This window comes from Veillonella sp. R32 (genome assembly GCF_010093125.1).
Lineage (GTDB): Bacteria > Bacillota > Negativicutes > Veillonellales > Veillonellaceae > Veillonella_A.
The window spans coordinates 1-40,920 of the sequence record NZ_NMZQ01000020.1; the positions used below are offsets into that span (position 1 = coordinate 1).

General features: G+C 39.0%; 38 protein-coding genes, 1 pseudogene and 3 other annotated features. Of the genes and pseudogenes, 3 read left to right on the top strand and 36 right to left on the bottom strand.

The window, feature by feature from the left end:
- Window positions 1-307: 307 nt before the first annotated feature.
- The 29 genes and pseudogenes from VER_RS04660 to VER_RS04805 all read right to left on the bottom strand — a co-directional run bounded on the left by VER_RS04660 (window position 308) and on the right by VER_RS04805 (window position 31,862).
- Window positions 308-4,150 carry a YadA-like family protein gene (locus VER_RS04660; RefSeq protein ID WP_162099715.1) on the bottom strand — a complete coding sequence of 1,281 codons (3,843 nt, stop codon included), beginning with the start codon at window positions 4,148-4,150 and terminating at the stop codon, window positions 308-310.
- Between the two features lie 514 nt (window positions 4,151-4,664).
- Window positions 4,665-6,752, bottom strand: coding sequence for a YadA-like family protein (locus tag VER_RS04665; protein ID WP_162099716.1), 2,088 nt, complete (start codon window positions 6,750-6,752; stop codon window positions 4,665-4,667).
- Between the two features lie 1,127 nt (window positions 6,753-7,879).
- Window positions 7,880-8,515 carry a serine O-acetyltransferase EpsC gene (gene epsC / locus VER_RS04670; RefSeq protein WP_162099717.1) on the bottom strand — a complete coding sequence of 212 codons (636 nt, stop codon included), beginning with the start codon at window positions 8,513-8,515 and terminating at the stop codon, window positions 7,880-7,882.
- A gap of 87 nt (window positions 8,516-8,602) precedes the next feature.
- Complete coding sequence (locus VER_RS04675; protein WP_162099718.1) at window positions 8,603-9,523, bottom strand: PLP-dependent cysteine synthase family protein; 921 nt, start codon at window positions 9,521-9,523, stop codon at window positions 8,603-8,605.
- A 69-nt stretch (window positions 9,524-9,592) separates the two neighbouring features.
- Window positions 9,593-9,877, bottom strand: a binding site (T-box leader).
- A 1,201-nt stretch (window positions 9,878-11,078) separates the two neighbouring features.
- Window positions 11,079-11,600, bottom strand: coding sequence for a hypothetical protein (locus VER_RS04680; protein ID WP_162099719.1), 522 nt, complete (start codon window positions 11,598-11,600; stop codon window positions 11,079-11,081).
- Between the two features lie 722 nt (window positions 11,601-12,322).
- Window positions 12,323-12,883, bottom strand: coding sequence for a GDSL-type esterase/lipase family protein (locus tag VER_RS04685; protein ID WP_162099720.1), 561 nt, complete (start codon window positions 12,881-12,883; stop codon window positions 12,323-12,325).
- Between the two features lie 110 nt (window positions 12,884-12,993).
- Complete coding sequence (queC, locus tag VER_RS04690) at window positions 12,994-13,695, bottom strand: 7-cyano-7-deazaguanine synthase QueC (RefSeq protein ID WP_202922128.1); 702 nt, start codon at window positions 13,693-13,695, stop codon at window positions 12,994-12,996.
- A 272-nt stretch (window positions 13,696-13,967) separates the two neighbouring features.
- On the bottom strand, window positions 13,968-15,065 hold the full coding sequence (hisC, locus tag VER_RS04695; protein WP_162099721.1) for a histidinol-phosphate transaminase: 1,098 nt from the start codon (window positions 15,063-15,065) through the stop codon (window positions 13,968-13,970).
- A gap of 43 nt (window positions 15,066-15,108) precedes the next feature.
- The gene (hisE, locus tag VER_RS04700) at window positions 15,109-15,432 is read right to left on the bottom strand and encodes a phosphoribosyl-ATP diphosphatase (protein WP_162099722.1); all 324 of its coding nucleotides are present in this window, start codon (window positions 15,430-15,432) and stop codon (window positions 15,109-15,111) included.
- A 2-nt stretch (window positions 15,433-15,434) separates the two neighbouring features.
- Window positions 15,435-15,761: a phosphoribosyl-AMP cyclohydrolase gene (gene hisI, locus VER_RS04705; RefSeq protein WP_162099723.1), complete on the bottom strand. Its 327-nt coding sequence runs from the start codon at window positions 15,759-15,761 to the stop codon at window positions 15,435-15,437.
- 112 nt (window positions 15,762-15,873) lie between these two features.
- Window positions 15,874-16,632: an imidazole glycerol phosphate synthase subunit HisF gene (hisF, locus tag VER_RS04710; RefSeq protein WP_162099724.1), complete on the bottom strand. Its 759-nt coding sequence runs from the start codon at window positions 16,630-16,632 to the stop codon at window positions 15,874-15,876.
- On the bottom strand, window positions 16,626-17,351 hold the full coding sequence (gene hisA / locus VER_RS04715; RefSeq protein ID WP_162099725.1) for a 1-(5-phosphoribosyl)-5-[(5-phosphoribosylamino)methylideneamino]imidazole-4-carboxamide isomerase: 726 nt from the start codon (window positions 17,349-17,351) through the stop codon (window positions 16,626-16,628). Before hisA ends, hisF begins: the two co-directional genes overlap by 7 nt.
- Window positions 17,352-17,379: 28 nt before the next feature.
- Window positions 17,380-17,991, bottom strand: coding sequence for an imidazole glycerol phosphate synthase subunit HisH (gene hisH / locus VER_RS04720; protein WP_162099726.1), 612 nt, complete (start codon window positions 17,989-17,991; stop codon window positions 17,380-17,382).
- A gap of 14 nt (window positions 17,992-18,005) precedes the next feature.
- Complete coding sequence (gene hisB, locus VER_RS04725) at window positions 18,006-18,746, bottom strand: imidazoleglycerol-phosphate dehydratase HisB (protein WP_162099727.1); 741 nt, start codon at window positions 18,744-18,746, stop codon at window positions 18,006-18,008.
- Window positions 18,736-20,067: a histidinol dehydrogenase gene (gene hisD / locus VER_RS04730; RefSeq protein ID WP_162099728.1), complete on the bottom strand. Its 1,332-nt coding sequence runs from the start codon at window positions 20,065-20,067 to the stop codon at window positions 18,736-18,738. The genes hisB and hisD overlap by 11 nt, the downstream gene beginning before the upstream one ends.
- A gap of 32 nt (window positions 20,068-20,099) precedes the next feature.
- Window positions 20,100-21,867: pseudogene (gene hisG / locus VER_RS04740) on the bottom strand (ATP phosphoribosyltransferase).
- Window positions 21,868-22,327: 460 nt separating this feature from the next.
- Window positions 22,328-23,185: a histidinol-phosphatase HisJ gene (hisJ, locus tag VER_RS04745; protein ID WP_162099731.1), complete on the bottom strand. Its 858-nt coding sequence runs from the start codon at window positions 23,183-23,185 to the stop codon at window positions 22,328-22,330.
- Window positions 23,186-23,284: 99 nt separating this feature from the next.
- Window positions 23,285-23,965 (bottom strand): energy-coupling factor transporter transmembrane protein EcfT, encoded by a 681-nt coding sequence (locus tag VER_RS04750; RefSeq protein ID WP_162099732.1) that lies wholly within the window; start codon window positions 23,963-23,965, stop codon window positions 23,285-23,287.
- Between the two features lie 10 nt (window positions 23,966-23,975).
- Window positions 23,976-24,785 carry an energy-coupling factor ABC transporter ATP-binding protein gene (locus VER_RS04755; RefSeq protein ID WP_162099733.1) on the bottom strand — a complete coding sequence of 270 codons (810 nt, stop codon included), beginning with the start codon at window positions 24,783-24,785 and terminating at the stop codon, window positions 23,976-23,978.
- A 10-nt stretch (window positions 24,786-24,795) separates the two neighbouring features.
- A complete protein-coding gene (locus tag VER_RS04760) occupies window positions 24,796-26,259 on the bottom strand; it encodes an energy-coupling factor ABC transporter ATP-binding protein (RefSeq protein WP_162099734.1) in 1,464 nt (487 codons plus the stop codon).
- 52 nt (window positions 26,260-26,311) lie between these two features.
- Window positions 26,312-26,557: a binding site (T-box leader), on the bottom strand.
- An 86-nt stretch (window positions 26,558-26,643) separates the two neighbouring features.
- Complete coding sequence (locus VER_RS04765; RefSeq protein WP_162099735.1) at window positions 26,644-27,108, bottom strand: hypothetical protein; 465 nt, start codon at window positions 27,106-27,108, stop codon at window positions 26,644-26,646.
- Between the two features lie 131 nt (window positions 27,109-27,239).
- Window positions 27,240-27,557, bottom strand: a complete 318-nt coding sequence (locus VER_RS04770; RefSeq protein ID WP_162099736.1) for a hypothetical protein — start codon at window positions 27,555-27,557, stop codon at window positions 27,240-27,242.
- 211 nt (window positions 27,558-27,768) lie between these two features.
- Window positions 27,769-28,362: a hypothetical protein gene (locus VER_RS04775; protein WP_162099737.1), complete on the bottom strand. Its 594-nt coding sequence runs from the start codon at window positions 28,360-28,362 to the stop codon at window positions 27,769-27,771.
- A 225-nt stretch (window positions 28,363-28,587) separates the two neighbouring features.
- Window positions 28,588-29,031 carry a hypothetical protein gene (locus tag VER_RS04780; RefSeq protein WP_162099738.1) on the bottom strand — a complete coding sequence of 148 codons (444 nt, stop codon included), beginning with the start codon at window positions 29,029-29,031 and terminating at the stop codon, window positions 28,588-28,590.
- Window positions 29,032-29,040: 9 nt separating this feature from the next.
- Window positions 29,041-29,511: a hypothetical protein gene (locus VER_RS04785; RefSeq protein WP_162099739.1), complete on the bottom strand. Its 471-nt coding sequence runs from the start codon at window positions 29,509-29,511 to the stop codon at window positions 29,041-29,043.
- A 132-nt stretch (window positions 29,512-29,643) separates the two neighbouring features.
- The gene (locus VER_RS04790) at window positions 29,644-30,105 is read right to left on the bottom strand and encodes a hypothetical protein (RefSeq protein ID WP_162099740.1); all 462 of its coding nucleotides are present in this window, start codon (window positions 30,103-30,105) and stop codon (window positions 29,644-29,646) included.
- Window positions 30,106-30,153: 48 nt separating this feature from the next.
- Window positions 30,154-30,672: a hypothetical protein gene (locus VER_RS04795; protein ID WP_162099741.1), complete on the bottom strand. Its 519-nt coding sequence runs from the start codon at window positions 30,670-30,672 to the stop codon at window positions 30,154-30,156.
- 307 nt (window positions 30,673-30,979) lie between these two features.
- Window positions 30,980-31,360, bottom strand: a complete 381-nt coding sequence (locus tag VER_RS04800; protein ID WP_162099742.1) for a hypothetical protein — start codon at window positions 31,358-31,360, stop codon at window positions 30,980-30,982.
- Between the two features lie 364 nt (window positions 31,361-31,724).
- Entirely contained in the window at window positions 31,725-31,862 is a 138-nt protein-coding gene (locus tag VER_RS04805; protein WP_162099743.1) for a hypothetical protein, read from the bottom strand.
- Window positions 31,863-32,121: 259 nt separating this feature from the next.
- On the opposite strand from VER_RS04805, the gene VER_RS04810 reads away from it, so the two are divergent.
- From VER_RS04810 to panB, 3 genes are all read left to right on the top strand, one after another.
- Window positions 32,122-32,271, top strand: coding sequence for a hypothetical protein (locus VER_RS04810; RefSeq protein ID WP_162099744.1), 150 nt, complete (start codon window positions 32,122-32,124; stop codon window positions 32,269-32,271).
- 97 nt (window positions 32,272-32,368) lie between these two features.
- A complete protein-coding gene (locus VER_RS04815; RefSeq protein WP_162099745.1) occupies window positions 32,369-33,223 on the top strand; it encodes a Rossmann-like and DUF2520 domain-containing protein in 855 nt (284 codons plus the stop codon).
- A 30-nt stretch (window positions 33,224-33,253) separates the two neighbouring features.
- Window positions 33,254-34,114, top strand: a complete 861-nt coding sequence (gene panB / locus VER_RS04820; protein WP_162099746.1) for a 3-methyl-2-oxobutanoate hydroxymethyltransferase — start codon at window positions 33,254-33,256, stop codon at window positions 34,112-34,114.
- Between the two features lie 75 nt (window positions 34,115-34,189).
- Here panB and leuB read toward each other — a convergent pair whose 3' ends face one another.
- The 7 genes from leuB to VER_RS04855 form a co-directional block, all read right to left on the bottom strand.
- Window positions 34,190-35,260: a 3-isopropylmalate dehydrogenase gene (gene leuB, locus VER_RS04825; RefSeq protein WP_202922130.1), complete on the bottom strand. Its 1,071-nt coding sequence runs from the start codon at window positions 35,258-35,260 to the stop codon at window positions 34,190-34,192.
- Between the two features lie 62 nt (window positions 35,261-35,322).
- Window positions 35,323-35,811, bottom strand: coding sequence for a 3-isopropylmalate dehydratase small subunit (locus VER_RS04830; protein ID WP_162099748.1), 489 nt, complete (start codon window positions 35,809-35,811; stop codon window positions 35,323-35,325).
- 1 nt (window position 35,812) lies between these two features.
- Window positions 35,813-37,072 carry a 3-isopropylmalate dehydratase large subunit gene (gene leuC / locus VER_RS04835; RefSeq protein ID WP_162099749.1) on the bottom strand — a complete coding sequence of 420 codons (1,260 nt, stop codon included), beginning with the start codon at window positions 37,070-37,072 and terminating at the stop codon, window positions 35,813-35,815.
- A 42-nt stretch (window positions 37,073-37,114) separates the two neighbouring features.
- On the bottom strand, window positions 37,115-38,686 hold the full coding sequence (locus VER_RS04840) for a 2-isopropylmalate synthase (protein ID WP_162099750.1): 1,572 nt from the start codon (window positions 38,684-38,686) through the stop codon (window positions 37,115-37,117).
- 358 nt (window positions 38,687-39,044) lie between these two features.
- Window positions 39,045-39,246 (bottom strand) — a binding site (T-box leader).
- Between the two features lie 173 nt (window positions 39,247-39,419).
- Window positions 39,420-39,950, bottom strand: coding sequence for a DUF805 domain-containing protein (locus VER_RS04845; protein ID WP_162099754.1), 531 nt, complete (start codon window positions 39,948-39,950; stop codon window positions 39,420-39,422).
- Window positions 39,951-39,958: 8 nt separating this feature from the next.
- Window positions 39,959-40,597, bottom strand: a complete 639-nt coding sequence (locus VER_RS04850; protein WP_162099751.1) for a DUF805 domain-containing protein — start codon at window positions 40,595-40,597, stop codon at window positions 39,959-39,961.
- 30 nt (window positions 40,598-40,627) lie between these two features.
- On the bottom strand, window positions 40,628-40,819 hold the full coding sequence (locus VER_RS04855) for a hypothetical protein (protein WP_162099752.1): 192 nt from the start codon (window positions 40,817-40,819) through the stop codon (window positions 40,628-40,630).
- Window positions 40,820-40,920 lie beyond the last annotated feature (101 nt).

Below are 40,920 nucleotides of genomic sequence, written 5' to 3' on the forward strand. Positions count from 1 at the left end.
ATCTACCAACGATTTAACGAAAGGGAGAAAGTAGATTATTCTATTCCTCAATGGGGAGATGGGCTTGCATGGAATGAACTTCATCGGAGCACAGAGTTTCCTACTTATTGGGATTAAAAACCAACACGTTTTGTCCTATAACCCTAAATATAGCAATAATGCGGCTTGAAGATGCTTATATATCTTCAAGCCGCATTAATAGTTTTAGGAGTTGTATTTCGTTACAGCCCCTTTTCTTATTCGTTGCAAACAGTAAATTGTAACCTTACCTTACATTTAATGTTCTTAACCGAATACCTATTTAATTTTATTTTTGAACTACTAATGCTTCTAACTTAGCCAAACGATCTTTTAAGGTTTCAATTTCTTCATTTTGTTTTTCTAAGGTATTCGCCATTTCAGATTTGCTCATGTTAGTATATGGCGAAGAATCACCAAAGCGGAAGGATACACCAGCATTATATTGATCATTGGAGTTACCAATTGTTGCCCCTAAACTGAACATTAAATCGTCATTTGCACGGTAAAACGCACCAAGAGCTGCTGCATGTTCGCCTTTGTAACCGCCAAAACCTACCGCAAAGTTCAGTTTATCATCAGAATCGAAATCCAATGGATGTAAAGCAGCAAGAGCAGCAGAGCCAGCAGCTACTTTATCTACACGGTTACTCAAACGATTCACAGCAGAACCTACGGAGTTAACTTTCTGGTCCACTGCATATAATTGACTACCATTAACAGCATCCATACTATCTGGCGCCATACGACCAGGTGCTACATTAGTAATCGTCTGATTATTAGCATTAATACCATCTTTGGTAATATATGTGTTACCACCCACTACAAGATTTTCAGTATTTACTGTATTAGTAGTGATGGAATCCCCCGTAATGGTGGTAGTATTACCAGTTTTTGGATTATTAATAGTAATGCCACCTTTATTGATAGTGGTGTTGCCACCAATAGTTGCTTCATCGGTGTTTAGATTTTTACCATTATTTTCAATAGCTTTATTAAGCTCTTCTAGGTCGCCCGCAATGCTTTCCGTAAGTTTACTTAATTGACCTTCGGTAGCCGCACGATCGTCTTTGATATCATAATTAGGATTATTAGTAATCCAATCGGTATTAGTAAGCCCTGAAATTTCACCTAATTTAGTACCATCATTAGCGGTGGTGCCATCAATTGTAATATTACCAACTTTTGCGTTTTCACCTAAACTTACTTTAGTAGAGCCATCAGCTTGAGCCTCTACTTTTACACCAGTTTTTTCATCGCCAACAATATTTAAACGAGCATTGCTACCATTTTCATCAGTAGTGATAAATTTATTGACATTTTCAATTGCTTTAGTCGCTGTAGCGTCTAAGCCGATGGTAACATTAGTTTCAGTTTCATTTCCTTGAACTGTTACCTCAGTAAAAGAGCCACCAATAAAGTTAACTTTTGACTGTGGTTTTACAGTGTTACTACCTATAATTTTTTTATCAGCATCCACACTTTGCAAAGTCCAAGATCCGGATGTAGCTAATAATTTATCAAATGCTGTTTTATCCAAGGACAACTTAATTCCATTATTACTAGCTTCAGTTACAATTGTGCCATCACCATTAATAGCTAATGTTCCATCAGATAGTTTAATGCTTCCTTTTGAATTTTCAGTTTTATCTTTTGGAATATCCCCAGAAATATTTAATGTAATATTATCAGCCGCATTACTAGCATTTTCTGCAAGAGATCTAACTGCCCTTAATTGTGCTACGTTAACTGCATCAGTCATTTCTGTACCAGCCGCTACATGAGTAATTTGACGAGTTACTTCACTATTAATTTTTTTACCGTCTTGTGATGCATCACGACCTACCGAAACCGCTCCATCAGTAGATACAAAGGCTGATACAATATGATTAATCGTTGCATCTATATTATTTAATTGAACCATAGACGCATCTAACTTATCACCTGCAGCATTTTTAGCATTTCTCGCCGCCTTATTAGAAGGATCTTGCTCATAAATGGCATTCAATCGATCATATTCAGCTTGTTGAGTAGCTACTGTTGTGGCCATCGTATCACGTTGCACCTTTAATCCATTGTATTGATCGCTCAAACCTACAACTTTTGCCACTTCATCAAGAGAAGTAAATTGAGAGCCAGTTAATGGATTATACCCTAACACCTTTCCTTCTGTAACCGCTTCAGACTTAGCCCCTAAAGCAACACCATTAGCAACAGTAACAGAGGTTGACGCGCCTAAACCAACACCATAATCCGCTTCTACACTCGCATCACTACCCATTGTAATGCCATAATTGCCTTTATCAACCTTAGCTCGATACCCCATAGCGATAGAGTTATTGGCAGCCTCTATACTAGATTTAAAACCTAGTGCTAAGCCATATTCCGAATTATTAACCTTTATGTCATAACCAAAAGCAGCACTCTCTTTAGAGTTTATTACTTTCGTCTGTCTACCAACTATTATCCCTGTATTAGAATTATTCATCTCATTTTCAGAACCTATAGCTACACCAGATACAGAGCCTATTACCTTAGAATTATAACCAATAGCTATGCCATGTTGTGAACTAGGTCCATTTTCTTTACCTGGCAACGGTTCACCTGGAACAACCGCCGCCTTAGGACCAATAGCTATAGCACGGTCTGACTGAGCACCAGAATTATCCTTATTTTCTGCTTCAGTGGAATTTACTGAAAAATATTTTACCGCCCCTAATTTATCTGTTACAGCTTTAGATAATGTAAGGTTTACAGACTGACCATCTTTAGCTACAGTAGTTGTAATATTACTATCACCGTTGATAGCCAATTGTTGAGTTACTAAATTTATCTTGCCAATAGCTGTCGCATCAGTTTTTAAATTGTCACCAACGAAGTTTAATGTAACCCCTTTTAATTGAGCTACGTTAACTGCATCTGTATCCTGTGTACCAGCGGCAACATCAGTAATTTGACGGGTAATACGAGCTTCTGTAATTTTACCATTTTTAACAACTGCATCGCGACCTACACTGACTGCGCCAGAAGTAGCTTTAAAGGCGGCTAGGGCATTGTCACGTTCTAAAATGGCATCGGTTAAACCTGGATTATCGTTACGCAATTTAATGATTTCATCAGATAGATCAGAGCGACGTTGACTAATTTCTTGAAGAGTTGCATTAACCGTTGCATCGCCTGTATATTTTGGATCACTATATTTGTATAATGCTTGTTCGTATTCTGCTTCTAATGCATTAGCTAGCATTGTTTTTTCTAAATAGATTGTATAAGCTGTGCCATAGTTACTGTAGAAGTTATCTACAATCGTTACAGCGGTACCACCAATGGCCGCTGCTAAGGCTTTATCATTGGCTTCACTAGTCCCTACAGCAGTAAAATCAGCTTTTGTTGGTACATAGCCATAACCATAACGCTCACGATTAGCAATGGAGCCATCACCAAGGGCTACTGCACCATGACTTTCTTCAGTGCCATAATAGCCAGCATTAATTTTTACGGATGCACCATTACCAATAGCGGTGCCACCACCAGCTACCGAGTTTTGACCAAGAACGACACCCGATAGAATTGAGTCGGATGAACCGCCAACCACAATACCTGATGTACTATGGGCTTTATTACCTAAGGCTACGCCATCATCGGACTGAAAAAGTCCACTCGGTTGTTTAAAGTCGGTAAGTCCACGCACGCCTACCATACTACCAACTACAGAACCAGTACCGATGGCAATACCGCCATCGGCTCTAGCATTCATGCCGATAGCTGTGCCATACCCAATGCCAACACTTTGTTTACCCATCGCTAGGGCCGTAGCATTGGCGAAGTTACTTACACCAATTGCTGTACCACTAAGGCGGGCTGTATTATATGCACCAATGGCTGTATTTAAATGCATCGTAAGACCATTTGTATCCGAAATTTGATTCCCTTTACCAATAGTAATGGCCGCACCTTTTTCAGGGGCTTTATCGTTAGCTGTAGGTACCGTTAAAATGATATCATCAATCCCTGTCGTATTATCGGTGCCTCTATTGGCCGCTAACACATCACTTACCCACGTAGATGATCCTACTAAAGCAGCTACTGCTGCTAGCACTACAAACTTTTGCTTTTTGCTTTTCACTTTCATAAGACAAGACTCCTTTGAACATAAAATCACAATAACCATTACACCACACAACCAATGTGTAATTATTATGCCTCTAACTATCAAAATAATACTGCCATTAATCAAGAGGCGTTGATTCCTTACATTAAAGTTCATATAAAACTCAATTCAGCAATCAACAGGCATAAAGCTATCCAATATATGCTTTATAAAAAAAGCATATCATAAAAGTCCCCCCCCACAAGACATTGAGTTTAAATATTTTAATCTTATCTTCATATTTGATTTTTGCAAAATCAGTTTCAAAATCTATATATTTAAATATATAGGCAATCGCTAAGTATGTGCTTTATTGCTCACTTAATTAGCCAACCTTCGACCATATAATTCCTATATAAAAAATGCAGCCAAGCCTTATTTTTATTTAGTAATAAAGATAAGTATTGACTGCATATTTCATCATGCTTATTTAGTTTTCAATTATAACGATTTAATAATGTTTTAATCGTTAAACGACTTAAAAGACTTAAACAAATTAACCTTTAATTAATGCTTCTAACTTAGCCAAACGTGCTTTCAAATCTTCGTTATCAGCTTGTAAAGATGCTACATTGTTTTTCAAAGTATTATTATCAGCCTTCAATGTATTCATTTCTTTATCTTGGCTTTCTAATTTAGTAGCCATAGCAGATTTGCTCATACGAGTGTATGGAGAGGATTCACCAAATTTGAAGGATACACCTGCATTGTACTGGTTGTCAGAGTTACCAATAGCAGCCCCAATATTGAACATTACGTTTTCGTTAGGACGATAGAACGCACCAAGTGCTGCTGCTTGTTCACCTTTATAAGCACCAAAGCCTACTGCGAAGGATACTTTGTCATCCGCATCGAAATCCAATGGATGTAACGCAGCAAGAGCAGCAGAGCCAGCAGCTACTTTATCTACTCGGTTGCTCAAACGATTTACAGCAGAACCTACATTGTTAACACCTTGTGCAACTTCATTTAATTGATTCATGTTAACTGCATCTGTGCCATTAACACCAGGTGCTACGTCAGTAATCGTTTTATTACCAGCATTTAAACCATTTTCAGAGATGTAGGTATTACCACCAACTACTACTTTATCAGCATTTACTGTACCTGTAGTAACAGAGTCGCCAGTAATCTTTGTAGAACCTTCGCCATTAGGGTTCTTTACTGTAATGCCATCTTTATTAATAGTTGTATTGCCACCGATTGTTGCTTCTTCTGTATTTAAGCTTGTGCCAATACCAGATACAGTATCAGCTAAGCCCTTTAATTGGCCTTCAGTAGCAGCACGGTCTGCTTGAATGTTGCTTGGATCCCAAGTTGTATTGGTTAAACCTGTAATAGCGCCCTTGCCATCTTTACCGTCAATAGCGACTTGACCTACCGATACTTTATCATCTAAACCAACAACTGTGTTGCCATCTTTGTCAGTACGTACGGAAATACCGTCTTCGCTCTTAACATTTAGCTTTAAGTTACCATTTGGATCCATGATTTTATCAATCTTATCAAGTTTGTCGCCTACAGCGCCTGTAATAGCGTCAGTAAGTTTAGCAGAATCAAGACTTAAGCTAATTCCTGCATCAGTCGCTTTCGTGACAATAGTGCCATCACCAGTAATCGCTAATGGTGTATCTTTTAATTTAATAGCTCCAGTAGAAGAATTATCACCATTAATATTTAATGTTACATCCCCTGCTGCAGCGGCTGCACCATTCGCCAATGAAACAACTTTCTTTAACTGTGCCACGTTCACCGCATCCGTATCTGCAGTACCAGCTGCCACATTGATAATCTGACGAGTCAATTGACCAGCTTGACCAGATTGACCAACAGAAACTGCACCGCCCACAGACTTCCAAGTTGCGGATGTTAAGTTAGAGCTTTGACCTGTCAATGGGTCGTAACCAACAGAACCAGCAGCACGATCAGCTACAGATTCCCAGCCTAATGCTACAGAGCTAACAGCTGAAGCTTTTGCTGCTGCACCTATCGCCATGGACACATCACCTGTAGTTGTTGCTTGATCGCCTATAGCAATAGAGCTTCTAATCTTAGCATTGGCCTGACTACCAATGGCAATGGTTTGCGGCCCTTCAGCTTTTGCGTTAGTACCAAGGGCTACGGATTTAGTATCAGATGCTGAGGTATTATCCCCAATAGCTACTGCATAACCATTAGCATACGCATTTTGCCCTATCGATATACTTAAGCTACCATGAGATACAGTGTTTGTACCGATTGCTATGGCATCCTTCTCATCAGTGAATGCATTATTACCAATAGCAACCGCATTCATAGCATCCGCCTTTGCGTCAGTGCCAATAGCAACAGCAGCATTACCAGCTACATGGCTACTTTTACCAATTGCGATGGACTGATTATACGCTGCCCGAGCGTCTTCACCGATAGCGATAGAATCTTCTGAAGAAACCGATGCATTCGAGCCCTTTCCAAGAGCTACACCTCTACCGTCACCAACTACATTCGCGGCAGCCGCCCAAACAGATGTTGTTAATCCACCAGTCACTGCTGTTACTGCTAATACTAAACCTAATTTTTTTAAATTCTTTAAATTTTGAGACATAAAGAGCCCCTTTCCGACTAAATCACTACATTTCGTCACACAATACTGCTAATTTCTCATTGTTTTCCGCTAAAATAAAATCTTTATTTTAGCAATAATACTTAAGGCCTTAACCAACTTAATTAATTCAGATTCAATTAAGCTAATTAAATATTCATATAAACCTCAATTTAGCAATTAACATCCTTAAAGTTGACCAATGCATGCCTTATAAAAGAATCATATCACAAAAGTCCCCCCCACAAGACATTATATTTAATTTTTTTAATATTATCTTCATGTTTGATTTTTATCTAGGCCATTTCAAAATCTATATATTTAAGTATATAGATAATAGCTAATCATTTGCTTTAGTATCCAGTAATTTAATCTAAAATATAGTAATATAATCCTTATATAAAAAATGCAGCCAAGCCTTATCTTCATTTATATAATAAAGATAAGTATTGACTGCATATTTCATCATGCTTATTTAGTTTTCAATTATAACGATTTAAGAATGTTTTAATCGTTAAACGACTTAAAGGACTTAAACGAATTAGCCTTTAATTAATGCTTCTAACTTAGCCAAACAAGCTTTTAAATTTTCATTATAGGCTTATAAAGAAAACAGTCAAAATGCACTCAATAACCCAAAATAGTCTTTTTATAGTGGACAATGTCAAATTTTGTACTTTCTCCGTGTAAAACCCTTTCAAAATAGTATGTTTTTAAATTTGACGCAATCCACGCTCCGTGTACTTGCATTTATTTTTTACACGAATCGTGTAATCGCATAATTAGATTATAAAGAAAAACTGCCACTTTGCATTATCTAATGCAAAGCAGCAGTTCTTATATCTGTTCAAATGATTCTCTTCTCTTTTTTATCAACCCCTCAGGTCTAAGGCCCCGCTAAGTCCTGAGGGTATTTCACCCAATATATGACGACTTAGGTCGTTTCATCTAAAACGAGATTGTCACATCCACATATATTATACATATATTACATATATTACATATATTATACATTATGCCTACACTATATATAGCCAACAAAAGCAACACGAGCCTTGTGTTAATAGCAGTATTAAGTAAACAAGGTTACCCGCCTCATTATTATTTATATATAGGTAAAATATATTGTTTTAAATGAACCAAGCCATATCGTCGGTCATGTCTTTTGGGGTGAAGGCTACTTTATGGCGCGGCATGTGCTTACGCGTATGACTGTCTACCAAATGAATAGTAGAACGAATCTTACGAACCACAATGTTTTCCGGTTCTGTTTCATAAATAACCACATTCTCAGGTACATCTCGTTTAATAACAAGATTACAACCTATCCGGCTACCACTACCGACCATAATGTCGCCTAGTACTTTCGTACCCGCACCAATGAGTACATCATTGCCCACGGTAGGATGCCGCTTCACTCGCTTCGAACTCATACCACCAAGGGTTACGCCATGGAATAACGTTACATTATCGCCTACAATGGCAGTTTCACCAATCACGACACCCATGCCATGATCGATAAATAACCCTTTGCCAATTTGAGCACCTGGATGTATTTCAATCCCCGTTACGTGGCGGGAATGCAAAGCAATCCGTCGCGCTAATAATTTATAGCCGCGCTTATATAAACGATGCGCAAAGAAATGCCAGAACAAGGCCGTAATATGTGGATAGGTCCACAGTACCATCAATACCGAAGTCGCTGCCGGATCTGACTCCATTACGCGCTTAATATTATAGCGAATCGATTGCCAAACTTCTTTCATACATCCTCCTAGCCAGTGAAACCCCTAGCCCCTAAAACTATACACAACCTTATGTATGGTCTGACTCTCTCTCAATCAAACCTATCATTAGGCTTTTACATATTCTACATCATCAAATTCAAGCATAGATAAGTATTTTTCAACGCCATCTGGAGCAATCGCTACTACTGGTACGCCAGGATTTTTAGCAGCTAAGTCTTTTGCTACTTTAATAGCTGCGCCAGCAGAAATACCAATGCTAATACCGCTTTCACGCATGAATGTCTGTACTTGCGCAATAGCGTCATCATCCATTACAGTTACTACTTCATCCATAAGGGATTTATCAAAGTTTTCTGGAATGAAGCCAGCCCCAATCCCTTGGATTTTATGAGCGCCACCTTTACCTTCAGAAATCATTGGCGAACCAGCTGGTTCAACAGCAACTGCTTTTACATTTGCATTGTGTTCTTTTAATTTACGAGCTACCCCTGTGAAAGTACCACCAGTACCTACACCAGCTACCACAATACCTACATTAGGTACTTGTTCAATAATTTCAGTAGCCGTTGTTTCATAGTGAATACCAGGGTTAGCTGGGTTGACGAACTGACCTAAGGTAACAGCACTTGGGTTAGCATCTAAAATTTCTTGTGCTTTAGCTAGCGCACCTTTCATACCCGTTGCTTTTGGTGTCAAAATAAGTTGAGCCCCATAAGCTTTTACTAATTCACGACGTTCTTTACTCATACTTTCAGGCATTAAAATCACTACTTTAATGCCTAAAACAGCCCCTAACATAGCTAAGGCAATCCCTGTATTACCAGATGTTGCTTCCACTAAAATTGTATCTGGTTTAATTAAACCTTTTTCCTGCGCATCACGTAACATGCCATATACAGCACGGTCTTTAACACTACCGCCAGCATTGTATTTTTCTAATTTTACAAATACATTAGAATTGCCAATCTGGTACACTGGTGTGTTACCAATTAATTGTAATGTGTCATTTACAGGTTTTGTACTCATGTTAATCATCGTTCCTTTCTCTTAGAGTATCTCTCAGCTCTAATAAAAAAAGCCCTTGGTCACTTCGTGACCAAGGGCGATATATCGCGGTTCCACCTTGTTTTATTTGATCGTGCGCACAACCAAACCTCTACTGTACAGGTCAAACAATGTTCTCCAGAAATCTATTTCTCATTGATCAACTGTATACAGATTCGCTGTAACGGGCGACACCCGAAAAGGACTCCCCTAGCAAACTAGCTTTGCCCTTATAGCTCCGAGATGCACTTCCACATACTTTCTATGACCCGCTTCCACCATCCGGGCTCGCTGCACATAAAGCAATATGTGTACTTTTCTCTTCCTCACTATGATTCCTATTCAAATCATATGCCTACTATAACACTATGAATTAAAAGTGTCAACTGCGAAATATAACTTTTTGATTTTATTACAATATTAACTGACTGGCACCAAGCTTTTTGATAAAACCTGCTTAAGAAAGAACAGTCTATTTTCATAGACTGCTTTCCTGTTATACATATATAAATTTATGCTCGGTATAACCAATCGTAAGTAATATCCCTGCCGGACATAAATAAAGCAAGACTACAGGGCCTGTAATTCCCGGTCAATAGCATAGCTAACTACTGGCTCTTCACAGGCCAAAGCCTCACTGTAAGCTATCCCCTAACATACCGCGTATGCTGTATTACACTCTCCGAAATAATCTTACCTACCATCTATTCGTGCTGGTCTAATACAAGAACTGATAGCTTTGAAATCTAAATCAATTATAGCAAACCTTTTGTGTATAAGGAATATCAAAAATGAATTTTCTACATAAATAGTCGTATCAATTCTGCATAATACAAGGCTAAAATAGCTCTTTCTCGTAAAAATTAAAGTTCATTTTCTCATTTAGAGCGCTTTCAAATTCCTAGTAAATTACTTCCTGCTCTACGACTAAAGCATTACTAAGGTATATCTAACATTTTCAAAACGTCCTAAAAAGGTCAAAAATAGCGATTCTAGAGCATTTTTTCTTACATTGTTATTAGACGTTATACAAATTTTTTCAGGCAGTCCACTGACGGTCACACAGAGTATGACTATCAATACACATATATTACTTAAACTCATACTATACTTGACTTTGCATATCATGCTTGGCTTCGCATATCATGTTTAACTTTGCATATCATGCTCGACTTTACATAGCATGATTGACTTTGACAACCTGTCTATTCGTTAGTCCTTCCGTATCCTAAGTATGCGCTTGCCACAAATAAAAAGGGCTACTGTCCAGAATTAGCCTGTTACCGCTGATTCTGTAGTAGCCCTTTATAGCATTGTAGTTTGTAAAGTACTCACGAATTACTGTACGTACTAAATAATATATACTCTCTATTTAATGGAATGTGTATTTTATTTGTGTTAAGCACTGTTAAGTACTATGTTTTATGTGTGTGTTAAGTATTGTGTGTTGTGTGTATTTTAGTATTGTGTGTTGTGTGTTGGTGTTTAGTTTACTGTGTGTATCTGTGAGTGGTCTATTTACAATGAGGATTGTAAATTAAGCAAAGATACCAGTTTGATGTGGTTTTTCAGGATTTACAGGTGCTGGTTTATTAGTTTCTTTTTTAGGTGGTAATGGTTTCTTATCTTCTGGCTTTACCTTTTTGACTTCGCTAGCTTTTCGTTGCTCATAATCTTTAGCTAACGCCACTTTACGTTTTTCCTTTGTATCAGCTGTTACTTTTTGCTGATTATTATCTTTTACTACATTAACCGGTTGTGCCCCTGGTTCATTACCAGGCTTCACTTGATCTTGTTGGTTATTAGTAGGTGCTACTACATGTTGATTATTAGTAGGTTCTGCTACATGTTGGTAATTAATAGGTGCTGCTACATTAGGACGATTGGCTTGGTTAGCCTTTGTCTGATTGTCTTTGTTTTGATCTGCTTGTTGCCAAATAGCACCATTAACTTGACCTTTAACTTCGTTAAAATCTTGAGCATTTACTAATACGCCGAAAGAGTTGGCCCATAAAGTGACCGCCGCGATAGGCACCATTAATACAAATTTACGTTTCATAACTATACCTCCTAGTACAAAAATATGCATAATTTTACAATCATATAGGGTAACTTACATCCCTAAACAGTCTCTATATTTCGTTGTCATTTGCTAACCAATGTTTAGCATGTGTACATATTAACGCCATTTTGTGAGGTCTATGTGAATTTTCTCATGAACTTTTTGTGAACTTCTTCATAATTCTAATTCTAAAGGCAAGATGAATAATTATACTAAAACTAAAAAAATCTAATAGCTTATAACTATCAGATTTGGCTTATAACTATTAGATGTAAGACTTAGAACTCGGCTCCATATATCACATCATACCCTATGTAATTATTGTTACAAATCACTACATTCTGCACTAAATCATCTATAAAAAGAAAAGTGCCGTTGCCCTTAGGGAGGAGGCAACGGCAAGTTGTTCGTACATATCTGTACTCACGATTAGGTATAGGTATTTAGAGGTTTAACAAGTGGACTCACTCATAAACAGTTCCGGGATAAAGAATTGCTTTGAGCTGTAACGCCAGTTCTGAATAACTTTTAGTTACTGTTCCCTTGTTATGAACCCATTATAGCATGTAAATCTAAAAAGTTCAATACATAAAATTTATTTTTTTCGATTTAATTTAAATTTTTCCATATACATTATATATATCTTACCTAAAAAAGGCTTAACCATAGGCTTACTAAGTGTGTTTATCCCCTTTTCAACTTAGGCTTACTAACCGTATTTATCCCCTTTTTAACTTAGGCACCAATACGGCTAACGCCGTTTCAAACATATACCGATACCCTAATTCATTAGGATGTACATCCCCTGCATAGAGCAATTCGCCTCGCTCATCAGCCGCTGCAATGGTCGCATAAAAATCGAAGTACGCTAGGCTTTGACTTTCACAATACGCCTTTAACGCCGTATTATATGCCACCAACACCGCATCATCCCCCTCTGGATCGCAGTCAATCTGCGGTGCCAAGCCAAGGATAACTTCAGCACCCGTCTTTTGAATCCGTTTCACCGACCGTAGTAAATTAAAATAACAATCTTCCGCCGTGCGGCCATGCAAAATATCATTAGTCCCGCCCATAAGACATACTATATCATAGGACTGAGCTGTCAAAGCGCGGTCTACATGATTAAAAATGGCCTGCAAGGTAGCACCATCAACCCCTGCATTTACAAATTTTGCCGCCTGGCCCCAATGAGCCTGCAATAATTCTACCCAACCTTTGCCGTAAGGCACATCATAACCACGAGTTAAACTATCACCAATACATAATATATTCTTCATCGTATCACCTGCTTCGTTTCACCTGTTCCAGTCTTTGTTTCTCCTAGACCATCTTTCGTTTTCCCACTTCTCCTCTTCCTTCCCCTTGTCAGTGTACCTAACATCGCCCCTTACATCTTAGCGCCTTTCAAAAGAGGATCTACAGTGCCATTGAGTTCAAAGGCTTTAATGCGGTCAATGCAAGTACCACAAGTGCCACAAGGCGTGTCGCCCCCTTCATAGCAACTCCAAGTCAACTCATACGGCACCTTAAGTTCCAAACCGACCTTCACTAATTGTGCCTTATTCTTAGCTGCAAAAGGAGCTACTACCTGCACCTTATCATAGGTACCAATAGAAATCGCTTTTGCCATAGTATTGACGAATTCTTCACTGCAATCGGCATAGGCGTTACCAGCCGCATCATCGGCATGAGCGCCTAAATAAATCTGCACTGTATCGTCTGGAAACAGGCTCATACCCAAACTAGCCACAGCAGATAGCATCAAGCCATTGCGAAACGGCACATACGTATTTACCATGCCTTCCCCTTGTTCTTCAATTTGCTCAGCATAGCTCTTGTGAATAATCTCCTCGGTAGAGCCTTGTAACAAGGAGCAATTAGAATATTTTAAAATCTGTGATACATCTAATTCATAATGAGGCACCTCATAATAAGTAGCAATATTACGCGCACACTGCAATTCTTTATCATGTTTTTGCCCATAAAAAATAGACACCGCCGCCACATTTTCTTTGCCCAACTGATCAATGGCTAGCGCCAAGCAAGTGGTAGAATCAACGCCACCACTAGACAATACAATCGCTTTCATAATAACATCCTTCCCAGCTATCGCTTACAGTCTTCCTAGCTATCACTTACAAGCTTTTCAGCTATCCCTTGCCATATTGATTAACCATTAGTTAACTATTAGTTAGCTATTAATTACTTATTACTTACTATTAGTTAGCTATTAATTACTTATTACTTACTATTAGTCAACTATCCTTACGCCCACTAATATATACAATAAAAGTAAAAAGTAGCTAAAATAAGGGCGAATCTTCTTCGATTGCCCTTATCTATTACTCTATTATTATCATATCACATGGTGCAAGTCCCTAAAAACTGTCCCAATAATTGTTGCATCGCTTTACAATCCTCAGCTTGGCCAATAGTAATACGTAGCCATTGAGGTCTAAGTCCCATGCGGACTTGGTAGCCAGCCCGTAGCCACATATCAGCCACAGCCTTCGCCTCTTCTGGGGACTTAAATTCTACAAATAAAAAGTTTGCTTCACTAGCATAATAATGGAGTCCCCACTGCATAAGACAAGCTTCCCAGCTATCGCGCGCTACTGCATTAGCCGCCACTACGTGACGAATAAACGCTTGATCGCCTAACGCCGCTTCCGCCGCCACTTGTGAAACGCTATTTAAGTTATATGGCAAACGAATGGTCTGCACATAATTCACCAGTCCTTGTCCTAATACTAAATACCCCACGCGGTAATTAGCTAAACCATAGGCTTTGGAAAAGGTACGCATAATCCCTATATTTTCAAATTCAGCCAATAAAGGGAGCGCACTTGGTGCTTCAACAGAGGTAACAAATTCAATATAGGCCTCATCTATAAGCACCAAAACCTCCTTAGGTATTTGCTTCATAAATTTACGAATAGCCTCCACAGATACATAGGTACCTGTTGGATTATTAGGATTGCAAAGCCACACTAATTTTGTCGTTTCATCAATAGCGGCTACCATTCCGTCTAAATCAGTAGCCCCCGTCACTTCATTACAAGGTACGCCTTTTATAATCGCCCCTTCTAACTGACCATTGAGAGCGTATTCTGAAAAGGTCGGCGTACTAATAACGATAGAGTCGCCGGCAGTCAAAAAGGCACGACTTAATAAAGTAATCACTTCATCCAGCCCTACACCAATGACTAAAGATTCGGCTGGCACTTTAATAAAATCGGCAATAGCCGTGCGGAGCGAAGCAGCATAGCTATCAGGATATTGACTGCTGTCATGACTGCACACATACGCTAAGACAGCCTCTTTTACCTGTGGCGATGTGCCATAAGGATTTTCATTGGCCGAAAAACGAACCAATTTCGTTAACCCTAACCGTTCTTTTAAACGACTAATTGGTTCCTCTGGAATATAAGGTTTTAATTGTTGAATACTCTCTTTCATAGCCAATCCTTTCTAGCACGTACATTATCTATATACCTATAGCTTATAAATTTTCAATTTTAGGGCGATCGGTGGTCTTGCTTACCAACCCTTCGCGACGCGCTAATTCTTCAGTAATCGCTTCATAAGGAACCCCTTTTTCAACTAACAATACGAGCAAATGATAGAGTAAATCCGCCGTTTCACTCACCAACTCATCGGTCCCCTCATTCTTAGCTGCAATCACTACTTCGGTCGCTTCTTCGCCAACTTTTTTTAGAATTTTATCCAACCCTTTAGTAAATAAATAATTGGTATAAGACCCTTCTTTAGGCGCTTCTTTGCGGTTTTGAATAATATCATATAATTCAACTAATTCTTGTGCCATTCTTAGTTCTCTCCTTCCAAAGGGATTGTGTTAAAAAAACAACTCCTAGCCCCAGTATGACAAGCAGGCCCCTTAGGAATCACTTCTAGTAACAGGGTATCGCCATCACAATCTAAGGCGGCTCGAACTACTTGTTGCGTATGCCCACTAGTGCCACCTTTGTGCCATAATTCTTGACGGGAACGGGACCAAAACCAGGTTTCTTTAGTCTGTAAAGTTCGCTCATAACTGGCTTCATTCATCCAGGCCACCATGAGCACTTCTTTCGTATTCGCGTCAACCACTACGGTGGGCAATAGGCCTTGTCCTTTTGCAAAATCAGGTGTCACCCATCTTACTCCTATCAAATTATACTTTTCAAATCGTACGCTTCCTATCGTATTCTTCATAGCATACTCTTCATCTCGTACTTTTCCGATTATACCATTCATACTATATAACTTAACGGACTGGTATATTATGAGCGCGCAAGGCCTCTTTCACATCCTCAATCGTTAATTCTTGGAAGTGAAAAATAGATGCTGCTAAGGCTCCTGTCACTTTAGTTTGTTGAAACACGTCTACAAAGTGTGCCACCGTGCCAGCCCCACCAGAGGCAATAATCGGTACCTGCACTAAATCACCTAAGTGTTTATATAAATCAATGTCAAAACCCGATTTAGTGCCATCTTTATCCATGCTAGTTACAAGCAATTCACCAGCCCCTAGCCGAACCGCTTCCTGCGCCCATTCATAAGCCAATTTATCTGTTTTCTTACGGCCACCATGCGTATAAGCATAGCGTTTACCCGTTTCAGGATCAGTTTTAACATCAATAGCAACGACAATGCATTGATTGCCAAATTTTTCAGCCCCTTCGCGGATAAGTTCTGGATTCGCTAGAGCCGCGGAATTCAAAGAAATTTTATCTGCCCCTGCTTGCAATAAGCGTTGCATATCGTCGACAGTACGAATGCCACCGCCAACAGTAAGTGGCATAAATACTTCTCTAGATATAGCGGAAATCACATCCTTAAAAGTACCTCGCCCTTCCGTCGTAGCCGTAATATCTAAAAATACTTGCTCATCAGCACCCTGCGTTTCATAGGATGCGGCTATAGCCACTGGATCACCTACATCCACAAGATTCACAAAGTTTACGCCCTTTTTTACGCGCCCATTATCCACATCTAAGCAAGGAATAATTCGTTTTGCTAACATAATTCCTCCTCTAGCGCTACTACATCCGCCAAGGTTAAAGGCCCTTCATAGAGGGCTTTTCCTACAATACAATCCGTAAGCCCTTTAGCTCTTAAGCTGATAATATCTTCCTTATGTCGAATCCCACCAGAGGCAATGATAACTGCTTCAGGAAACAACCTTTGTAAATCAGCGAGTAGTGTTTCATTAGCCCCTGACATAGTGCCATCACGGCTAATATCAGTGACAATAAAGTAAATGGCCCCTGCCGTTATCATTTCACGAATTAATTCAACCATAGTCACTTCTGATTGTTCTAGCCAGCCTTCAGTTGCCACTTTACCGTCAATACCATCAACGCCAATAACAATGCGTTCAGCCCCGTAAGTCTTAAGCATACGTTTTGTAAAATCTGCCTGTTTCAGTGCCACCGAGCCTAAAATAATCCGATTAACCCCCGCCTCCAAATAGGCCTGAATAGTTGCTTCATCACGGATACCGCCCCCTACTTCCATAACACCCGTGAAAACTTGACGAATGCCTACAATGGTATCATAATTGACAGGTTTACCCGCTTTAGCCCCATCTAAATCAACTACATGAATGGCCTTAATGCCCGCTTTTTCATAGGAAGTGGCTTGATCGACTGGATTGGAGTTAATCACGACTTCTTGATTAAAATCCCCTTTAAATAGGCGCACACTTCGTTTATTTTGTATATCAATGGCAGGAAATATCATGTAAACCTCCTCAATAACTCCTACAACTTTATACGGCACCACATAAACTACCAAACTGTTTTAACAAACGAAGCCCAATGGCCGCACTCTTTTCAGGGTGAAACTGCATGCCATAAATCGAGTCTCGTCCCACAATCGCTGGTATCGTAATTCCATAATCAGCGGTGGCTACTATATATTCGTCATCACAACAGGCATAATAGGAATGAACAAAATAGGTATATTCTTTGTCCACAAAGCTAAACGGACTGGCGGATTTATATACTTGGTTCTGATTCCAACCCGTATGTGGCACCATAAGGCCCAAATCGGTAGGAATGGCTTCCACCGTGCCGGGAATTAAACCTAATCCCACTGTCTTGCCATATTCCGTAGACGATTCAAAGAGAATCTGCATACCTAAACAAATTCCTAAAAGGGGTATACCTTTAGTCGCTACGTCTTGTAATACAGGTACTAAGCCTCTTTGAGTTAATGTTTCCATAGCCTGTTTAAAAGCACCCACACCCGGCACAACTACTCCATCAGCCGCAAGGATTATCTCCTTATCGGCCGTCAATACAGTAGGAATGCCTAAATGGGTGAACGCCTTCTGCACATTAAATGTATTCCCTGCGTCATAATCAACTATTGCAATCATATCTATCCTTTACTCTACACAGTTAAGCTACCCTTGGTGGAATTAATACCTACAATATCTGTATTAAGTGTAACCGCCTGTCGCAACGCACGGCCTGTAGCCTTAAACATACTTTCAATAATGTGATGGGTATTACGACCATACTCATTGCGCACATGAAGGTTCATTAAGCCATTCATAGCTAAGGCTTGGAAAAAATCTTCCACCAATTCCGTTTCAAAATTACCGCCTAATACAGGCGTGCTAAGTGCCGCTTGATATACCAAATAAGGGCGACCACTTAAATCAATAACAACCTGCGTCAACGATTCGTCCATCGGTACCCACGCATTGCCATATCGTTCAATTTGCTCTTTAGCCCCTAGGGCTTGCGTTAAGGCTTGCCCCAAAGCTAAGGCTACATCCTCTACCGTGTGATGTGCATCAATATAGGTATCTCCTTTGGCCCTAACAATCAAACCGAAGCGGCCATGTTTGGCTAATAAGGTAAGCATATGGTCTAAGAAGCCAATGCCCGTTGCAATGTCTACCCCAGTCTGCTCATCTAAATTAAGACTAACTTCAATATTGGTTTCGGCGGTCACTCGTTTTACTACGGCACAGCGCCCCGCACACTGACTAACCGCATCAGCCACAGCCAAACTATTAGCATCAGCCGTAGCTAAACTATTAGCATCAGCTATAGCCAGCCCTTTCGTATCCGTGGAGCCCCCTTTGATATTACCTAGTGGTATCTCTTTATTCTTAGTGTCCATAGGAACCTCTCGCTTCCTCATCATCAAATGTAAACTGATCAGCTGTTTCATCAAACCGAATTTCAATAGAACGCGCATGCCCTTCTAAACCTTCGGTGCGCGCTAAGGTTGCAATGTGAGGCGCTAATTCTTGTAAACGAGCTTTGGAGAACTGCATGAAAGAGGTACGTTTCACAAAGTCATACACACCAAGGGGCGAAGAAAAACGAGCCGTACCACTGGTAGGTAATACGTGATTAGGGCCACCCATATAATCGCCCACTGGTTCAGCCGTATAAGGACCTAAGAATACAGAGCCGGCATTTTCAACTAAACTCATATATTCCACAGCATTCGCCAATTGAATTTCTAAATGTTCTGGCGCCACTTCATTCATCAAGGTGAACATGTCTTCAATAGAATCAATAATAGCAATGAAACTCCGCTCTTCAATCGCTGTTCGAGCAATCGCTTCACGCGGTAATTCCTTGAGTTGCCGTTCTACTTCCTTAGCTACCGCATTGGCTAATAATTCGCTATTCGTAATTAAAATAGAACGTGCTCGTTTGTCATGTTCTGCCTGTGATAATAAGTCCGCCGCAATGTGAATAGGATTCGCCGTTTCATCAGCTAAAATACCAATTTCAGAAGGGCCCGCAATCATATCAATGGATACTTGCCCAAATACTTGGCGTTTAGCGGTAGCCACATAAATATTACCAGGCCCTACAATTTTATCCACTTTTGGCACTGATTCCGTACCATAAGCTAAGGCAGCTACTGCTTGGGCTCCGCCCACTTGATACACCGCATCAACACCAGCCAATTTAGCGGCACCCAATACGATAGGAGCAATGCCATCTTTCTGCGGTGGCGTCACCATGATAACTTCTTTCACGCCTGCAATTTTTGCCGGTAAGGCACACATTAAAATGGTGGAGGGATAGGCAGCTGTGCCACCAGGTACATAAATCCCTACTCGTTTCAAAGGCGTCACTTTTTGCCCACGTAATACACCCGTCGTATCTAAATCAATAAAACTTTGATCAATTTCTCGTTTATGAAAGGCTTCAATATTCGCTTTAGCTACCGTAAGGGCTTCTACTAATTCAGCGGGTAAACTATTATAGGCCGCCTCAATGGCTTCCTGGGGCACACGCAACCCCTCAAGAGTAACACCATCGAATTCTTTGCTGTACTGCCGAAGGGCCTCATCCCCACCAGCAATCACGGTTTCAATAATAGTCCGTACTTGTTGCTCAATGGTCATATCCGTCGTTTGCGCCGTATATTCATTGACTAAATTCATCATCTTCTCTAAGGGTTCTCTATATATCTTCATGGTTCTCTCCTCTATGTCTCTATACTAGGCAATCAGGCTTGCGCCGTCTTTAACTTGTCTACAAATGTAAAAATTTCACTGCGCTTTTGTTTCAAAGCCAATGGATTTGCCACCAAACGCGTAGATATAGGCATCAGCCAATCAAAAATTTGCAAGTTATTTTCTCGCAAGGTCGTACCTGTTTCGGTAATATCTACAATGGCATCGGCTAAGCCAATTAAAGGGGCTAGCTCTACAGAGCCTTCAATCTTAATAATTTCTACGTCCTTACCACTACTGGCAAAATAGGCCTTAGTAATGTTAGGATATTTAGTCCCAATCGTATGTCGTCGTGGCTCATTCATGTCATAGCCTGCTAAAGAGGCTAAAATAAATTGGCAACGCCCTGTCTGAAGGTCTAATAATTCATAACTGGTATTTTGCTGTTCCTCTAAAATATCACTACCTACAATGCCGATGTCCACGACACCATTATTAAGGTAAGTCAAAACGTCGCCACCTTTAACTAAAATCACTTCTAAGCTATCGCCTAGCTGAATTACGAGTTTACGTTTCTTATTGCGTAAAGGTTCACAATCAATGTCACAAGCCTCCAGAAGGGGAATGACCTGCTCCTCTACACGGCCTTTTGTTAGGGCTATACTAAGCATCTTCACTCACTCCTTCTTCCGTGACTACATATAACACAGCATTTTCACGCGCAGCCTGACGTCGTGCGTCCTCCAAACTATCGGCTAGCACTAAGCTATACGCTGGGTGATTCACTAAATACGCAGCTGCTTTAGGCCAGGCAGTTGGCTCATAATACACTAACACTGGTTTAGCTTTCGGCACTTCCATATCAGCCACTTGAGCTAGCACATCTAAGTCAAAAGCCATGCCTACCGCACAGGTAGGTTCTTTCTGAAAATTAGCTAACAAACGATCATAACGGCCACCACTGACAATATAGCTAGCCACTTCATCCACATAGCCTCTAAAGGTCAAGCCTGTATAATAGGGTTGTGGTGGTCGGCTACTTAAATCTAGGCGAACCTGCTGATTTGACATATGTTGCACCGTTTTCGCTAAATCCATCAATTGATTGACAATTCGTTGGGCTAACATAGGTAAAATCACTTGATTTAATTCTTGCTGTACTTCTTCTACCGAGCCAAATAAACGAGGCCAAACCACTAACAGTGGATATAAGGCATTTTCGGCATAACTTTCAATAATCGTTTCATACCGCGGCAAATTCTTATTGAATAAAGCATCAAACAAGGTCTCTTCCTCATCAGCCGTTAAGCCTAAGGCTTCCACAATCGTCGGTGCAAAACGAGCATCACTTAACTCCAAATACAATCGATTGTTTAGTAACAATCGATTCACTTGATTGATAACTAGCATACATTCCAGCTCGGCTCGATTCGACTCATAACCAACTAATTCAATGCCCGCCTGTGTCACTTGATTGGCCCAACCACGATGGGCCTGATTCATAGCCAACACGTCACCAATATAGTAAAACTTAGTAGGCAAGCTTACTTGTATGTTGGATAAAAATCGTGCAATAGGTAAGGTTAAATCAGGACGCACGACTAAGCGCTCTTGCGAGCTATCTACCAATTCATACAGCTTCTGTTGAATGGCTAAATCATAATCATCAAAAACATTTTTATATTCAATTAACGGTGTTATAATTTTTGTATAGCCTCGTTTGTAGAAGCATTTCGATAATAAATTGCTAAGGAGCGCCTTCTTCTGCGCTTCCTCACCAAACTCATCACGAAAGCCTTGTGGCAAGCGTTTTTGTTTCATATCCCCAACCCTCTCTTTACTCGTACTTCCTATCTATCTATACATCACCCAATAGAATGGATGCTGTAGCTACTTCTTAATTTTGAATCTTGCATTTAACTCTTTATCACTTCATCTAACTAAAGCGTTAAAGATATAATACACCGTAAGGCACACTTCGTCAATATATTATTACGCATAGGTTTTATGCTTTACGGTCATATAACCAAATATAATCTAATCTATGTTCTTACACCCTTATGCCCCTATACCCTAACATCTCCTAGCTCTATAAAGGAAAACATAGGTGCGTAGGACAAAACATCCTAAAGTCATATATACAAAAACATCCTTTACTATATGTCATCACGTATTCAACGTGAACTTCATGACAATAGTTAAAGGATGTCTTTTATGTATTGTTATCTCTATATGTTAATGTTCTCTCAATCTAAACCAGGTAGGCTACGCTATACTAATCCTAAACCCAAGCCGTTTCAAAAGCGCTTACCCCGTGAGAATCTGAACCCATCATATACGGCACGCCCAACGCATAGGCCATCCCTTGAATAAAGGAACTAGGGTACATTTCACGACAATTTGACTTAAATAAGCCCGCTATATTGTAATCGAGCGTGCGATTCTGGAAACGCAACGTTTCAAGAATCTGCCGAATTACTTGCTGTGTAGCACTATCATAGGTATTTTTAAAATTAAAATGGTGCTGATATTTTTTAATCAAGTCTAAATGACCGATGCGCACCGGTGTATGAGGACCAAAATCAGTCTGCACGCCCTCTAAAACCAGTTGGAAATATCGCCGATACAGCACATCTTGCTTAGTGAGCCACGGTCCAAAACCTTTCTGAAACTCCGCTTCACTGTAATCTACACACCAAAAGCCATCGTCCACACCGGGCATAAAATGAACCGACAACAAATTATCCCCCGTATAAGGCCCTACCAAATCTAGGAATTCGCGAGTCGCTTCCTCAAAGCCAGGCAAATAATCCACTTCAAAACCAACAGATAGATTAATATGCTGGCCATACTCTCTTTGTAGTTCAGTACCTAAGGCTAAATAGGGTTCCACTTGATCCATACGAATCGATGCCGTATCATAGGCTTCCTTGTCCCCTTTATACCGCCGGACAAAACCATTAGGCAACGGGGCATGTTCTGTTAAACACAATTTATAAAACCCTAGGCCAATGGCCTTTTCAATCAAAAGCGCCACCTTTTCACCCGTCCCATGGGGACATAATTCAGTGTGTAAATGACCATCAACCAATTGCCCCTCATATTGATTGTGACCTACGATGGAATATTGTTTGCTCATGAACGGCTCCTACTTGCTAACAACAAGGCCTAATGTTTTCACACTTGCACAGTAGGCCACTTAGATAACGAATTCTTACCTATAGTGTACAACAATCTGTTAGAAAGCGCCACGCACATACATAATAATCGCTGCGGTTAAAAGGACTAATACAGCGACTATGACATAATCAAGACTACGCATGCCAACGGTGGCAACAAAGCTATGATCTTTATTACCAAAGCCCCGTAATTCTAGGGAAAGAGCCATCGTTTCAGAACGGCCTAAGGATTTAAGTAATAAGGGTTGAATGACAGACCCATAGGATGCAAACCGTTTGAAAATATTCCCTTCTAACGCTAAGCCACGACAAGCCTGTGCCTCTTGTACGGCTTTACTTTCGGCAATAAAATCAGGCACAAAGCGAAGGGCCGCGGTAAACATAAACGCATATTCATAAGGAATTTTACATTGTGTCACCAAAGCTGCCGTTAAATCCTGCAATTTAGTGGTGGCCAAAAGCATAATGAATACCATCGTCATACAAAGCATGCGCAACCCGGTTACATAGGCAGAGTCTAACGTGCCACCACCCAAGTATTGCACGACGGCTAGGAATACAGCAAAAATAGCTAAGACTAAAACAGCTTTGATCTGTTTGCCCAAAAGGCCCGTTACTAATAAAATAATAAGCTCTAAGGCTAGTAATAACGTTAATTCGTAAGGAGTTTGAAATAGAACAGCCCATACGGAAAACGCAATAGTCATTAATATTTTGGTAAAAGGTACTAATCGTTTCATAGGGTTCCTCCTAACTGCGACCCTTACGGGCTAGCATTTTTGTTTCAAATTCCTTCATAGACTTACAATAACCAAGGCCTGGTACCGCCTCGGCTAATTCCACGCAAGGTGGCTTCGTAAGTCCTAAATCAAATAAATCTTCACGAGCAGTAAATAATTCTTCTGGCGTACCATCAAACGCTTTGGTGCCATAGCCAATAATGATAGCCCGTGTACAATGAGACGCCATAATTTCCATATCATGCGTTACCAACAAAATGGTAAGTCCTGTAGCGCGCAAGGTTTCTAATAACTCTAGTAATTCCCGTGTTTCTTTGCCATCTTGGCCACTCGTTGGCTCATCTAAAATTAAAATCTTAGACTTCATAGCTAACGCCGATGCAATCGCGACCCGCTGTTTTTCCCCACGGCGAAGCGTTGGTGGATAGGCATCTCGCAAATGGCTAATCCCTGTGGCTGCCAAGGCTTTCGACGTAATATCGGCTACTTCTGCTTTCGTATAGCCTAATTGTTCAGGGCCAAAGCCTACTTCTTCGGCTACAGTGGGGCGAAACATTTGACGGTCTGGTTGTTGAAACACATACCCGATGAAACGCCCCCGATCAGCCGGGGATAAATTAGTAATATCTTCCCCATCATAGTACATCTTGCCACTTCGTGGCTTTTCAAGACCCATCAGCAAACGGGTAACTGTTGTTTTACCACAACCATTACGACCACCAACGGCAATAAATTCACCTTCACCAATCGTAAAATCTACATTATCTATAATATCTTGCCCTAGGACATAGCCAAAGCGCAAGCCTTTAACTTCTAGCATAGTAACCTCCTTATGATACGCGTAAACCAGATTTAGCAGCGGTCACACTGAGCCATGGCTGTTCAAATTCATAACCAGCTGCTTCTAAGCGCATATAGGTTGTAAAGATAGATGGCAAGGCATCTACATAAATGTTATGGTTATACATATAACGCAACGTGTTTGCAGGCACATCATCACAGCGAAGTTCCCCATCCACCATAAGGGCCATCCGATTAGCATACGGTAATACAGCATGTAAATCATGATCAATAACCACAACGGTAATGCCATAGTCTTTATTCAAAGAACCTACTAAGCGATATAATTCATCGGTACCTTCTGGATCAAGTGAGCTGGTTGGTTCATCCAACACCAAAATAGAAGGATTCGTAGCTAACACCGAGGCAATCGCCAAGCGTTGACGTTGGCCACCAGAAAGACTTGTAATCTTACGCTGTTCCATGCCTTCAAGGCCGACTTGTTTAAACACAATAGCACTGCGTTCTTTAATCTGTTCTGGCGTATACCCACGATTTTCCATAGCAAAGGCCACTTCTTCCGCTACGGTCATTGTCACAAGTTGTGTGTCGTAGTCGGCTAACACAACGCCGATTTCAGTAGCCAATTCGGAAATTTCCGCTTGCGTTGTCGCCTTGCCATTAACATAGACCATGCCTTCCATGCGCCCACCATAGAATTTAGGTACGGCCCCAATCATAGCCATACACAAAGTGGATTTACCACAACCTGCAGGTCCCGTAATTACTAGAAAATCGCCATCATTAACAACTAAGTTAATATCTTTAATAGCGGGTTTCGTTTGTTTACCATAGTAATAGGAAAAATGTTCAATGGAAATTTTAGCCTCATTGGTTGGCACTAATTCATATTGACTATGATCACTAGAAATGACTTCATCTGCATTTGGTAAATAGCCACGACGAGCAAACAAACGTTGGGCTGGCACATAGAGTAGTGGCGTTACTACGGCATTACAAAGTGCTACGATTAAAACTAACGGCCACATCCCTTTAAGATATACATCAAGCGGTAAAGCTAATACATAAAATAAAATAGTTACAAAAATACCACCAGATACTAAGGTACTAAAAAAGCCGGACACAACAGGGGGAATCATATTTCCACCAATTTTCACCTTGCTAAACATATGCACAACGAAAGCACAAGTTAACGCACCAGCTGGTTCGCTTAATAAGTTGGCATAGGGAAAGGCTGATTTAGATGTCATCAAATTGATGAGCGCTGCTACTAAGCCAATCCCTAAAGACTGACGATAATTAGGCCGTGTCAAATGAATGGCTACACAATACGTAGCAATCATCCAGTTTGGTGTAATCCCTGCTACACTAGGGCTAACTAAGTGCAAAATCGTACCCAAAGCCAACATTAACGTGCTCACGGTAACCCAACGAAATTGACCGCCTTGCACATGTGTATATACTAATTTTGAAACATCTTGAATTCGCTCCATACTTCTTTCCTCCTAAAAATGGGTATAAAAAAAACCTTTCAATCCCAGAAAATCTAGGGACGAAGGTTATCCGCGGTGCCACCCCAATTGGTCATAAAGACCCGGCTCACTACGTACGGCCTACCCATAGGCGATACGCGCTCCTTTGTTAACGGTCGGAGATGACCGGTGGCGCCTACCAAAGTTCGGGCCACGTCTCCCAGGTCCATTCATTATAAACTCTTGCATCAGGCTCCCACCATTCCCGACTCGCTGTAGCCGAACTCTTATAATTACTCTTCCTGTTCGTCGACGATATCTTTATGTTTTTCTCAATTATACACAGGTAGGGAAAAGAAGTCAATATATACATGGATATTTTATAAACTTTATATTCGTCTAACATTAAATATTACTCCGAGCAAAAAAATTATTATAATGAAAAATTACAACCCACTCATTAGTAAATTCATCTTTACCTGTAATCTTACTTTTTTTCATTATTGGTTCTGCTATAAAAAAATATTGATTATTATAAGCACTAAAGTCTTTATATTTTATACCAATTTCACTAATCACCCACCCCATTCGCTCAAACTGTTCAATTAATTCATTTAATATTATATCCGGAGAATCATTAGTATGTACTATAAAGCTTATTTTCTTCTCAATCTGCAAATAACCTTTAACTTTCATTTCACTATGCTCATATTTTTGAACAAACTCTATTTGTTCTGCTGCCTGCTTCAAGAGTTCCACTCTCTGATTAATATAAGAATAAAAAACAATTTGATACAAGCAGCCCAATAAAAATACAGAAATTAAAACACCTCCATATATATACCCTAATTTACGAATAAATTTTCTCATTTTACAAATCTCCTTTATCCATTAAAAAATATCCCCTTCTGTTGTAGTCGCGCCCTGCTGCCATACTGGCGTGTAACGCACTCGCTGTATGGCTTTGGTAATATTCATATTTATAAGCTAATGCTAGATACCTAAAAAGCACCTTGGGATTTATATGCATTTTTGTGACTCTTTAAATACTCATAGTTATAACGTATTTTATAAGGCATTTCTTCTAATGATTTAAAAATAATTGTATTATATTTATTTTTTATAAGTTCTATTTTATAACTATTTTGATATTCCATCTCATCTAAATATAAATAGATATCATCATTATCATCAGAAAATATAATATAAATTCCCTTTTTATAGGCATAATAAGTTCCATCTTCTTTAAGTAAAGATTGTCCTTTATCAATTAACTCTATTTGCTTTTTTTTATCAAAAATACTATTATACTTTTCCATAATAACATATCGATATGTATAATATTCATATTGATGCCATAAAAATAAACCTATTATTTGAAAAAAAAGCTGTAGAAACTAGAATTAGAATCAAGATGCTTATAATTTTTATACTATTTTTAAATAAATTCTTCATAATACTATACACCAGCCCCATATAGAGCTTTAAATATCATAATTAAATAACTGTTATTCAATAAGTAGTAATATTTTAAACTAAATAGAAAATTAAAAACCAAATCACTGTAATCCTTATTAATTGTTTATCAATTTTCTTCTGATTCATATGCCACCATAAATTATAATCACCACCATGTCGCTCTTTTACTTTTGAATAAATACTATTTAAATACAATTTAGCTATTATATCACCTATAAAAAATACTATTATAATTAGCAAAACCCAATATGCTCTTCGAAATAAATTTAAATATAGACAAGTATCTCTTATAGTGTTTAATCCAAAAAAACTATATACATTAACTGCAATATTAGATTCATATTCGCTTATTATACCATTAATTAATCTACTCAATGAGCTTCTATTATGAAGTAAATAAACTAACGCACCATGATCCCAATACACAATACCCATATTAGTAAAAATAAATGCTGACACTCTCCCCGATAACTTTTGAAACACAGTTTGATTCTTTAATAGAAAATATATATTCAGAAAAATCAACAATAAAAAGTTAGTATATATTTCCCATGCTCTATTTGATAAAACATACATATAAACAAGTAATAAGACAAAAAGTAATACAAATTTAAAATATTTTATCTTACATGATGAAAAAAACATACTGGCCCTCCCATTTTTCTTTTACAATAAATATAAATGCTTCGCCTGCTCATCATCATATACATAAGAAAACCCTTTAGATTTTGAGGTATATTCCGCTACATTATGAATATCTTCCATCACCAAGGTACCGGTCTTAACTACATTCTTAGATGGTGTAGCTTCACTATGTAATACAGCCCTGTTATAACATTTTGTATTAGAGCAAATTGTTATTCACATTCACTAACATCTTCTCCACGTTAAAACTCGTTCTAAGAGTAAAAGTGCTATAAAAGGAATAAAAAACCTCATAATAAAATGTAACAAAGGAAATAATAATGCATTAATAATTGTGTATGCATGAAAATAAGGATAAAAAACTAATTCAACATATTTATCTCTAATAATCACATCAAAAACAAATAAATATAAAGGCATAGAAGCTATATATAAACTCATAAACTGTTTAATAGAAAATATAGGAAAAAGATATTTATTACTATATCGCACACGCCAATAATAGATCCAATAGCTGCAAATTAACCCATTAAGAATAAGTAAAAAAACACGATTACTTTCTGTTATAAAACCTCGTAATGCATCCCAGGTAATATAGTATGCTAAAGAAATAAGAAAAAATTTAAGAATTTCATTTCCTATCCTTCCTACTAAAAATAAATTTCTCATACCTATCTCCTAATAATACTTTGATTCTAATATATTTAGATACGGTAGCCACAAGGACGTACGATGAATTTGTAAATAATCATATATGGCTTTTTCTGCTTGGGGAATATTTTTTATCCCCTTATGTATTAGTATTTTCTTACTATATTCATTATCTTCATGCTGTTGTCGATGAAATTCTATCAACCCTTTATTTTCAAGAAATAAATTATAACTATTTACTATATGTGTCTCTAGATTAAATGTAATCAGTTCCTGATTTTTAATCAAGTATACTCTATCTTTTTTGATTATAAACGACTCAACTTCACTTACTACTATCGGAGTATCACTTGTAAAATCTTTATGAAATTCCGCTCCATCTCCAAAAAAATCAACAAAATAATACCTTATCTCATAAGACCGTCCTAAATAAAACATAGATATTATAGTAAATAACCAAAGTAAACAATAGCTAAATTTTTTCTTTGCTTTTACCATTTATTTATCCTCAATGTATAAACCTATTTGTCTAATATATACATTATATTTCACACCGATTTCTTATATTTGAATAAAAAATATTTAATACAGAAAGCCAAAATATAAATAAGCTCTCAAATTTTAAAGTGCCTAATAATACTTTGCTTCTAATACATTTAGATACGGTAACCACAAACCTATATAACGATGCTTTAATGATTCATAGACTTTTCTATCTTCAGTTGGCATAGCATTTATATCCTTATAAACAAAAATGTATTTCCTATATGCTTTTGTATCCCTATAAATGCCCATTAAAGTACTGACTGAATTATAAACATTATAAGAGAAGATCTTTTCATCCATTTTATCTAAAACTATAAATTCCTTATTCGTCATTAAATAAATTTTGTTATTAACAATGTTAAAAGACTGGATTCTACTAATTACTACATCATCCATATCATTATCAAAATTTCTATAAAAAACAACTCCATCACCCCAATAGTTAGTAATTTCATATTTAATTGGAGCTTTATTGTAAAAGAATATTATTGTTACAAATATTAACCATATTCCTAAGTATCTCAACATATATTGTGCTTTTATCATGAATTCTCACTTTCTATATATAAATCTATTGGTGCGATATATATAGTTTTACATTAACTTCTTATATTTGAATAAAAAAGTATTTAACACAGAAAGCCAAAATATAAGTTGGCTTTCAAATTTTAAAAAACCTAATAAAGCCACAATAAAATAAAAACTATCTGCTAAATAAACACAGTCATTCTTATAAAAAAAGAAAATCATTGTCATCAATAATTTATTTATTAAATTATATATACAAAAATAAATAACGTCATAATACAATATAAAATTGCTTATGCTATCTAAAATGCTATTCCAAAGGCTAATAAAATTATAACCTCTATAAAGCTCAAAAAAACTACTAGTATAACTATTTATATTTACTATGTTAAATAAAAGCCATAAACTAATAATTATTACTTTATTCTCTATAAATATAGTCCTATATTTATAGAGAATAAAACTTCCTACCACCATAGCAATAAGACCTACTGGAATAGATATTAAGAATGATAAAACCATAGATAAAAACATAATAGCATATAAAGAGATTATACTTTTTAAAAATATAGTAAAATATTTCAATCTATTTCAACCTCCTTATTTTCCAATCCATCTAAGAATTTACCTTTAGCTCGCTCTCGCAAAAGACTATAATTATCTCTACCACTTTCTTGTAAATTTTTACAAGAATAATAATTTTGTATCATCATCCACTCGTAGCCGTAATGGATATTTGACTATCTTTCGAAATGACATTACCACCCGTATACGTTACCGAATGAAGTGATTGCAATTGTGATGAGATATAAGCGCCCCTAAACTAACTGTTAGACCTGAACTAGAGCGTTTAACATAATATGTTACATCTGCTGTACTTCTAAAGTCGTCGCTAAAAAGTATCCATACTATAAAAAATAATGTAAACTTTAAAACCATATAATATTATGATAAAAACTCTCAAAATATGACATATTACATAAAAAAGACGCCTAATATTTCTACTATATTTATTCCAGACCATCCCTAATTTATAATATCTAATAATTATAGAAAAACAACTCCAGCCTAAAATACCTAATCCAAATTCAAATAAAACATCGCCTATATAAGATAAAGATAGCAAAGAAGCCATAATAAAAACTATACCTAATGGTAAAAATAAAAATGTATACCATATTTTTTTATTTATATTTTTTCGCTCTCCACGTCTAGAATAATAAAAAATTAAAAAACAAGAAATAGCTATAAAAAAACCTCCTGGATTTATCATCTTATTACTTACCGCCCTTCGATAACTTAGTTTTAGAAACCGTGATTTCACCATTTAACTATTACTAAGTACTTTTTATTTGCTACTCCACCCTAATTTTTCTCTTTATAGATTATGCCTTGAAAAAAGTGCCATTGGCTCAGAATGCTGAGATATATTAGTTAATGAAAAACTTTTTAACTGATTACTTAAGGTATTAGAACGTTCGTTAATATACCGAGAACCAAATATTTGATACATAATACAACTAATTATATAAATAAACAAAAGGCTAATTAAGAATTTTCTAATTATCTTCAGTATAAATTTCCATTTATTCATTTTCTAATTCCCGTATATTTCTGACAAAGAAAACGTACTCAATTCACATCCCCCAGTTCAACTTGAGTAATAAAAAAGAAGGCTCCGTTTCATCTAATGCACTGTCTGTGTCAGTGGACGTACGGATACCTTCTATCTCTACTCGCTTTGTCTGGTTTCGTTCATTACAAGCCTGCTTCATAGTAACACTCCTAACCTCTTGCTTAATAAATATATTTTCTACATATATTTATTCTATTTATGACAATTTTATCTTATATGCGGACATTTGTCCATCATTCTTTTTTCATAAAAATCAAGCTATAACGGCTTCGTCTTCAGTTCTAAGGAATTATTCAATTCCAATAGCCTATAAAAATTCCAAGAGCCAATAAATAAACATACACAACATATTGACAACCCTCCTCCCCTATACTACTATGAACGTATACTAGGATTTCATGAGATTCGGCATTTTTATGGCTCATCAGTCTGTGAATGGTATCTCCCCAGAACCATATCGCTTCGTTACTGCCAGAGCAAACCTATCGCTAGGCTTAGTTGCCTTCCATGAAACAACGGTATCTTGTCATATTCGCTTGGATCTATGAGACCGGGACGAGACGCTACACAGGATATTTAGGCGCATTTCGTGGTCGAAGTGCGCCTTTTTTGCGCCAAGTCTCCAGAAAGGAGTTCTATGAAACTATGAAAATCGGTATTATCGGTGGTGGTAAAGTAGGGCAAAGTATAGCCACCGCCCTAGCCAGCCAAGTCGTAGGTCTAGTCAGTGCTTCACCTGAAACGACAGCTCAATTGGCGCAACGATTTCAGACCCCTACTTACAATCTAATAGAATTAGTGCAACAAAGTGATGTTATCTTCTTAACCGTACCAGACAGAGTAATTTCTACGGTGGCCTCTAAAATAGCTAGGCTATGCCAAAATAGGCCTAACCTAAGAGGCAAAATTTTCTTACACTGTAGCGGAAGTTTAGGCCTCGAACCATTAGCGCCCCTAGCCAAACTAGGCGCGTCTGTTGGTAGTTTACATCCCCTTCAAACCTTTGCTCATACACAAACTTCCTTACAGGGCGTGTATATGGCCATTGATGGAGATGAAAACGCCCTAACCGTAACACGTAAAATAGCCACCCAATTGCAAGGGCAAGCGTTTCACGTGCCCCCTGAAGAACGAGCGGCCTACCATGCGGCTGCCTGTATATGTTCCAATTATACGGTAACGTTACAAGCCTTAAGTCAACAACTTTTCAGTCATTGGCTACCCGCTGAGGCGGCCTGGCAGGCGCTCTTACCTTTGTTTCAGGGAACGGCCCATAATCTAAGCCACGCAACGAACCCGCAAACGGTCTTAACCGGGCCTATCGCGCGTGGTGATATAGCAACCATACGCCAACATCTAACGGTCTTACCGCCTGAATATGTGCCTAGCTATTGTCATTTAGGGCTTATGACCGCCCAGTTGGCCGTACAAAATGGTACTATCACTAGCACGCAAGCTAACGAATTAACTGACTTATTTACTAAAACGTTAACGCATTAAACGGAAAACATCCCACAAAGGAGTCTTACCATGAATACAGAAACGAATCTCACCCCAAAGAAACCCGTTACAATTACTACGATTAAAGATATGAAACAAAAGGGCGAACCGATTACTATGATTACAGCCTACGATGTAGCTATGGCCCACAATGTAAACGAAGCGGGTATCGACATGATTTTAGTAGGCGATTCTCTAGGCAACGTAATCCTCGGTTACCCCTCTACAATCCCGGTTACGATGGACGATATGGTGCATCATACCAAAGCAGTCATGCGCGGTAATAGTACGGCCCTCGTTGTAGCAGACATGCCATTCATGAGCTACCAAGCCAACATCACCGATGCACTGTATAATGCAGGTCGTTTACTAAAAGAGACAGGCTGTACGGCAGTGAAACTAGAAGGGGGCCAGGAAGTGTGCGAATTAGTTCACAAATTAACGACCGCTGGCATTCCTGTAGTAGCTCATATTGGCCTAACGCCTCAATCGGTCAATCAATTAGGTGGTTTTAAAGTACAGGGTAAAGAAGTGGCGGCTGCGCAACAATTACTGGCCGATGCCAAAGCCCTAGAAGCGGCTGGCGCTTTTGCATGTGTCTTAGAATGTGTACCCGCCGCACTAGCTACCAAGATTACGGCTGAACTCACCACTATGGCCACCATTGGTATTGGTGCTGGCAACGGCTGTGATGGGCAGGTCCTTGTCTGCAATGACTTACTAGGTGTCAGCACTGGTTTCACCCCTAAGTTTGTGAAACGATATGCCAATGTTCACGATATAACAATCAACGCCGTAAAAGACTACATTAAAGATGTAAAAGAAAGGAGCTTTCCTGCTCCAGAACACACCTTTAAAATTGATGATTCTGTGTTAGAAAAGCTCTACTAAATGCTTAGTTATAGGCTTATAATCGCTATTTTATACCATACTTGCTATTAAATATCCATTTTAATAGCATAATAGCTATTTAATATATTGTAAAATAGCCTCCGTCATGCCTTCGGTATTTACTTTTTTCATGCCCGCCTTGTAAATATCGCCCGTACGATAGCCTGCTGCTAGCACGTCTTCCACGGCCTTTTCAATCGCCGCTGCCGCGTTAGGAGCCTCTAGCGAATGGCGACACATCATAGCCGCTGATAAAATCGTTCCTAACGGATTGGCAATGCCCTGACCCGCAATATCTGGCGCTGATCCATGAATAGGTTCATAAAGGGCAGTGCCCGTACCAATCGAAGCTGATGGCAATAAGCCAAGGGATCCTGAAACGACGGCCCCTTCGTCACTTAGAATATCCCCGAATAGATTCGTCGTCACAATCACGTCAAACTGACCAGGATTAACGACTAATTGCATGGCCGTGTTATCTACATACAAATAATCAAAAGCCACTGTTGGATTCGCAGTGGCTTTTTCTTGTGCCACTTTACGCCACAGACGAGAGGAGGCCAATACATTGGCCTTATCTACGCTCGTAACCTTCCCTTTGCGCTGTTTAGCCGTATTAATAGCTACCTCCATGATTCGTTCAATCTCATAGCGATGATACGTTTCTTTATCCCACGCCACTTCATCCGCCCCTTCACCGGTAGCTTCCAAACGTTCACCGAAATAAATGCCCCCAGTCAGCTCACGAACAATAACAAAGTCTACATCCTGCACTAATTCAGGTTTTAATGGGGAATAATCCTGCAAGGCTTTGAAAATACGGACTGGCCGTAAATTACAGAATAAACCTAGCGCTTTGCGAAGGCCAAGAATAGCCTTTTCTGGTCGAATGGCTGGATTTACTGCATCCCATTTAGGACCACCAACAGCGCCTAAGAGCACCGCATCTGCTACTTTACAAGCGTCAATGGTCGATTGTGGTAGAGGCTCACCATAGGTATCAATGGCTTCGCCACCCGCCTTATGCTCCGCCCAATGAATTACGATATTATCTTTAGCGACCGCTTTGTCCACAACACGACGCGCGGCACTAACAATTTCACGCCCTATACCATCGCCATTAATGGCGACTACTCGTTTCTCTATACTCATATAAATGCTCTCTTTCTCTTTTCTATTTCATGCTTTCTTTTAAGCGTATACCTTACTTAGCCCCGTTGTTTCGCAAAGTTTACGAGGCCACCTGCTTTGGCAATAGCTTGCACGAAAGGAGGCAACGCCGTACCTTGGTACGTTTCACCAGTGGTCAAATTATGTACTTCACCAGAGCTCATATCGACCCCAATTTCATGATTTGCCTTAATATGTTCAACGGCATCACCAATTTCAATCACCGGCAAACCAATGTTAATGGCATTACGGAAAAAAATTCGTGCAAAGCTATGGGCAATAATGCAAGGCACCCCGCTTGCTTTAATGACGGCTGGCGCATGCTCACGGGATGAACCACAGCCAAAATTCTTGCCCGCTACCATCAAATCACCAGCTTGCACATTAGGGGCAAAAGTCGTATCAATATCTTCCATCGCATGGGTAGCTAGCTCCGCCATATCAGCAATCGCCAAATATCGAGCGGGAATAATTACATCCGTATCTACATTGTCGCCGTAGCGCCAAATTTTACCTTGAAAATCCATATTAAACCTCCTCTGGCCCAGCAATACGTCCAAGTACAGCACTGGCTGCTGCCACATATGGACTAGCCAAATATACTTCACTATCTACATGGCCCATGCGCCCTCTAAAATTACGATTCGTTGTGGACACGGTTCGCTCCCCTGCGGCCATAATGCCCATATAACCACCTAAACAAGGGCCACAAGTTGGCGTACTAACAGCACAGCCCGCTTCAATAAAGATATCTACCAAACCTGTTTTTATGGCTTGATCATACACATCTTGACTGCCTGGAACTACAATACAACGCACAAAGTCCGCCACTTTTCTATCTTTAAAAATGGACGCCGCTGCCTCTAAATCTTCATAACGGCCATTGGTACAAGAACCAATAACTACTTGGTCGATGGCAATATCGTTAGCAATATCTGTAATGTAGTGCGTATTCGATGGCAAATGAGGGAACGCTACCACTGGCTGTAAAGTAGCTAAGTCGATAACTACCGTTTCACTATATACAGCATCTTCATCCGCTACCACTGGCGTATAAGCCCGTTTCACACGGCCTGACACATAGGCCTCCGTCACTTCATCATAAGGGAAAACACCACATTTGCCACCTGCTTCAATCGCCATATTGCAAATAGTTAAGCGGTCGGCCATAGTCAAATGGGCAATGCCATCACCACAAAATTCAATCGCTTTATAACGTGCCCCATCAACGCCAATGCGGCCGATGAGTTCAAGAACAATGTCCTTACCTGTTACCCACTGATTAGGCTTACCCGTCAACTCCACTTTAATGGCTTCTGGTACTTTAAACCAGGTCTGACCCATGGCCATCGCCACGCCCGCATCAGTAGAACCAACGCCCGTAGCAAACGCGCCTAGCGCACCATATGTACAGGTGTGGGAATCGGCACCAATAATCATATCACCTGGCGCCACTAGCCCTTGCTCTGGTAATAGGACATGTTCAATGCCCATACGGCCTACTTCAAAGTAATGAGTAATTTTCTCTTGCCGTACAAAATCACGCATAACTTTTGCTTGTTCCGCTGATTTAATATCTTTATTCGGTGTAAAATGATCTGGCACTAGGTAAATTTTCTCTCTATCAAAAACAGGTTTACCAATCTTTTTAAATTCTTTTAAGGCTGGTGGAAAGGTAATATCATTCATTAACACAGCGTCTACTTTACATTCTATAATCTCCCCAGCCTTCACCGTTGCTACGCCTGCATGGCGCGCCATATTCTTCTCTGTCATCGTCATCCCCATAACGAATGCCTCCTTATGTTACTCTCACTACTTCTTCTTAATTTAATTCCCTTGCTGTTCAAATTCTTTTTCAATTTCTTCCGTTAAATACACATAGTTAACAGCATTAATATAAGCTAACACACTAGATGAAATAACATCGGTACTTACACCGCGACCATTATATTGGCGCCCTTGATAGGCAATAGTTACTTGTACTTCACCAAGAGCGTCTTGACCAGCCGTTACCGCTCGCACCTGATAGTCGATAAGCTCTATAGGTAAACCAATGACGCGCTGTGCTGCTTTAAGGGAGGCATCAACGGAGCCATCCCCTACAGCGGCATCTTCACGAATGCCCTGTGGGGTTTTAAGACGCACATCAGCATATGCATAGCCACGCTCATTGGATTTATAGTGATGATGCACTAATTCAATAGCTTTCACATGGTCAATATTATCGATAACCAACGCTAAAATATCTTCATCAAAAATCTCTTTCTTGCGATCTGCTAAGGCTTTAAATTTTGCAAATAAATCGTTTACTTTTTCAGCTGTAAAATGGAAACCCATCGTTTCCAAATGGCTTTCAAAAGCATGGCGACCAGAATGTTTGCCGAGGACGATACTCGTTTTTTCAGCCCCTACGCTCTCTGGGGTCATAATTTCATAGGTGGTAGGATTATTTAACATACCATGTTGATGAATACCTGACTCATGAGCAAACGCATTGCGCCCCACAATGGCTTTATTCGGCGGCACGACCATACCGGTTAGCTTACTCACTAACTTACTGACCCGTGTGAACTGCTTCGTATCAATAGCCGTAGTAACACCATACACATCTTGTCGTGTTTTAAGAGCCATCGTCACTTCTTCAATACCCACATTGCCAGCCCGTTCGCCAAGGCCATTAATAGTCCCTTCTACTTGACGCGCCCCTGCTTGAATGGCCGCTAAGGTGTTAGCATTAGCCATACCTAAGTCATCATGACAATGAACACTAATGATAGCCTTATCAATGTTTTTCACATGCTCCTTGATGTAGCGAATTTTATAAGCAAATTCATCCGGTGTCATATAGCCCACCGTGTCAGGTACATTAAGTATAGTAGCGCCACCAGCAATGGCAACTTCAAAGACTTCACATAAATAATCTAAATCTGTGCGGGATGCATCTTCTGCTGAAAATTCAATTTCATCAAACTTCCCCGCTGCAAAGGCCAAGCACTCTTTCACGATAGCAATCACTTCTTCACGAGTCTTTTTCAATTTATATTCTAGATGAATATCGCTAGTAGCAATGAATACGTGAAGGCGACTGCGTTCAGCTTGCTGTAATGCTTCTGCGGTTCGCTCAATATCCGCCTTATTGGCTCTTGCTAAGCCACAAATAGTCGCTCCTTTCACTTGTTCAGCAATGGTTTTCACTGCTTCAAAATCACCAGGCGACGCCGCTGGAAACCCTGCTTCAATAACATCAATGCCAAGTCGCACTAGATTCTGGGCGATTTCAATTTTTTCCGGAGTCTGTAAAGATACACCAGGGCTCTGTTCGCCATCACGTAAAGTAGTATCGAAAAAATACACTCGATTCACATCTTGTTTGTTAGTTATTGCTTGTACTTGGCTCATAAGATTACCTCTCTTCTCACTCAACATAGGCCCCTATTTTGCTAAGAAATGACGCTCTCTCCTTCGTCTTTCTTAATGGCTCTCTCTTCTTTCTCAATAATTACTCTTAGACTTAACTAATTCACACTATTACTAACACGTATCAAATAAATGACCCGTACTACTAGATGTAATACTGATACTAAAAAACGCCCCTGGAAGCACAGCATAACTGCACGTCCAGGGGCGTTATAAGTTTATAGATATAGCTGATACAATTAATGAATACCATAATATAGAAGAATAATTATGTATATTCTTCTTAATCATCGTATCAAATGAAAGTATCAAAAAAGCCCCTGGAATCACATTACTGTGTTCCAGGGGCATCATAAACTATAACACGGTACCACCCTAGTTGGTTCTCTCATAGTTATAACGGAACTACCGTCATGGCTTACTGCTATTCAGCCACAAAGCTCACAGGAGAGTTTCGATACTATTTGTCCTATTGCCTCACACCAACCGACAACTCTCTGTAAGCCACTAAATAGTTCTTTATACCTGCTCATCGCTTATTTCATTTGATGGTTATTATTCTCTCACAAACACATATGCTTTGTCAAGAGATATTTTGCATATTTGACTTAATTTCAGAATTATCGTACTATAAATATAGAGATAGTCATACGTTTGGTAGCGTCAGACTCGTCTCTCAAAGAATATGTAATTGAAGAAACGGTCTGATTTAAAATCAGATCGTTTTTTTATTTTCAGAATAATCAGGTAATGGCCCATATTCATTAGGACCTAGTTGGCTTGGCAATAAGGTAAAAATAAAGCAAACCATGCTACCGCCTGGTATTAAATGCAAAAGAAACCACCAACCACTAAAACCGGCATCATGAAACCGACGGATTTCACAACTTATATTAGGTGGTATAAAAGCTATAAAAAGTACGACTAACAACAGAAAAAACAGCCCCATAGACAGATCATGTCCTACCGTATCACCTAACATAATGGCAACAAATAGGCAGGGCCCCACAATTAAGACCCAAAGGGCGACTAATAATAATTGGAATTTCCAATATTCACCGCGAGTGGCCCGTCCCTGTACTGACCAATATTTTTTAGTCATACACAGTTTAAAATTATCTATTAAATCTAAAGAGCCCACACGATTCGCTAAAACAGGCACTGATGTAAGGATATTTTCTTGACCACAATGAGGGCAAAAACGAGTACCCCCTTCTATAGGCTCACCACAATGAGAACAAAACATATAACTTCCTACTCTCCTCTATAATATGTATAATCAGGTAAAAGGCCATATTTATTTTCTCGTTTATTACTCGGAATACAACCAATAACAATCGTTGCCATAAGTCCAATAACGGCCAACGCACCTACTAGCATCATACTGACTACCAAAGGCATAGCTGTTGCCGAATCTAAAGTAAACGTATTAGTACTTAGTAGTAGCCAATACGGCCCTATGCGGCTAATGAAAAAGATTATGCCAGCCCCAAATAGGGCCCAATACGCAGCAACCCACTTACCACTAACATTAAAATCATGGAGTCGCCTTACAATTAGACAATTTTCAATCACTAAGCTAAATAAAGCCAATATGGTAGTTACCCAAGATAACACCTCTATAACCACATTCGTTTCCTCAAACCAACTGACTGGTAGATTAATAATATGTAAAATTAAAGACTGCAATAACATGAAACGCCAAAATTCAGCGCGCGTAGCACGCCCTTGTATAGTAAATGGCTTTTTCAATAAGCACATTTTATAATTAGCAAATATATCCAAAGAGCCTTTCCAACTGACCATGGCGGATCCTTCTTGAATATGATTACCACAGTCTGTACAATAACTATCACCTTCAATAATTGGGTGACCGCAATATTTGCAAAACATTCATTTCCTCCCGTTACTGACTATCCCATATTAAAACTTCCATTGAAAGGAAAAGGAAGATGACAAAATAAAATAAAGCACGGCACAAATAATAATATATGTTTCATCCTTCCGTTCATAAGGAACTAATCGCTTTGCTGTGCCATTATCAGCTAATGAACTTCCACAATGACCACAAAAATGACCGCACTGCTGTTCATGACCACATTGTTTACATTGCATACACTCACTCCTCTAATACCAACTACTATAAGATACTTTTTATTATACATGATTTTTATCAAAGTAACAGTCCTTATACAACAAAGGGGCTGTAACGAAAT

Coding starts and splice junctions, on each gene's coding strand:
- VER_RS04660 (WP_162099715.1), bottom strand. CDS start 4,150: ATGAAAGTGAAAAGCAAAAAGCAAAAGTTTGTAGTGCTAGCAGCAGTA.
- VER_RS04665 (WP_162099716.1), bottom strand. CDS start 6,752: ATGTCTCAAAATTTAAAGAATTTAAAAAAATTAGGTTTAGTATTAGCA.
- epsC (WP_162099717.1), bottom strand. CDS start 8,515: ATGAAAGAAGTTTGGCAATCGATTCGCTATAATATTAAGCGCGTAATG.
- VER_RS04675 (WP_162099718.1), bottom strand. CDS start 9,523: ATGAGTACAAAACCTGTAAATGACACATTACAATTAATTGGTAACACA.
- VER_RS04680 (WP_162099719.1), bottom strand. CDS start 11,600: ATGAAACGTAAATTTGTATTAATGGTGCCTATCGCGGCGGTCACTTTA.
- VER_RS04685 (WP_162099720.1), bottom strand. CDS start 12,883: ATGAAGAATATATTATGTATTGGTGATAGTTTAACTCGTGGTTATGAT.
- queC (WP_202922128.1), bottom strand. CDS start 13,695: ATGAAAGCGATTGTATTGTCTAGTGGTGGCGTTGATTCTACCACTTGC.
- hisC (WP_162099721.1), bottom strand. CDS start 15,065: ATGAAAGAGAGTATTCAACAATTAAAACCTTATATTCCAGAGGAACCA.
- hisE (WP_162099722.1), bottom strand. CDS start 15,432: ATGGCACAAGAATTAGTTGAATTATATGATATTATTCAAAACCGCAAA.
- hisF (WP_162099724.1), bottom strand. CDS start 16,632: ATGTTAGCAAAACGAATTATTCCTTGCTTAGATGTGGATAATGGGCGC.
- hisA (WP_162099725.1), bottom strand. CDS start 17,351: ATGATATTTCCTGCCATTGATATACAAAATAAACGAAGTGTGCGCCTA.
- hisH (WP_162099726.1), bottom strand. CDS start 17,991: ATGATTGCAATAGTTGATTATGACGCAGGGAATACATTTAATGTGCAG.
- hisB (WP_162099727.1), bottom strand. CDS start 18,746: ATGGACACTAAGAATAAAGAGATACCACTAGGTAATATCAAAGGGGGC.
- hisD (WP_162099728.1), bottom strand. CDS start 20,067: ATGAAGATATATAGAGAACCCTTAGAGAAGATGATGAATTTAGTCAAT.
- hisJ (WP_162099731.1), bottom strand. CDS start 23,185: ATGAGCAAACAATATTCCATCGTAGGTCACAATCAATATGAGGGGCAA.
- VER_RS04750 (WP_162099732.1), bottom strand. CDS start 23,965: ATGAAACGATTAGTACCTTTTACCAAAATATTAATGACTATTGCGTTT.
- VER_RS04755 (WP_162099733.1), bottom strand. CDS start 24,785: ATGCTAGAAGTTAAAGGCTTGCGCTTTGGCTATGTCCTAGGGCAAGAT.
- VER_RS04760 (WP_162099734.1), bottom strand. CDS start 26,259: ATGGAGCGAATTCAAGATGTTTCAAAATTAGTATATACACATGTGCAA.
- VER_RS04765 (WP_162099735.1), bottom strand. CDS start 27,108: ATGAGAAAATTTATTCGTAAATTAGGGTATATATATGGAGGTGTTTTA.
- VER_RS04770 (WP_162099736.1), bottom strand. CDS start 27,557: ATGGAAAAGTATAATAGTATTTTTGATAAAAAAAAGCAAATAGAGTTA.
- VER_RS04775 (WP_162099737.1), bottom strand. CDS start 28,362: ATGTTTTTTTCATCATGTAAGATAAAATATTTTAAATTTGTATTACTT.
- VER_RS04780 (WP_162099738.1), bottom strand. CDS start 29,031: ATGAGAAATTTATTTTTAGTAGGAAGGATAGGAAATGAAATTCTTAAA.
- VER_RS04785 (WP_162099739.1), bottom strand. CDS start 29,511: ATGGTAAAAGCAAAGAAAAAATTTAGCTATTGTTTACTTTGGTTATTT.
- VER_RS04790 (WP_162099740.1), bottom strand. CDS start 30,105: ATGATAAAAGCACAATATATGTTGAGATACTTAGGAATATGGTTAATA.
- VER_RS04800 (WP_162099742.1), bottom strand. CDS start 31,360: ATGATAAATCCAGGAGGTTTTTTTATAGCTATTTCTTGTTTTTTAATT.
- VER_RS04805 (WP_162099743.1), bottom strand. CDS start 31,862: ATGAAGCAGGCTTGTAATGAACGAAACCAGACAAAGCGAGTAGAGATA.
- VER_RS04810 (WP_162099744.1), top strand. CDS start 32,122: ATGAGATTCGGCATTTTTATGGCTCATCAGTCTGTGAATGGTATCTCC.
- VER_RS04815 (WP_162099745.1), top strand. CDS start 32,369: ATGAAAATCGGTATTATCGGTGGTGGTAAAGTAGGGCAAAGTATAGCC.
- panB (WP_162099746.1), top strand. CDS start 33,254: ATGAATACAGAAACGAATCTCACCCCAAAGAAACCCGTTACAATTACT.
- VER_RS04830 (WP_162099748.1), bottom strand. CDS start 35,811: ATGGATTTTCAAGGTAAAATTTGGCGCTACGGCGACAATGTAGATACG.
- leuC (WP_162099749.1), bottom strand. CDS start 37,072: ATGGGGATGACGATGACAGAGAAGAATATGGCGCGCCATGCAGGCGTA.
- VER_RS04840 (WP_162099750.1), bottom strand. CDS start 38,686: ATGAGCCAAGTACAAGCAATAACTAACAAACAAGATGTGAATCGAGTG.
- VER_RS04845 (WP_162099754.1), bottom strand. CDS start 39,950: ATGTTTTGTTCTCATTGTGGTGAGCCTATAGAAGGGGGTACTCGTTTT.
- VER_RS04850 (WP_162099751.1), bottom strand. CDS start 40,597: ATGTTTTGCAAATATTGCGGTCACCCAATTATTGAAGGTGATAGTTAT.
- VER_RS04855 (WP_162099752.1), bottom strand. CDS start 40,819: ATGCAATGTAAACAATGTGGTCATGAACAGCAGTGCGGTCATTTTTGT.